Annotated in this window: 45 protein-coding genes and 2 pseudogenes (1 of these 47 running past the window's edge); 20 read left to right on the top strand and 27 right to left on the bottom strand. The window is 73.9% G+C overall.

All coding sequences use genetic code 11. The features are described 5' to 3' along the window. The 3 genes from ACIO5E_RS10640 to ACIO5E_RS10630 all read left to right on the top strand — a co-directional run. Positions 1–451, top strand: partial view of an MBL fold metallo-hydrolase gene (locus ACIO5E_RS10640; protein ID WP_400665821.1) — the 3' portion only. The gene continues 353 nt to the left of window position 1, outside the view; only the last 451 of its 804 coding nucleotides appear in the window; its start codon lies beyond the left edge, outside the window; the stop codon is at positions 449–451. A 6-nt stretch (positions 452–457) separates the two neighbouring features. Next, the gene (locus ACIO5E_RS10635) at positions 458–889 is read left to right on the top strand and encodes a nuclear transport factor 2 family protein (protein WP_400665819.1); all 432 of its coding nucleotides are present in this window, start codon (positions 458–460) and stop codon (positions 887–889) included. A gap of 215 nt (positions 890–1,104) precedes the next feature. Beyond that, positions 1,105–2,367, top strand: a complete 1,263-nt coding sequence (locus ACIO5E_RS10630) for an NAD(P)/FAD-dependent oxidoreductase (RefSeq protein ID WP_400665817.1) — start codon at positions 1,105–1,107, stop codon at positions 2,365–2,367. A 40-nt stretch (positions 2,368–2,407) separates the two neighbouring features. Here the strand turns inward: ACIO5E_RS10630 and ACIO5E_RS10625 are convergent, their stop codons facing one another. From ACIO5E_RS10625 to ACIO5E_RS10605, 5 genes are all read right to left on the bottom strand, one after another. After that, positions 2,408–3,337, bottom strand: coding sequence for an ABC transporter permease (locus ACIO5E_RS10625; protein ID WP_400665815.1), 930 nt, complete (start codon positions 3,335–3,337; stop codon positions 2,408–2,410). Between the two features lie 58 nt (positions 3,338–3,395). Then, positions 3,396–4,247 (bottom strand): ABC transporter permease, encoded by an 852-nt coding sequence (locus tag ACIO5E_RS10620; RefSeq protein ID WP_400665813.1) that lies wholly within the window; start codon positions 4,245–4,247, stop codon positions 3,396–3,398. After that, positions 4,247–5,449: an ABC transporter substrate-binding protein gene (locus ACIO5E_RS10615; protein WP_400665811.1), complete on the bottom strand. Its 1,203-nt coding sequence runs from the start codon at positions 5,447–5,449 to the stop codon at positions 4,247–4,249. The genes ACIO5E_RS10620 and ACIO5E_RS10615 overlap by 1 nt, the downstream gene beginning before the upstream one ends. 122 nt (positions 5,450–5,571) lie before the next feature. Then, positions 5,572–6,606: an ABC transporter ATP-binding protein gene (locus tag ACIO5E_RS10610; RefSeq protein ID WP_400665809.1), complete on the bottom strand. Its 1,035-nt coding sequence runs from the start codon at positions 6,604–6,606 to the stop codon at positions 5,572–5,574. A gap of 243 nt (positions 6,607–6,849) precedes the next feature. After that, positions 6,850–7,836: a right-handed parallel beta-helix repeat-containing protein gene (locus tag ACIO5E_RS10605; RefSeq protein ID WP_400665807.1), complete on the bottom strand. Its 987-nt coding sequence runs from the start codon at positions 7,834–7,836 to the stop codon at positions 6,850–6,852. 133 nt (positions 7,837–7,969) lie between these two features. On the opposite strand from ACIO5E_RS10605, the gene ACIO5E_RS10600 reads away from it, so the two are divergent. Further along, positions 7,970–8,386 (top strand): DUF3592 domain-containing protein, encoded by a 417-nt coding sequence (locus ACIO5E_RS10600; RefSeq protein WP_400665805.1) that lies wholly within the window; start codon positions 7,970–7,972, stop codon positions 8,384–8,386. Positions 8,387–8,484: 98 nt separating this feature from the next. Here ACIO5E_RS10600 and ACIO5E_RS10595 read toward each other — a convergent pair. Further along, positions 8,485–9,532 (bottom strand): annotated as a pseudogene (locus ACIO5E_RS10595) (IS701 family transposase). 267 nt (positions 9,533–9,799) lie between these two features. Continuing rightward, complete coding sequence (locus tag ACIO5E_RS10590; protein WP_400665803.1) at positions 9,800–11,992, bottom strand: MMPL family transporter; 2,193 nt, start codon at positions 11,990–11,992, stop codon at positions 9,800–9,802. A gap of 356 nt (positions 11,993–12,348) precedes the next feature. On the opposite strand from ACIO5E_RS10590, the gene ACIO5E_RS10585 reads away from it, so the two are divergent. The 3 genes from ACIO5E_RS10585 to ACIO5E_RS10575 all read left to right on the top strand — a co-directional run bounded on the left by ACIO5E_RS10585 (position 12,349) and on the right by ACIO5E_RS10575 (position 14,948). Next, positions 12,349–13,653, top strand: a complete 1,305-nt coding sequence (locus ACIO5E_RS10585; protein WP_400665801.1) for a sensor histidine kinase — start codon at positions 12,349–12,351, stop codon at positions 13,651–13,653. A gap of 20 nt (positions 13,654–13,673) precedes the next feature. Further along, complete coding sequence (locus ACIO5E_RS10580; RefSeq protein ID WP_400665799.1) at positions 13,674–14,381, top strand: response regulator; 708 nt, start codon at positions 13,674–13,676, stop codon at positions 14,379–14,381. Between the two features lie 411 nt (positions 14,382–14,792). Beyond that, positions 14,793–14,948, top strand: a complete 156-nt coding sequence (locus tag ACIO5E_RS10575; protein WP_400665797.1) for a hypothetical protein — start codon at positions 14,793–14,795, stop codon at positions 14,946–14,948. On the opposite strand, the gene ACIO5E_RS10570 is transcribed toward ACIO5E_RS10575, so the two are convergent. The 8 genes from ACIO5E_RS10570 to ACIO5E_RS10535 form a co-directional block, all read right to left on the bottom strand. Continuing rightward, complete coding sequence (locus ACIO5E_RS10570; protein WP_400665795.1) at positions 14,945–16,042, bottom strand: Clp protease N-terminal domain-containing protein; 1,098 nt, start codon at positions 16,040–16,042, stop codon at positions 14,945–14,947. The genes ACIO5E_RS10575 and ACIO5E_RS10570 overlap by 4 nt on opposite strands. 118 nt (positions 16,043–16,160) lie before the next feature. Then, positions 16,161–17,720 carry an APC family permease gene (locus tag ACIO5E_RS10565; protein ID WP_400665793.1) on the bottom strand — a complete coding sequence of 520 codons (1,560 nt, stop codon included), beginning with the start codon at positions 17,718–17,720 and terminating at the stop codon, positions 16,161–16,163. A gap of 334 nt (positions 17,721–18,054) precedes the next feature. Next, positions 18,055–18,471, bottom strand: coding sequence for a hypothetical protein (locus ACIO5E_RS10560; protein ID WP_400665791.1), 417 nt, complete (start codon positions 18,469–18,471; stop codon positions 18,055–18,057). A 6-nt stretch (positions 18,472–18,477) separates the two neighbouring features. Next, positions 18,478–19,032 (bottom strand): universal stress protein, encoded by a 555-nt coding sequence (locus tag ACIO5E_RS10555; protein ID WP_400665790.1) that lies wholly within the window; start codon positions 19,030–19,032, stop codon positions 18,478–18,480. Between the two features lie 220 nt (positions 19,033–19,252). Continuing rightward, positions 19,253–20,542 carry a cytochrome P450 gene (locus ACIO5E_RS10550; protein ID WP_400665788.1) on the bottom strand — a complete coding sequence of 430 codons (1,290 nt, stop codon included), beginning with the start codon at positions 20,540–20,542 and terminating at the stop codon, positions 19,253–19,255. Between the two features lie 57 nt (positions 20,543–20,599). Next, positions 20,600–21,838 carry a cytochrome P450 gene (locus tag ACIO5E_RS10545; protein ID WP_400665786.1) on the bottom strand — a complete coding sequence of 413 codons (1,239 nt, stop codon included), beginning with the start codon at positions 21,836–21,838 and terminating at the stop codon, positions 20,600–20,602. After that, the gene (locus ACIO5E_RS10540) at positions 21,835–24,921 is read right to left on the bottom strand and encodes an amino acid adenylation domain-containing protein (protein WP_400665784.1); all 3,087 of its coding nucleotides are present in this window, start codon (positions 24,919–24,921) and stop codon (positions 21,835–21,837) included. The genes ACIO5E_RS10545 and ACIO5E_RS10540 overlap by 4 nt, the downstream gene beginning before the upstream one ends. A gap of 44 nt (positions 24,922–24,965) precedes the next feature. Further along, positions 24,966–25,409 carry a pyridoxamine 5'-phosphate oxidase family protein gene (locus ACIO5E_RS10535; RefSeq protein ID WP_400665782.1) on the bottom strand — a complete coding sequence of 148 codons (444 nt, stop codon included), beginning with the start codon at positions 25,407–25,409 and terminating at the stop codon, positions 24,966–24,968. 371 nt (positions 25,410–25,780) lie between these two features. Here ACIO5E_RS10535 and ACIO5E_RS10530 point away from each other — a divergent pair, with 371 nt between their 5' ends. Both ACIO5E_RS10530 and ACIO5E_RS10525 read left to right on the top strand, forming a co-directional pair. Then, positions 25,781–26,833: an ATP-binding cassette domain-containing protein gene (locus tag ACIO5E_RS10530; protein WP_400665780.1), complete on the top strand. Its 1,053-nt coding sequence runs from the start codon at positions 25,781–25,783 to the stop codon at positions 26,831–26,833. A 32-nt stretch (positions 26,834–26,865) separates the two neighbouring features. Then, positions 26,866–27,606, top strand: coding sequence for an SDR family NAD(P)-dependent oxidoreductase (locus tag ACIO5E_RS10525; RefSeq protein WP_400665778.1), 741 nt, complete (start codon positions 26,866–26,868; stop codon positions 27,604–27,606). Here ACIO5E_RS10525 and ACIO5E_RS10520 read toward each other — a convergent pair. Next, positions 27,593–29,986, bottom strand: coding sequence for a DUF4118 domain-containing protein (locus ACIO5E_RS10520; RefSeq protein ID WP_400665776.1), 2,394 nt, complete (start codon positions 29,984–29,986; stop codon positions 27,593–27,595). The genes ACIO5E_RS10525 and ACIO5E_RS10520 overlap by 14 nt on opposite strands. A gap of 138 nt (positions 29,987–30,124) precedes the next feature. Between ACIO5E_RS10520 and ACIO5E_RS10515 the strand changes: the two genes are divergently transcribed. From ACIO5E_RS10515 to ACIO5E_RS10500, 4 genes are all read left to right on the top strand, one after another. Next, positions 30,125–30,472 (top strand): GntR family transcriptional regulator, encoded by a 348-nt coding sequence (locus tag ACIO5E_RS10515; RefSeq protein WP_400665774.1) that lies wholly within the window; start codon positions 30,125–30,127, stop codon positions 30,470–30,472. A gap of 14 nt (positions 30,473–30,486) precedes the next feature. Beyond that, a complete protein-coding gene (locus tag ACIO5E_RS10510) occupies positions 30,487–31,497 on the top strand; it encodes a DUF1648 domain-containing protein (RefSeq protein ID WP_400665772.1) in 1,011 nt (336 codons plus the stop codon). Positions 31,498–31,627: 130 nt separating this feature from the next. Beyond that, complete coding sequence (locus ACIO5E_RS10505; RefSeq protein WP_400665770.1) at positions 31,628–32,398, top strand: hypothetical protein; 771 nt, start codon at positions 31,628–31,630, stop codon at positions 32,396–32,398. Positions 32,399–32,546: 148 nt separating this feature from the next. Then, a complete protein-coding gene (locus tag ACIO5E_RS10500; protein ID WP_400665768.1) occupies positions 32,547–33,386 on the top strand; it encodes an SAM-dependent methyltransferase in 840 nt (279 codons plus the stop codon). A 27-nt stretch (positions 33,387–33,413) separates the two neighbouring features. Here the strand turns inward: ACIO5E_RS10500 and ACIO5E_RS10495 are convergent, their stop codons facing one another. Together ACIO5E_RS10495 and ACIO5E_RS10490 are read right to left on the bottom strand one after the other, a co-directional pair. Continuing rightward, positions 33,414–34,094, bottom strand: a complete 681-nt coding sequence (locus ACIO5E_RS10495) for a response regulator (protein WP_400666256.1) — start codon at positions 34,092–34,094, stop codon at positions 33,414–33,416. 50 nt (positions 34,095–34,144) lie between these two features. Continuing rightward, positions 34,145–35,335, bottom strand: a complete 1,191-nt coding sequence (locus ACIO5E_RS10490; protein ID WP_400665766.1) for a sensor histidine kinase — start codon at positions 35,333–35,335, stop codon at positions 34,145–34,147. A gap of 133 nt (positions 35,336–35,468) precedes the next feature. Between ACIO5E_RS10490 and ACIO5E_RS10485 the strand changes: the two genes are divergently transcribed. Both ACIO5E_RS10485 and ACIO5E_RS10480 read left to right on the top strand, forming a co-directional pair. Beyond that, positions 35,469–36,380 (top strand): ABC transporter ATP-binding protein, encoded by a 912-nt coding sequence (locus ACIO5E_RS10485; RefSeq protein WP_400665764.1) that lies wholly within the window; start codon positions 35,469–35,471, stop codon positions 36,378–36,380. After that, positions 36,377–37,234 (top strand): ABC transporter permease, encoded by an 858-nt coding sequence (locus tag ACIO5E_RS10480; RefSeq protein WP_400665762.1) that lies wholly within the window; start codon positions 36,377–36,379, stop codon positions 37,232–37,234. The genes ACIO5E_RS10485 and ACIO5E_RS10480 overlap by 4 nt, the downstream gene beginning before the upstream one ends. Positions 37,235–37,248: 14 nt before the next feature. Here the strand turns inward: ACIO5E_RS10480 and ACIO5E_RS10475 are convergent, their stop codons facing one another. Beyond that, positions 37,249–38,721, bottom strand: coding sequence for an MFS transporter (locus ACIO5E_RS10475; protein WP_400665760.1), 1,473 nt, complete (start codon positions 38,719–38,721; stop codon positions 37,249–37,251). 231 nt (positions 38,722–38,952) lie between these two features. On the opposite strand from ACIO5E_RS10475, the gene ACIO5E_RS10470 reads away from it, so the two are divergent. After that, entirely contained in the window at positions 38,953–41,019 is a 2,067-nt protein-coding gene (locus tag ACIO5E_RS10470) for an MDR family MFS transporter (RefSeq protein ID WP_400665758.1), read from the top strand. An 18-nt stretch (positions 41,020–41,037) separates the two neighbouring features. Here the strand turns inward: ACIO5E_RS10470 and ACIO5E_RS10465 are convergent, their stop codons facing one another. The 4 genes from ACIO5E_RS10465 to ACIO5E_RS10450 form a co-directional block, all read right to left on the bottom strand. Continuing rightward, on the bottom strand, positions 41,038–41,577 hold the full coding sequence (locus ACIO5E_RS10465; RefSeq protein WP_400665756.1) for a GNAT family N-acetyltransferase: 540 nt from the start codon (positions 41,575–41,577) through the stop codon (positions 41,038–41,040). Positions 41,578–41,688: 111 nt separating this feature from the next. Next, entirely contained in the window at positions 41,689–44,499 is a 2,811-nt protein-coding gene (locus ACIO5E_RS10460) for a hypothetical protein (protein WP_400665754.1), read from the bottom strand. Continuing rightward, positions 44,496–47,786, bottom strand: coding sequence for an FtsX-like permease family protein (locus tag ACIO5E_RS10455; protein WP_400665752.1), 3,291 nt, complete (start codon positions 47,784–47,786; stop codon positions 44,496–44,498). Before ACIO5E_RS10455 ends, ACIO5E_RS10460 begins: the two co-directional genes overlap by 4 nt. Positions 47,787–48,418: 632 nt before the next feature. Next, positions 48,419–49,456 carry an aldo/keto reductase gene (locus tag ACIO5E_RS10450; protein ID WP_280681592.1) on the bottom strand — a complete coding sequence of 346 codons (1,038 nt, stop codon included), beginning with the start codon at positions 49,454–49,456 and terminating at the stop codon, positions 48,419–48,421. Between the two features lie 112 nt (positions 49,457–49,568). On the opposite strand from ACIO5E_RS10450, the gene ACIO5E_RS10445 reads away from it, so the two are divergent. Then, entirely contained in the window at positions 49,569–50,234 is a 666-nt protein-coding gene (locus ACIO5E_RS10445; RefSeq protein ID WP_400665750.1) for a TetR/AcrR family transcriptional regulator, read from the top strand. Between the two features lie 591 nt (positions 50,235–50,825). On the opposite strand, the pseudogene ACIO5E_RS10440 reads toward ACIO5E_RS10445, so the two are convergent. Further along, positions 50,826–51,377 (bottom strand): annotated as a pseudogene (locus tag ACIO5E_RS10440) (TerD family protein); the annotation flags it as partial. Positions 51,378–51,468: 91 nt separating this feature from the next. After that, positions 51,469–52,632, bottom strand: a complete 1,164-nt coding sequence (locus tag ACIO5E_RS10435; protein ID WP_400666253.1) for a cytochrome P450 — start codon at positions 52,630–52,632, stop codon at positions 51,469–51,471. A 90-nt stretch (positions 52,633–52,722) separates the two neighbouring features. Here ACIO5E_RS10435 and ACIO5E_RS10430 point away from each other — a divergent pair, with 90 nt between their 5' ends. Then, positions 52,723–53,982 carry a pyroglutamyl peptidase gene (locus ACIO5E_RS10430; RefSeq protein ID WP_400665748.1) on the top strand — a complete coding sequence of 420 codons (1,260 nt, stop codon included), beginning with the start codon at positions 52,723–52,725 and terminating at the stop codon, positions 53,980–53,982. 33 nt (positions 53,983–54,015) lie between these two features. Here the strand turns inward: ACIO5E_RS10430 and ACIO5E_RS10425 are convergent, their stop codons facing one another. Continuing rightward, positions 54,016–54,516: an inorganic diphosphatase gene (locus tag ACIO5E_RS10425; RefSeq protein WP_400665746.1), complete on the bottom strand. Its 501-nt coding sequence runs from the start codon at positions 54,514–54,516 to the stop codon at positions 54,016–54,018. Positions 54,517–54,623: 107 nt separating this feature from the next. Here ACIO5E_RS10425 and ACIO5E_RS10420 point away from each other — a divergent pair, with 107 nt between their 5' ends. Further along, on the top strand, positions 54,624–55,442 hold the full coding sequence (locus ACIO5E_RS10420) for a hypothetical protein (RefSeq protein WP_400665744.1): 819 nt from the start codon (positions 54,624–54,626) through the stop codon (positions 55,440–55,442). A gap of 153 nt (positions 55,443–55,595) precedes the next feature. On the opposite strand, the gene ACIO5E_RS10415 is transcribed toward ACIO5E_RS10420, so the two are convergent. Beyond that, positions 55,596–55,901 carry a CocE/NonD family hydrolase C-terminal non-catalytic domain-containing protein gene (locus ACIO5E_RS10415; protein ID WP_400665742.1) on the bottom strand — a complete coding sequence of 102 codons (306 nt, stop codon included), beginning with the start codon at positions 55,899–55,901 and terminating at the stop codon, positions 55,596–55,598. Positions 55,902–56,529: 628 nt separating this feature from the next. Between ACIO5E_RS10415 and ACIO5E_RS10410 the strand changes: the two genes are divergently transcribed. After that, the coding region (locus ACIO5E_RS10410) for a hypothetical protein (RefSeq protein WP_400665740.1) at positions 56,530–57,671 on the top strand (1,142 nt) is incomplete at its 3' end.

Genomic DNA, 57,671 nt, shown 5'->3' with positions numbered 1-57,671 from the left:
CGAGGTGATGCACGGCGACGAGATCGTCTTCGAGGGCCACCGGTTCGAGCTGCGCGGCGCCGACTTCCACCTGCCCGACCGGCACTACCTCTGGCAGCACCACCACCACGCGGTGCTCGGCGGCGTGCTGCTCTTCGAGGGCCTGCACGTGTGGACGGCCGACACCCCCTCCTACGCCCAGCGGTCCGCCTGGATCGACCTGTTGGACGGCATCGAGGCCCTCCAGCCGCAGTTCGTGGCGGCCGGCCACCGGATCGCCGGGACGCCCACCGACCTGACCTCCGTCGACCAGACCCGGGACTACCTGCGCGCCTTCGAGACCGAGATCGACCGGGCCCCGGACGCGGCCGCCGCCAAGGAGGCGCTGGAACGGCGCTTCCCGGACCTGGGGCTGCGGATCGCCGTCGACATCGGCACCAAGGTCGTCATGGGCGAGATGGCCTGGGGCTGAGCCGCGATGATCGAGATCCCGAGGGACACCGCCTCGTTCGCCGAGTCCTCCGCCCCCGCCGACGTGGTGCGCCGCCAGTACCTGGCCTCGGCCCGGGGCGACCTGGCCGCGCTGCGCTCCACGCTCGCCGACGACGTCGAGTGGACCGAGATGGCCGGCTTCCCGCTGGCCGGCACCTACCGCACCCCGAAGGGCGTCACCGCCAATGTGATGGAGCGCCTGGCGGCCGAGTGGGACAACTGGACGGCGCACGACGACACGTACGTCGTCGACGGCGAGAACGTGGTCGTGCTGGCCCGCTACACGGCCGTGCACAAGGCCACCGGAAGGCCGCTCGCGGTGCGGGTCGCCCACCACTTCACGGTGCGCGGCGGCCGGATCGTCCGCTTCGAGCAGTTCACCGACACCGCGCTGGTCAGGAAGGCCATGAACCCGTAGCGGCCCACCCTCACCCCTAGCGGCCCGCGTTCACTCGTCCGGGGGAGCACGGCGCGGCGCGCCCGGTCCGGCCTCGACACGCCACCCGGACGGCGGCAGGCTGACCCCGAGGGCCCGCCGGCACACTCCCGCCGTGCGTCCGGAGGACGGGAGTCCCCGGAGAGCGGGAGTCCGAGGACGGGCCCTGGTTCCGGCCGGAGAGCGAGGAGTTCAGCATGGGCACGGGTACGGCGGGAACGGCGGAGGGCGGCGGGCGCGAGCGCCCGATCGTGATCGTCGGGGCGTCCCTGGGCGGCGCCAAGGCCGCGGAGGCGCTGCGCGCGGCCGGCCACCAGGGCGGCATCGTCCTGATCGGCGAGGAGCACGAGCGCCCGTACGAACGGCCGCCGCTGTCGAAGGGGTACCTGCTCGGCACGACGCCCCGGGAGAAGATCTACGTCCACCCGCCGCAGTGGTACGGGGAGAACGACATCACGCTGCGGCTGGGCACCCCGGTGGTCGCGATCGACCCGGCCGGGCACACCGTGACGCTCGCCGACGACGGCCAGGTGGAGTACGCCAAGCTGCTGCTCACCACCGGCTCGGTGCCGCGCCGGCTGCCGGTGCCGGGTGAGGAGCAGGACGGCGTGCTCTACCTGCGCCGGGTCGAGGACAGCGAGCGGATCAAGGAGGTGCTGCGGCCGGGCGCCCGGATCGCCGTGATCGGCGCGGGCTGGATCGGCCTGGAGGTGGCGGCCGCGGCCCGGGCGGCGGGCGCCGAGGTGACGGTGCTGGAGGCGGCCGAGCTGCCGCTGCTGCGGGTGCTGGGCCGCGAGGTCGCGCAGGTCTTCGCCGACCTGCACCGCGACCACGGCGTGGACCTGCGCTTCGGCGTCCAGGTGGCCGAACTGACCGGCACCGGCGGCACGGTGAGCGGCGTACGGCTGGGCGACGGCACGACGGTGGCGGCCGACGCGGTGGTCGTCGGCATCGGCATCTCCCCCGCGACCGGCCTGGCCGAGGCCGCCGGGCTGGAGGTCGACAACGGGGTGAAGACCGACCAGCACCTGCGCACCTCCGACCCGGACGTCTACGCGGCCGGCGACGCCGCCAACGCCTTCCACCCGCTGTTCGGCAAGCACATCCGGGTCGAGCACTGGGCCAATGCCGTCAACCAGCCGCAGACTGCCGCCCGCGCGATGCTCGGGCAGCCGGACGCGGTCTACGACCGGGTGCCCTACTTCTTCAGCGACCAGTACGACCTGGGCATGGAGTACGTCGGCTACGCCGAACCGGGCGGCTACGACCGGGTGGTGTTCCGCGGCGACCCGGCCACCCGCGAGTTCATCGCGTTCTGGCTGGCCGACGGCCGGGTGCTGGCGGGGATGAACGTCAATGTCTGGGACGTCACCGACCCGATCCGCGAACTGGTCCGCTCCGGGCGGGCGGTGGACCCGAAGGCGCTCGCCGACCCGGGCGTACCGCTCGGCGAGTTGTAGGGCCTGTCGCCGGCCCCCCGTCGGTGGCGGATCCGGCGGTTCACACCTGGCCGGAGTCCACGAGGTGCCCACCGGCGGGTCCTCGGCTCGGACCGTCGCCGTTTCCTCCCGCGACGGTCTCCGCCACGACCCCCCTGCCCCGCCTCGACCTACGGCGGCCGGGCAGTGCGGGGTCCGCCTCCTCGCTCATCCGGTGCGCCAGGTAGACCGGCAGCGCCGACAGCACGATGAGTGCGGAGGCGACCACGTCCACCACCGGCCCCTGGTTCGGCCGGGCCAGGTTGTCGTAGATCCACAGCGGCAGGGTCCGGGTGCCGGGGCCCGCGGTGAAGGTCGTCACCACGATCTCGTCGAAGGACAGCGCGAAGGCCAGCAGCGCGCCCGCGAGGAGCGCGCCGCGCACCGCGGGGAGCGTCACGTACCAGAACGTCTGGAAGGTGTGCGCCCCCAGGTCCGCCGACGCGTCCTCGCTGCTCGACGGCAGCCGGCGCAGCCGTGCCGAGACGTTGTTGAAGACCACCACGATGCAGAACGTCGCATGGCCGACGACGACGGTGAACATGCCGAAGCCGATCCCGAGCGGCACCAGCACGGTACGGAACGCGGCGTTCAACGCGATGCCGGTGACGATGCCCGGCAGCGCGATCGGCAGGATCAGCAGGAACGACACCGTCTGCCGTCCGAAGAAGCGGTAGCGCGTCGCCGCGAACGCGGCCGTGGTGCCGAGTACCAGCGCCACCGCGGTCGCGCCCAGCCCGGCGCGTACGGACGTCCACAGCGCGTCCCGCAGACCCGCCTCCCGCCACGCCGCGGACCACCAGCGCAGGCTGAAGCCGGTGGGCGGCCACGCGAAGGAGCGGGAGGCGTTGAACGAGTTCACCACCACGACCAGCAGCGGCGCATAGAGCACGGCCAACCCGAGGGCCGTGGCCAGGCGCAGGGCGAGGCGGGCCCCGCGAGTGAGATGCATCAGGATTCGCTCCCCGGTCCTACAGTTCTCCGGCGGTCCTACGGGTTCTCCAGCCGCGCTACAGGCTCTCCAGCGCACCGGTGCGCCGCACGGCCAGTAGGTAGCCGACGACCAGCAGCACCGGGACGCAGGAGACGGCCGCCGCCAAGGGCAGGTTGAGGGTCACGTTGTCGGCGATCACGTTCCCGATCATCTGCGTGGTGCCGCCGACGATCCGCACCGCCAGGTAGTCGCCCAGGCTGAGCGAGAAGGTGAAGACCGATCCCGCGAGCAGCGCCGGCTTCAGCAGCGGCAGGACGACCGTGCGGAAGGTCGCCCACGGTCGCGCGCCCAGGTCCGCCGAGGCCTCCAGGTAGCTGTCCGGCAACTGCGCCAGCCCCGCGTAGAGCGGCAGCACCATGTAGGGCAGCCACAGGTACGCCAGAGTGACGACCACGGCCGGCACCCCGAAGCCGGGCGTGCCGCCCAGCCGGTCCAGCACCCCGCCGTGGCTGAGCATCACCCACCAGGCGTACGCCTTGACCAGGTAGCCCGCCCACAGCGGCGCGGTGACCGCGACCAGCAGCAGCCTGCGGCCGGCCGGGCGGGCGACGCGTGCCAGGTAGAAGGCCATCGGCAGCGCCAGTGCCGCGTCGAGCACGGTGACGCCGGCCGCGATGCCGAGCGTGCGCAGGGCCACCGTCCGGTAGAACGGGCTGCTCACCAACTGCCTGAAGTTGTCGGTGTTCCAGACGTGTTCGACGGTGGAGGTGAAGGGGTTGGTGGTCCAGAACGCCGACAGCAGCAGCACCGTCAGCGAGCCGAGGTAGGCCAGCGCCAGCCACGCCATCGGTGCGCCGAGCAGGGCGGCCAGGCGCAGGCCGGGGCGCCGGTGGAGCGCCCCGGCCAGCCTGCGCACGGGGGCGGGCATCAGCTCTTGATCTCGTTCCAGGCGGTCACCCACTGCGCGTAGTCGGTGCAGTCGTCCTTGCCGCTGCCGTCGACGCACTGCCTGGTCGGGGTGTTCCAGAAGTAGACGTTCTTCCACCAGGACTCGTCGGCGGCGTGGTAGTCGGCGCAGAAGTTCGGGTTGTCCTTGATGGACGAGCAGGCCTGGGAGTTGGCCGGGGCCTCGCCGAAGTACTCGGCGACCTGGGCGTTGACGGTCGGCGAGACGATGTAGTCCATCCACTTGTAGGCGCAGTCGGGATGCTGGGCGTGGGCGGAGACCATCCAGGTGTCGGACCAGCCGGTGGCGCCCTCACTCGGCAGGACCGCGGCGGTCTTGACCTTGCCGTCGGCCGCGACCGCCTGGTGGATCACCTCCCAGGTGGTGCCGAGCCAGTAGTCGCCCGAGTCGAACGCGGCCTGCGCCTTGGTGTAGTCGTTCCAGTAGGAGGAGATGTTCTTCTTCTGGCCCTTGAGCAGCGCGACGGCCTGGTCGAGCTGCGACCGGGTGAGCGCGTAGGGGTTCTTGATGCCCAGCGACGGCTGCGTCTTCATCAGGTACAGCGCCGCGTCGGCGATGTAGATCGCCGAGTCGTAGGCGGTGAGGTGGCCCGCGTAGCGGGGGTCGGAGTCGAAGACCGTGCCCCAACTGGTCGGTGCGGGAGAGACCTTGGCCTCGTTGTACATCAGCAGGTTGGCCCCGCGGCCGTGCGGGACGCCGTAGGGGACGCCCCCCACGGAGTTCCACGGCTGCACCTTCAGATCCGGGTAGATGGTGGCGTAGTTGGGCACCAGCTCGGTGTTGACGGGGGCCACGTCGCCGGCGGCGATCAGCCGCAGGGTCGCGTCACCCGAGGCGGAGACGGTGTCGTACTGGCCGGTCTTCATGAGCGCGACCATCTCGTCCGAGGTGCCGGCGACCTTGAGGTTGACCTTGCAGCCGGTCTGCTGGGTGAACGGGGTGACCCAGTCGACGGTCTTGCTGTCCTGGCCGTACTCGACGTAGCCGGCCCAGGCGACGATGTTGACGGTGCCCTCGCCCTGGCCCAGGGACTGCCGCATCGGGATCTTCGGCGGGTTGATTCCCTGGGCTGCGAAATCCCCGCCCGTCGACGACGAACAGGCCGCCGTCAACAGCAGGGCCGCCGTCGCGGCGAGCGCGGTCAGGGGACGGAAGGCGCGCATGCGGTGCCTCTCTTCGGTTCGCTTCGGGACAGGACGGGACGGCGGTGCGGGGACGGGAGGGCGCTACGGGGACGGGACCGCGGTGCCGGAACCGGACAGCGGTGCGGGAACGGCGCGGCCACTCACTCGCGCAACGCGATGCTGTGGCCGCGGCGCCAGGCCAGCACCACGGAGGAGCCCAGCAGTCCGGCCAGGTCCTCGCCGGAGCCGTCCCGGTTCTGCCGCAGGGCCACGAGCCGGCCGCCGCTCGCCAGGTCGACCGCGAACCGGGTCTGCGCGCCGGCGTAGACGACGTCCGTGATCCGGCCCGCCGCCCGGACCTCGTCCGGGCCGGCCGGATCGTCCGGGCGGCACATGCGGATCTTCTCCGGCCGGATCGCCCACCTGCCCGGCGAGCCGAGGACCCGCACGGCCTCCTCGCCGCTCAGCAGGTTCGCGGTGCCGACGAAGCCGGCGACGAACGGTGTCGCCGGGCGCTCGTACACCTCGGCGGGGGTGCCGACCTGCTCGATCCGGCCGGCGTTGAAGACCGCGATCCGGTCGCTCATGGTCACCGCCTCGTCCTGGTCGTGGGTGACGAGGACGAAGGTGATGCGCGCCTGGCGCTGGATCCGCTTGAGCTCGGTCTGCATCTCCAGCCGCAGTTTGAGGTCGAGCGCGCCGAGCGGCTCGTCCAGCAGCAGCACCGGGGGGCGGTTGACCAAGGCCCGTGCCAGGGCCACGCGTTGGCGCTGCCCGCCGGAGAGCCCGGCCGGGCGGCGGTCGGCGAGACCGTCGAGGCGGACCATGGCGAGTGCCGCGGCGATGCGCTCCGCCCGCTCGGCGCGCGGCACCCGTTTCACCCTCAGCCCGTACTCCACGTTCCGGTGAACCGACAGGTGGGGGAAGAGCGCGTAGTCCTGGAAGACGGTGTTGACGTCACGGTCGAAGGGCGCGGCCCGGGTCACGTCCCGCCCGTTCAGCAGCACCCGGCCCGACGACGGCTCCTCGAATCCGGCGATCAGGCGCAGCACCGTGGTCTTCCCGGATCCGGAGGGCCCGAGCATCGAGAAGAACTCGCCCGACCGGATCTCCAGGTCCACCCCGTCGACGGCCCGCACCACGCCGAAGCTCTTGGTCACCGCACGCAGGCCCACCGCCGCGCCACCGTCCGCCATGACCAGCGAACGTACCGCCCCGTACGGCCGGTTGAGGCGGGAAGTCCGGGCAAATCCATCAAATCGCCCGCCAACATCCCCCGTCCGGGTGACACACCTCGCCCGTGCCCGACCGGCGGCCCGCAGGCCTGGTGCCGCCCGTCGGGACCACCGGGGCGGTCGCCCGGCATGCCGACCGGACGGCTGCCGCCGCCCGACCCGATCGCGGGGGAACCCCCACCCGCCGCCCGGACTCCCGAGGGGTCAGCTGACCGGGATGCCGGGGTTGACCAGACCCCGCCCCCCGGTGACGGTGTTGCCCGGGCCGATCGTCACCGGGCAGGCGGCGGCGTAGTTGGTCACGTCGATCGCGTACCGGTCCGGCCCGGTGGCACCGGTGAGGTCGGAGCGGTTGCCCCGGAACACCGTGCCGCAGCCCCAGCCGGGTTGGACGCTGTGGGTCTGGAAGCCGTCGTCGGTGGTGCGCACGCCGGTGTTGTTCTCGACGACGTAGCCGTTGCCCTTCACGTCGACCCAGGAGTCGTCGTAGTTGCGGCCGGTGAGGCCGTCGCCGTCGAAGGAGTTGCCGGAGACCAGGCCGCCGGTGGTGCCCTCCTTGAGGTCGACGTTCTCGGCGCCGATGTTCGGGCCGAAGGTGTTGCCGATGATCTGCACGTAGTCGCTGCGGTCGGCGAGGGTGTTGGCGGTGCCGACGTAGACGCCCTCGCCCATGCCGTCCCGGTTCAGGCCGGTGTCGTGGATGCGCGAGTTGCGCAGCGTGCCGTGCGCGCTGGAGTTGCGGAAGTGCACGCCCTCCATGGTGGTGTGATGGACCGTCACGCCGTCGATCACCACGTAGTTCGCGGCGTCCATCATGATGCCCTTCTGGGCGCCGGTGACGGTCAGGCCCTGGACGGTCCAGTAACTCGCGCCGTTGAGGTAGAGGCCGTAGCCGCCGCCGGTCGAGGTGGTGAGCACGGCCTTGGCCGAGCCGCTGAGGGTGATCCGGGCGGCGGCGGTGCCGGGCGCGGTGGCCTTGAAGTTGCCGGTGTAGGTGCCGTCCGCGAGTTGGATGGTCTGACCGGGCACCGCGGCCGCGAGCGCCGCCTGGAGCTGCTTGGTGGTGGTGACCTTGACGACGGCGGCCGCCGTCGGATCGGCGGCGACGGCGGAGGGCGCGCAGCCGAGGGCGAGTGCGGTCAGCGCGGCGCCGACGGCGAGGGTACGGCGGGCGGAGGTGAAGGAGGTCACGGACGATGCTCCTACGGGGTGAGGGGGAAGGAACAGGCCGGGGCCCCACAATGGACTGGACCATTTCGGGCGTCAAGACCGCCTGCGGTCCGCGATACTGGGATTCCGGGGACGGCACGAGCAGGGAGGCGCGGTGGGCGGTACGGCCGGGTTCGCCGTGGTGGTGTTCGGTGCGCTGGGCGGCGTGGTCGCCTACCTCGCCGGGGTCGTCGGGCTGCGCGAGCTGCGACGGCTGCGCCGGGTCGGCGTCCCGGCCCTGGCGCTGGTGCGCGCCCGCGTCCCCACGCCTGAGGACCGCGCGCTTCCGCCGCGCCCGCTGCTGCAGTTCGAGACCGCGGACGGCCGGGTGGTGGAGGTCTTCTCCCCCGTCCCGTCCACCCCGCGCCACCCGCTGCCGGACGGCGGCCACGTGCCGGTCCGCTACGACCCGGCCGATCCCCGGCAGGTCCTGGTGGACGGCCGCGAGCGCAGGCCGCTGGAGTACGCCTTCGTGGCGCTCGGGCTGCTGATGGTGCTGACCGCGATCACCCTGGCACTCGCCGTCCTCTGAGGCTCCCCGGCCAGATGCACACCTGGTACTCCAGCAGGACTTCGATGTCTTGCCTGCTCAGAGGCTGCGCGCGGGGTGTGTGGCGGCCTGATGTCCCATCAGGGACGGTCTTCATGAGACCGCCCCTCGATCGTGTGCAGCCGACGTTGGTAGTGACAGCGGCGGGCGATGGCCTGGCGTTGTCGGCGCCAGGTAGACCAGTTCAAGGAGTGAGCGCGGGGCGAGCACCGTGGCGGACACGGCCCGTGGGGGCGGCCAGCCGCCAGGAGCCGCCGGATCTCTGCCACGGTCAGGTCCACCAAGGCGCGGGAACCGTTTCTGCAGCCCCCTTTGATGCCGCCGCCATCGCGGCCAGGAAGGCGTGGGCGAGCATGGCCAGGGTGATGTGCCGCATCCAGCCGGTGCAGCGACGGACCTCCGCCACGGCGGGCAGCCGGATGGCCGCCCAGTCGTAGATACGCGGCCCCTTTGCGCCGGCACCGCACGAGATCCGCTGCCAGGCGCCGGCCGGTGCCTGGGAGAACAGCCAGTCGATGCGTGGACAGCCCACGCTGAACTGGGACTTGGGCACTGCCAGGACCTAGCCGACACCGGACGGTTCCAGCAGTCGGCGGAAGCGTCCTTCCTGTCCGTAGACCGAGCCGGCGGTGACCCGGGCGATGGGCAGCGGGGAGGCGAGTGCGCGTAGGACCAGGGCCTTGGCGAGCTCTGGCCCTTGGTGTGGAACTCCCGCCCGGCGGGGATCTTCGCCGCGCGACAGCGGTCCCGATCCTCGGTCCAGGACCTGGGCAGGTAGAGCTCGCGGTCGACAAGGGCCCGTCCGCGGCTGGTGGCGTAGGCGGCGAAGACTCCGATCTGGCAGTTCTCGGTGCGTCCGGCGGTGCCGGAGTACTGGCGCTGCACGCCTGCGGAGGTGGTGCCCTTCTTGGCGAAGCCGGTGTCGTCGATGATCAGGACTCCGTCGTTCTCGCCGAGGTGTTCGGCGACGTAGTGCTGGAGCTCGTCGCGGATCTCGTCCGCGTTCCAGCGGGCGCCGGCGAGCAGGTGCTGGAGGCCGTCGGGGGTGGTGTGGCCGGCGTACTCGGCCAGCTGCCAGCCGTTCTTGCGGCCGACCGGGCCGAGCAGGCCGCGGACGTAGTCGCGCATCCGCCGGCGTGGCGCCACACGGCCGAAGCGGTGGCCGATGCGGAGGAAGAGGTCTTCGAGTTCGTTGTCCCAGGTCTCGGCTGCAGGCTCGTTGATCACGATGAGAGGCTGCCCCGCCGCTGTCACTATCAACGTCGGCTGCACACGATCGAGGGGCGGTCTCATGAAGACCGCCCCTGATGGGACATCAGGCCGCCACACACCCCGCGCGCAGCCTCTGAGCAGGCAAAACATCGAAGTCGTGCGGGAGTACCAGCGGCTCGCCGATCAGGGCACCGGGACGCGGTACGGCTCCGGGGCCGGCTCGGCCCGGTGGTGGTGACGGGCCGGGCGGAGCGGCCACCAGAGGGCGCGGCCGAGCAGGGCGGCGACGGCGGGCACCAGGACCAGGGACAGGACGACGGCGGAGAGCAGGATGCCGAGCGTCAGCGCGAAGGCGACCTGTTCACTGCCCGGGGTGGCGGCGAGGGTCGCGAAGGAACCGGCCAGGACCAGGCCGGCCGTGGCGATGGCGGGCGTGGTGTGCCGTACGGCGCGGGCGACGGCGGCGCGGGGCGGGCCGGGGCGCTGCATCTCCTCGCGGATCCGGTCGGTGATGAGGATGTTGTAGTCGGTGCCCAGCGCCACGACGAACAGGAACAGCACCAGCGGGAGGGTGAAGCTGACGCCCGGTTCGCCCAGCCCGTGCTGGAACAGCAGGGTCGCGGCGCCGAGGGTGGCGGCGAAGCCGAGCCCGACCGAGAGCATCAGGACCAGCGGGGCGAGCAGGCTGCGCAGGAGCAGCAGCAGGATCAGGGCGATCAGGGCGGCCGCGACCGGGAAGACGATCGCCAGGTCGTGGTCGACGGCGGTGGAGATGTCGGCGAAGATCGCCGCCGTGCCGCCCACGTGGGCGCTGGTCCCGGCGGGTGTGTGGGCGGCGACCGCGGCGCGGACCGGGCCGGAGGCCAGGTCGCGGGCGCGCCGGCTCTGCGGGTCTGCGGTCAGGTAGAGGTCGATCCGGGCGGCGCGCCGGTCCCCGTTGAGGACGGTGCCGCCCGTCTTGCCGACGCCCTCGACCTGGGTGAGGGCGTGGGAGAGGCCGTCGAGCCGGCCGGGGGTGAGGGTGGTGCCGTCCGTGGTGACGACGTAGACGCTCGTCGGGTCGGAGACGCCGGCCGGCAGGGTGCGGGAGATCTCGGCGGCGGTGGCGGCGGCCGGGGTCCGGTCGCCGGCGCCGCCGAGGCCGTAGTCCATCCGGATCCCGGTCATCCCGGCGGCCAGCGCGCCGAGCAGGGCGAGGGCGGCGAGCAGCATCGGCAGCGGCCGCCGGGCGACGAGCGTGCCGAAGCGGGCGGCGAAGCCCTCGCCCGGCTGGCGGCGCAGGCTGCGGGAGGGCCAGAACATGCCGCGGCCGCAGGCGGCGAGCAGGGCGGGCATCATGGTGAGGCTGCCCAGCAGCATGACCAGGACGGCGACGGCGATGGCCGGGCCGAGCGAGCGGAACTGGCCGAAGCTGGCCACGCCGAGGGTGGCGAAGGCGGCGACGATGGTCAGCGCGGCCGAGGTGATCGCGGTGCCCACCCGGGCGGTCACCTGGGCGGCGGCTTCGCGGGCGGGCTGCTCGGGCCGGGCCCGCAGGTGCTCGCGGAAGCGGAAGAGCAGGAAGAGCAGGTAGTCGACGCCGATGCCGAGCAGGACCACGGAGACCAGCCCGGGGGTGCCGGCGTCGAGCTTGAGGCCGGTCAGCGTCGCGGCGACGGCCACGGCTCCGCCGGCCACGCTGCCGATCATGGCGACGGCGAGCAGCGGCAGCAGGGCCGCCGCCACGCTGCGGAACACCAGCACGTTGAGCAGGACGATCAGCCCCATGACGAGCGCGCTGCCGACCGTCGCGGCGGTGCGGTGGGAGTCGGCGGTGTCCACGGCGTCGGCCAGTCCCCCGGTGAACCCGGTGCGCATCCCGGCGTCGGCGAACTGGGCCCGGGTGGCGTCCCGGAACGCCCGGTAGACGCCCTGGACGCCCTCGTCCGCGGCGTTGCCGGTCAGTTCGACGGAGAGCAGTTCGAAGCCGCGGTCGGGCGCCACCATGGCCGGGGCGACCCGGGGGGTCTGGGACCGGTCGGGGACGAGGAAGGCCGGCTCGTCGTCCTTCCTGGGCATGACGACCCGGCGCTGGGCGAGCTTCGCCGCCTCGGCCTCGACCCGCTGCTGGTCGGCGGCGGTGAGCGCCTGGCCGTCGGTCCTGGCGACTAGCACCGTGACCGTGGTGGCGTCGGGCTTCATCCCGAAGTTCTCCTCGGCGATCCGCAGCGCGGCGGCCGAGTCGTAGCTCTTGGGCAGGAAGTCCCCGGTCTGGGACTGGGTGACGCGGGCGAGCAGCATCGGGCTCAGCAGGGCCAGCGAGATTCCCATCACCACCCAGAGGGTGATCACCTTCCACGGGTTCCTGGTGGAGTATCCGGTCAGTGCGCGGATCACGGTTTCCTCCGGCGGTGGACGCGAGCGTCCGCAAGGTCGGTCTCGGCTCCGGGGGTTCCCGGCCGGGTTCCAGACCATCACCCGGGGTGGGCCGCGGACGTCCCTGCGACGGACGATCCGCACCGGGGCCCCTGCTCCTCGGCCGGGCCCGGACCCGGGACCGTGGTCCTGGTCCGGGCCCCCGTGATCGGCCGTGGGGACCATGCCGGGGCGGGGCGGGCCGATGCCAGAATGGGGTCATCGGGCCTGTTCAGAGCCTGTTCAGGGTCTGAAACAGGGCCTGATCGGGCTCATCGGGGCTCGTCAGGGCTCATCGGTGAGGCGCGGCGCGGGCCGGGCACGGAGGGGGAACGGACATGGGCGGTCATCAGCGCCCCGCGATGGACGCGGCACTCGGGGCGGACCCGGCGCACCCGGCACACCGGGCGAGCGGGAGCCCGGGGCCCGGCGGGGTGGCGGACGCGCCGCCGGAGACCGACGGCACGCCGTGGACCCACACCGACGCGCTGGTGGCCGCCGGCGCCTGCACGCTCGACCTGCTCAACTACCTGCTCTTCAGCGAGATGGACGGGGTACGCCGGGTGACCCCGCCGGGCCTGCTCCTCGTCGCGCTGTCGGCCCTGCCGCTGCTCGTCCGGCGCCGCCACCCGGTGCCGGCGCTCGCCGTGGTCCTGGCCGTCGAGGCCGCGATCGACCTGTCCACACCGGCGAGCACCCACTTCGGCGCCGTCCTGATGGTCAGCCTGTACTCGGTCGCCCGGGCCCGCCCCGCCCCGGTGACGGCGGCCGCCGCGGCGGCGACGACGGTGCTGACCACGCTGAGCCAGAGCCACCTGCGCGTCCCCTCCTGGCAGGCGCTCGCCGGCACCTCCTGCTCCACCCTGCTCGTGGCCGGCGCCGGCCTCGCCGTGGCGCGCTGGCAGCGGGAGGTCGCGGCCAACCGCAAACTGCTGGCCGACCGCGCGGTGGCCGACGAACGCCGCCGCATCGCACGGGAGTTGCACGACATCGTGGCGCACCACATCACCACCATGCAGCTGATGGCCGGCGGCGCCCGGGCCAACCTCGCCCACCCGGAGGTGGTCCGGGACGCCCTGGTCACCCTGGAGTCCTCCGGGCGACTGGCCCTGCGGGAGATGCGCCAGCTCCTGGACGTCCTGCGGGCCGGCGACGAACCGGACACCGCCCCGCCCTCGCCCCAGCCCGGGGCCGAGGACCTCGGCCGGCTGGTGGACGAGTCCCGGGTGGCCGGCCTGCCGACCGACTTCGGCGTCCACGGGCCCCGCCGCCCGCTGCCGCCCACCGTCGGCCTGACCGTGTTCCGGATCGTCCAGGAGGGCCTCACCAACGCCCGCAAGCACGCCGGGCCCGCCCGCGCGACCGTCACCCTGACGTACGGCCCGGACCGGGTCACCGTCGAGGTGCGCGACGACGGGGGCACGGCGGGCACGGGCGGCGCCGCACCGCAGGAGGCGGTGCCGGCCGGCGGCCGGAGCGGGTACGGCCTGATCGGCATGCGCGAGCGCGTCGCCCTGCACGGCGGCACCCTGCGGACCGGACCACGTCCGGAGGGCGGCTTCGCCGTCCTGGCCGACCTGCCACTGGCCCCGGAGGAGACGGCCGACGCGGCCGTCCAGCACGGAACGGCGACGGCCCGGTGAGCGGGGACGGGGACGGCCCGGTGAGGTCGAACGACGGCGCCCCGGTGGGCGCGGTGGCACCGGACATCCGGGTCCTCATCGCGGACGACCAGCCGCTGGTGCGGCGCGGCCTGTCCCTGATCCTCTCCCCCGACCCGTCCTTCGAGGTGGTGGGCGAGGCCGAGAACGGGGAGCAGGCCGTCACCGCCGCCCGCCTGCTGCGCCCCGACGTCGTGGTGATGGACATCCGGATGCCCGTGCTCGACGGGGTCGGCGCGACCCGGGAGCTGGCCCGCACCCTCCCCTCCTGCCGAGTCCTCGCCCTCAGCACCTTCGACATGGACGAGTACGTGGTGGCCGCGCTGCGCGCCGGCGCCCACGGGTTCCTGCCCAAGGACGTCTCGCCGGAGGAACTGGGCGCGGCGATCCGCACCGTCCACGCCGGCGAGGCGGTGGTCGCCCCGCGCCTGCTCACCCGGCTGATCTCCACCTACGTCCGGGCCCCGGTCGGCGCCCCGCCGCCGGTCACCGACACGGGCGGGCTGACGCCCCGGGAGGTCGAGGTGTGGCGGCTGATGGCCACCGGCCTCGACAACACCGAGATCGCCCGGGCCCTGGACATCAGCCTGTCGACGGTGAAGAACTACATCACCAGCATCTTCGGCAAGCTCGACGTCCGGGACCGCGCCCAGGCGGTCATCGCGGCCTACGAGTCCGGCCTGGTCACCGCGCGCACGGGAGGCGGGTAGCGGGGGCTTTCTGTCTGCGGGCCCTTGTCGACCGCGAGCTCTACCTGCCCAGGTCCTGGACCGAGGATCGGGACCGCTGCCGCGCGGCGAAGATCCCCGCCGGGCGGGAGTTCCACACCAAGGGCCAGAGCTCGCCAAGGCCCTGGTCCTACGCGCACTCGCCTCCCCGCTGCCCATCGCCCGGGTCACCGCCGGCTCGGTCTACGGACAGGAAGGACGCTTCCGCCGACTGCTGGAACCGTCCGGTGTCGGCCAGGTCCTGGCAGCGCCCAAGTCCCAGTTCAGCGTGGGCTGCCCACGCATCGACCAGCTGCTCTCCAGGCCCCGGCCGACGCCTGGCAGCGGATCTCGTGCGGTGCCGGCGCAAAGGGACCGCGTATCTACGACTGGGCGGCCATCCGGCTGCCCGCCGTGGCGGAGTTCGACTACCAGGGCGAGGCCCAGGTCCGCCAGCGGTGGGCACTGGCCCGCCACAGCCTGAGCCGGCCCGACGAGATCGCCGACTACCTCGCCTACTCACAACTCGAAACGACTGTTGAGCAGATCGACGTCCTGCTGGAGTACTAGGGCGTGCCCGAGGGCCGGTCCGGCAGGGCTGCGGCGAGCGCGCGCTGGAGGCCGTCGGGGTCGGTGCACAGGGTGTCCGCCAGGCGGCGGGCCCGGGTGTCCTCCCCCAGCAGGGTGCGGACCAGCGGCCCGGTGCCCTGTCCGGCGGGGGCGCCGTCCAGGTAGGCGTCCACGGCGCGCGGGTCGGCCGGGAGCCGCACCTGGCCGGCGGTCAGCGCGGCATGGGCCCGGGCGTAGTCGAGGCCGAGTCGGGCCAGCAGCACCCCGCCCGCGTGCCGCTCGGCCGGGTCGGCGCCGCCCTCGCCGGCCAACTGCGGGTGCCGGCAGGCGACTTCGTGTACGGCCAGGACGGCCAGCAGGACGTGCTCGGTGCCCGGCGCGCGGCGGCCGAGGCGCTGCGCCTGTTCGTCGGTCTCCAGCCGGACCCAGGCCATCGGCGTGGTGGCGATGTTCGCCTTGGCGGAGCCCCGCCCCAGCAGCCGCTTCCAGCGCGGGAGCGGGTACGGGCGGCGGCCGAGCAGCGCGTCCCGGGTGGGGCGCAGCAGCGGGTCGAGGCCGTCGACGGGGGCGTCGGGGCCGTCAGGGGCGGTACCGGGAGCCTCCGGGTCGTCGGCGTCCAGGCGGTCGCGGACCGCCCGGGGTGCGGCGCCGGCCGCGTACAGCAGTTCGACGGCCCGGGCGTGCCGGTCGGCGAGCAGGGCGCGCAGCAGGTGTTCGGCGGTGAACTTCCGCTCGCCGCCCTGCCGGGCCCGGTCCATCGCGCCGGTCAGGGCGCGGGCGGCGGCGCCGCTGAGCAGCAGGCCGCGGTCCCCGGTCGGGCCGAGCGCGTCCCGGGCGGGCACGCTCGCGCCGGCCTCGTCGTCCGAGCTCCAGCGCGCCGCGCCGATCCCGCCCTGGCGGTCACGCAGCGCGGCGAGCAGGGCGGTCGCGGTCGCCCCGGCGGCCGCCAGGGCCTCGCCGGCGGGGCCCTTCGTCCCGGCGACGGCGGCCAGCAGGTGTTCCGTCCCCAGTCGGCCGTCGCCGCCGCCGCGCGCGGCCCGGGCCGCGCCCAGGACGCCGAGCGTGCGCCAGTCCGGTTCCAGCGTCGTCTCCATACCGGCCCCTCCCGCAACGGTCATTTGCCGGAACTATATGCCTGCTTTACTCACCCTTTACACGTGGCCGTGCGTCAAGGAGGCGTCAGAACCGGCCGATTCGGGGCCGTCGCCCGGCTCAGGGCGCCGAGGCCGGGTCGGCGGCGCTCACCGGGACGTCCGGGTGGCGGAACCAGGACCCCTGCAGCACCCGCTGCACCAGCATCAACACCGCTCCGAGCAGCAGCGCGCCCAGGCCGATCACCGTCACCCCGCCGACCCGGCCGATCACCGGCAGGTCGATCGAGGTGGCGCCGTAGTCCGGGTCGGCGTAGACGTCGAAGGCGCCGTAGGCGAAGAAGTACAGCAGCATCAGGCCGCCGGCCAGCGGAAGCACGCCCTTGCCCACGAAGTCCCGGACACTGCGGGTGAGCACCCGGCGGTAGTACCAGACGCAGGCGAAGCCGGTCAGACCGTAGTAGAAGGCGATGCCGAGGCCGACCGAGGCGATCGAGTCGGCCAGCACGTTGCCGCTGATCGCGGTGAGCAGCACGTAGAAACCGATCGACGCCAGGCCCATGGCGATCGTCGACCAGGTCGGGGTCCGGTGGCGCGGGTGCACCCGGGCGAAGCCGCTGGGGATGGCCCGGTGGCTGGCCATCGAGAAGGTGGTGCGGGCCGTGGGCAGGATCGTCGTCTGGGTGGAGGCCGCAGCCGAGGTCAGCACCATCAGGATCAGCAGCCGGCTGAGCACCGCGCCGAAGCCGGCGGTGCCGAACACCGCGTCGCCGAGGCCGGACAGCACGTCCCCCGAGTGCTGCGGGTTGCCGAGCCCGATGCCGTCGGCACCGACCCCGGCGAAGGACTGCGCCGAGGTGGCGACCAGGGCGTAGATGAAGAGCAACAGCACGGTGGAGATGACCGCCGCGCGGCCGGGGGTGCGCGCGGAGTCGGCGGTCTCCTCGTTGACGGACACCGCGGTGTCCCAGCCCCAGTAGATGAAGACCGCAGCGAGCATCCCTGCGGTGAAGGCGGATGTCGAGGGCACGTTGAACGGGTTGAACCAGGAGGCGTCGACCGGGACGGCGGTCGCGGGCGCGCCGGAGCCGTACGACTTGACGAGCGCGGTGACCGAGAAGAGGACCAGCACCACCACCTCGACGGCCAGCAGCCACCGCTGCAGGGCGGCGGACAGCTCGATGCCGACGTAGCAGATGGCCGTCATCAGGACGATCCACACCACCCCCGCCGTGGTCGTCCACACCCGGCTGGCCGCGAGCGAGTCCAGGCCGACCAGCCGGAAGCCGTACACCCCGGCGATCTGCGCCAGGTTGGCCATCACGATGACGTCGGCGACGACGATGCCCCAGCCGCCCATCCAGCCGGTGCGCGGGCCGAACGCGCGGGCGGCCCAGGTGAAGGTGGTGCCGCAGTCCGGGTCGGCGGCGTTGAGCTCCTTGTAGGCGTAGGCGATCAGCAGCATCGGGATGAACGCCAGGACGGTGACGATCGGCGCCTGGAGGCCGACGCCGACCACGACGATGCCGAGGGTCGCGGCCAGGCTGTAGGCGGGGGCGGTGGAGGCGAGGCCGATGCACACCGAGGAGAGCAGGCCCAGGGCGCCGCTCTTCAGGCCCTTCTCACCCGCGCCGGAACCGGTCGGAACGCCGGTTGGGGGGCTGGTCGGGGAGGCCGACACGGGTCCCACCCCCTTGGGTGCGCAGCGGGGGCCGCGAGGACCGATCTGGTCGTCTCAGCGTAACGCCCACCGCGGCGGGCGGCCGGGCGGCGGCGGGGGCCCGGGGTGGGAGGCGGACGGGGCGCGCGGCGCGGGGCGGTGGTGCGGTCGCGGCGGTGCCCGCCCGGCTCGACGGGACCGCTGTCCGAACGGCGACCGCTCCGCCGCCACGGCGCCGCGCGCCGCCTACCTGTGTTCCACCGGTTGCCGAGGGCTCCGGAGTACCGGCCGGAGCCCGGGGTTCGGTGTGGTCCGCCGGCCGACCCGAAGGCCGGTGACGGGCCGTCTCAGTGCCTCAGACGGGAGTGTCGAGGCGCAGCCGCGCCGCCCGGACCGTCCGGCGCGGCAGGGCGGTGGGCAGGGCCACCAGCAGGGCGGTGGCGGCGAACATCGCGAGGTGCCCGCCCTCCGGCCACGGCCCGGACCAGCCCAGTTCGCCGTGCCGGTGCTCGGCGAAGGCGTTGCAGCAGAGCCAGGCCGCCAGTCCGATCAGCGGCGCCGCCCGGGGCCGGGAGAAGCCGCCGACGATTCCGCACAGCGCGAGGTAGGCGACGTGGGCGAGCCAGCCGGAGTGCAGTTCGCCGAGCCCGCCGAGGCCCAGCGCCAGGGCGCCACCGGCCAGCAGGGCCACCGTGCCCGAGGTCGGCACGGACAGCCGCTCCAGCACCGGGTGGTAGCGCCGCCCGCCGGGCCGCGCCGCGTACATCCGCACCGCGAACTAGCCCTTCACGAAGAGGAGTTCGGACATCTCGCCGACCGGCAGGTGCCACCGGGTGCGCCGGTTCATGGCCTCCAGCTCGTGCAGCAGCTCGGGCACCGGGACGGTCAGCACCGGGCAGTCCGCCTTCCGCGCGCAGTACGCCGGCACCGAGCCCCGCAACCGGCGGCGCAGCAGTCCGCCGCTCTGGCCGAGGACCAGCAGGTCCTCCGGCCGGTCGGCGGCCTGGACGAGGGCGGGCCCGGTCTCACCCCGGATCACCAGCGGGCGCAACGGCACGCCCGGGTCGGCGCCGCCGAACGCCGCGTCGAGGGCGTCCAGCAGCCGCCGCTCGGCCGCCTCGCGCACCGCGGCGAGCAGCGGCGGGCACGGCGACCGGCGGTATCCGAACTCACCGCCGGGCGGCTCCCAGGCCAGCACCGGTACGAGTTCGGCGCCGCGGTGACGAGCTTCCGCCACGCCACGGTGCAGGGCGGCGAGGCTGCCCAGCGATCCGCTGACCCCGACCACCACCCTGCCGCCGCCGCTGCCCTCGTGCCGTCCGTTGCCGTGCATGATCCGTCCTCGCGTCGTCCGTTGCGTGCCTGCTCCGTCGCCCTCCACCCAACCGCCGCGCCCGCCGCCCGCCGCCCGTCCTTGACGCCTTCCTGACGCCCGGGGCCGCCTTCCCAACGCACTCCATACGCGCGCTCCCCGCGGAGCGGTTGTCTAAGACCGACCGGCAGGAGGGCCCTTCCTCCCGGCCCGGCGGTGAGCGCAACGCTCGGCGGTGTCCTCACGGCGGCGGGGGCCGGCGGCTTCGCGGTCGTTCCGGTGGATCGCCGCCCCCTTGAGCGGCAGCGGTGGTGACGTGCCAACTGACGGGGAGGGTGAGCGGTGACTTGCTCGGGGATCCGTCGTCCCAGGCGGGTTCCTGTCCGTCGGCGCGGTGCAGTCGCGGGAAGCGGTCGAGCAGGGCCTCCAGTCCCACGGTCATCTGGGCCCGGGCCAGGTGCGCGCCGATGCAGTTGTGCGCACCCCGGCCGAAGGTGAGGTGCGGGTTCTCCGCCCGGCACAGGTCGAGCCGGTCGGCGTCGGCGAACACCCGCTCGTCGCGGTTGGCCGAGGCGAGGACGGGCAGAACGGCGTCGCCCGCGCGGATCCTGCGGTCGTGCAACTCGATGTCCTCGACGGCCTGGAGGACCACGACGCCGTTCATGACCGGTATGTACCGCAGGAGTTCCTCCACCGCGCCGGGGAGGAGACCGCGGTCGTCGCGGAGCCGGGCGTACCGGTCGGGCGCGGTCAGCAGGGTCACCACGGCGTCGGCCAGGAACATGGTGCTCGTGCGGTAGCCGGCGACCAGCATCGAGAGCCCGAAGTTCACCACGCTCTCCCCGTCCAGGGTGCCGGACCCGCACGCGTGGACCAGCCCGGTGAGGACGTCGTCGGCGGGCTCGCGCCGCTTGCGGTCGAGCAGTGACGCGATGTACTCGCGCAGTTCGGAGGTGACCTCGCGGCCCTCGTCCAGGGTGACCATCGCCCCGAGGGCGGCGTCCGCCCTGGGCAGGAAGTACTCGCGGTCCTCGTAGGGGATGCCCACCAGTTCGCACATGGCCAGCAGCGGGAAGGGCTCCAGGAAGCCGCCGACCAGGTCGCCGGGCTGCCCGGCGGCCGTGAAGTCGTCCAGCAGCTCATCGGCCGACCGGCGCAGTCGCGGCAGCCGGCGCCGGACGGAACGGACGCTGAACGGCTCGGCCAGCGCGCGACGCAGGGCCTCGTGGCGGGGGCCGTTCAGTTCCATCATCGTGATCAGGCCCCGGTCGTCGTCGGCGGCCCGGTCCGGTCGGGGCGGCCAGTCGTTGATGGTCGGCCGGATCAGCCGGGGGTCCGCGATCAGGTCCCGGACGTCCTCGTAGCGGGTGGCGTACCAGGCGGTGGCGCCGATCGGCAGCCGGACCTCCGCGAGCGGGCACTCCCGGCGCAGCCACCCGTACTGCGTGGGCGGGCCCATGGTGCCCGGCGGCGGGAGGGGCAGGTCGATGACGGGCGGGTCGGCGGCGGGTTGCGGCGGTGGGCTGCTCACTGACGGTGCTCCCTGGTCGCGTACGAGGTGATCGCGTGCGAGGTGGCCGGTTGGGTCTCACCAGCTGACCGGGAGGGTCAGCGGCGACTTGGTCACGGATTCGTCGTCCCAGGCGGGTTCCTGTCCTCCGGCGAGGCGCAGCCGCGGGAAGTGGTCGAGCAACGCCTCGACTCCCGCGGCCAGTTCGGCGCGGGCCAGGTGGGCGCCGAGGCAGTTGTGGGCTCCCCGTCCGAAGGCGAGGTGGCCCCCGCGGCCCGTGGTCGCGCCGGCCCGGTCCAGATCGAGCCGGTCGGCGTCGGCGAAGACCCGCTCGTCGCGGTTGGCGGAGGCCGGTACGGGGATGACGGCGTCGCCCTCGCGGATCGTCCGCCCGTGCAGTTCGATGTCCTCGGTCGCCAGGAGGATCACGGTGCCGTTCATCACCGGCATGTAGCGCAGGAACTCCTCCACCGCGCCGGGCATCAGCTCCCGGTCGTCGCGCAGGCGGGCCCACAGGCCCGGCCGGTCGAGCAGGGTGTGCACGGTGTCGGCCAGGAAGAAGCTGCTGATGCCGAAGCCGACGGTGAGCATGGACAACCCGAAGGCCATCACGTCGTCGTGGGTCAGCTCGCCGTCGTCGCACCGGCGGACCAGCCGGGTCAGGACGTCGTCGCCGGGCCGGTCCCGCTTCCGGGCGATCAGTCCGGCGACGTACTCGCGCAGCAGGTCGGTGACCCGGCGCCCCTCCGGCGAGGTCACCATGCCGCCGAGGGCCGCGTCCAGCACCGGGAGGAACCGGTCCCGGTCCTCGAAGGGGATGCCCACCAGGTCGCAGAGCACGAGCAGGGGGAAGGGGTCGGTGAAGCCGGCGACCAGGTCGCCGGGCGAGCCGTTCTCCTCGAACGCCCGCAGCAGTCGCCCGGCCAGCCCGCGGATGCGCGGCAGGTGGTCGCGCACGGCCCGGGAGCTGAACGGCTCGGCCAGCGCCCGGCGCAGGGCCGCGTGCCGGGGGCCGTCGAGTTCGGCGATCGTGACCAGGCGCGGACCGTCGTCCGCGGGTTGCCCGGGACGCGGCGGCCAGTCGTTGATGGTCGGCCTGATCAGCCGGGGGTCCGCGAAGAGCATCCGGACGTCCTCGTGCCGGGTGGCGTACCAGGCGGTCGCGTCCATCGGCAGCCTGACCCTGGCCAGGGGGCAGGTCTCGCGCAGCCGCGCGGACTCCTCGGGCGGCCCCATGGTGCCCGGCGGCGGGAGCGGGAAGTCCAGGACGTCCGGCTCGGCGCCGGCCCCCCGCGCACCGGGCGGCTGTGCGCTCATGCCGGCGCCCCTTCCGGGTGGCCGGGGCCGGGGCGTTCGAGGTAACCGGTGGTGTAGAAGTACTCCAGGTAGCGGTCCAGCAGCTCCGCGTCGACGGGAGGGCAGTGCAGGCCCGAGGTGGCCAGGTCGCGCTCGACGTTGGTCCGCCCGACGGTCGGGAAGGTGCCCTCGAAGTACATCTCCTTGACGGACATGTCGGCCTGCTTGCAGCGGTCCACGCACAGCGAGACGAACGGGGCCGTGGGGCTCGTGGGGTGCTGCGCGACGTGGCGGACGAGCTCGCCCACCCACTCCTCGTAGGGGAGCCGGGAGATCCGGTGGCCGGCCGTGTCCATCCGGTCGAGCATGTCGCACAGGCTCGCGGCGCGGGGGTTGGTCATGTGGTAGGTCCGGCGGGTGGCGCGGTGGGTGGTGGCGATGTGCACCAGAGCCTCGGAGAGGAAGTCCACCGGGACGAAGTCCAGCGGCAGCGGGATGTCGGGGGCGAGCCCGGTCTCGCTGATGGTCTTGAACAGCGAGCAGATCGCGGTGTCGGTGTTGCAGGCGCCGGTGTGCCGGTCGCCGGTGATCTCGTACGGACGGTAGACCGCCACCGGCAGGCCCTGGTCCTGGTCCGCGGCGTCGCGCAGCACCTCCTCGGCGACCCACTTGCTCTCGGCGTAGCCCATGGTGAGCCCGTCGGCGTGGTCGAGCGGCAGGTCCTCGTCGACGTGCCGTACGCCGGCGGTTCCGAAGCCGGCGAGCACCGCGATGGTGGAGAGGAAGTGCACCGGCACCCGGCGCCCGGCCGCCAGTCGGATGAGCTCCCTGGTGCCTTCCACATTGGTGCGGCGCAGCGCGTCGTACGGATAGATGAAGTTGACCTGCGCGGCCGAGTGGATCACCAGGTCGACGGTGTCGGCGAGTTCGTCGGCGCAGCCCGGCTCCAGTCCGAGGCCGGGCTCGGCGAGGTCGGCGGGGAGGCACACGATGCGGTCGGCGGCTTCGGGGGTGGCGAGGCCGAAGCGGGCGAGGTTGCGCATCACCTTCTGCCGGGCGTGGGCGGGGGCCCGGCTCCGCACCGGGCAGCACACCCGGGCGTCGGTGCGGCGCAGCAGCGCGGCCAGGAGGAAGGCGCCGACGAAGCCGGAGGCGCCGGTGAGCAGCACCTCCGCCGGGTGGTGCCAGTCCGGCTCCGGCCCGCGCGTCGGCGGGAGGGTGAAGCCCAGCCGTGCCTCGGCGCGGAAGTCCACCGGGCCCGCGTCGGCGTTCACCCTGCCGTGCCGGCCCTGGACGGCGGCGACGGCGGCGGTGAAGTCCTCCAGTGTCGGGGAGCGCAGCAGGCTGTGGACGAGGGTGCGGCCGTGCCGGGCGTCGAGGCCGAAGGCGGTCAGCGCACGGGTGACGGCCTCGGCTGCGAGCAGGGAGTCACCGCCGATGTCGAAGAAGCTGTCGCCCGGCGCCGGGTGCACACCCAGCACCACCTGCCAGATCCGGGCCACCGTGTCCTGCGGGCCGAACGCGGTGCCGTTCACCGCCGCCGGGACGGCAGCCTTCTCGGTCGCCGTCAGCCCGCGCAGCCGGTCGCGGTCGACCTTGCCCCCGGCCGTCACCGGGAACCGCGCGAGTTCCACCAGCCGCGCGGGCACCGCGGCCGCGGGCAGCCAGGTGGCGAGACCGCTGCGGATGCGGTCCAGGGGCAGTGCCCGGCCGGGGCGGGCCGGGGTCACGTACCCGATCAGGGCGTCGCCCTCCCGTTCGACGACGGCCTCGCCCACCGCGTCGTCCGCGCGCAGCCGCGCCTCCACCTCGTCCGGCTCGATGCGGTGCCCGCGCAGTTTGATCTGCCGGTCCACCCGGGCCCGGTACTCCAGTACGCCGTCCGGGCGCCGGACCACGCGGTCACCGGTGCGGTAGAGGCGCGTACCGGGCTCGACGAGGTCGTCGACGAAGCGCTCGGCGGTCAGCCCGGGGTCGCCGAGGTACCCCAGTGCGAGCCCGTCCCCGCCGACGAGGAGCTCGCCCTCCTCGCCGGTGTCGGCGAGCGTGCCGTCCGGGCACAGCACGTGACAGGTGGAGTTCTCCAGGGGGAGGCCGATCGGCACGGCCGTCGTCTCGGGAGGCAGGTCGTGCAGCGCGTGTGCGGTGGATACCACGCTGTTCTCGGTCGGGCCGTAGAAGTTGACCACGGTGGTGTCCGGGCAGGCCGCCAGGATCGCGCGGGCCAGTTCCGCGTCCATCGCCTCGCCTCCGGCCGAGGCGAACCGCAGGGACCGCAGCGCCGAGGGCCTGGTGCGCGCGATGTGGTGGAACACCCCGGTGGTCAGGTAGGCGATGCTGACCCGCTCGGAGAGCAGCAGCGATTCCAGGGCGGTCGGCGACAGCAGTTCCTCCTGGTCGGCGATCACGATGCAGGCGCCGGCGAGCAGCGCGGGCCAGATCTCGATCGTGGAGGCGTCCGAGGAGAGGCCGTAGGCGTGCAGCACCCGCTCACCGGGCCGCGGCCGCTGCCGGACCAGGTCGGAGGCGGCCAGCCGGACGATTCCGCGGTGCGGGATCGCCACGGGTTTGGGGCGGCCGGTCGAGCCGGACGTGAACATCACGTAGGCGCAGTCCGCGGGGAGCGCCCGGGCCTGCGGTACCGCGGTCGGGGCGGTCGGGGCCAGGCCACCCAGCTCGATGCGGGAACGCACGCGCCGGATGCGGCGGGAGCTGCCGGGCAGCGTGACGACGGTGTGCACCCCCGCGTCCTCGGCCATCGCCTGCAGACGCGCGGGCGGTGCGGCGTCGTCGAGCGGGACGTAGGCCGCACCGGTCTTGAGGATGCCCAGGAACGCGACCAGCGCCTCCGGAGAGCGGGCCCCGCACACCCCGACCGTGTCCCCGTACCGCACGCCGGAGTCGTACAGCCGGGCCGCCACCGCGTCGGAGCGGAGCTTGAGTTCGCCGTAGCTGACGCCGCGGCCGTGCTGTACGGAGGCGATGGCCCGCGGGCGGTGCGCCGCCCGGGCGTCGAACAGCTCGTGAAGGCAGCGATCGCGTGGATACGGCACCGCCGCGGCGTGCTCGGCCGTCGCCTGATGCGTCGTTGTTCGGGTGTTCATCGGGACGTCACGCTCTCTGCCGCACACGGGCCGCGCGCGGGAAGCTACGGTTCGAACTCCTTGGCGAAGGCGGCGAAGTCGGCGGTCCGCCATCTCTCGGGCCTCATGCGGATGAGGACGTCGTCGGCCAGCTGCCGCCGGTTGGCGTCCAGGTACGCCGCCGCCGTGTCCGCGTCCAGGTACCGGCGGGCCAGCTCCTCGCGTTCGGCCGGCGGCAGCGGGTCCTCGACGGCCACCACCGGCCCCTCCACGCTGACGTAGCGGTAGGGCGCCGACTCGACCTGCGCGCAGAGGCTGAACCGGCCCGCGCTGCGGATGAGCCGGGCCTTCAACGTCTTCCGCCCCGTCTGGATCGTCACCAGCCCGCCGGGCCGGTAGGAGTACCAGAGCGGGACGAGCAGCGGTCCGCCGCCGTCGCGCGCGTCGTCCACCCCCAGGATTCCCACGTGCGGGCTGGCGAGGAACGCCTCCCGGGCTTCGACCGACATCCTGAGATCCACTGCTACCGCCTCGATTCGGCAGGGGACGCACCCGGTATCGATTCGCGCCACGGAAGGTGAGCCGACGGGGGGTCTCCGGGCGGCCGGCGTGTGACCGCCGCGGGTCTGTGCGAGTCCTCGGTCCTGCTCATCCGGTGCACCCGGCCTTCGGGAACCCGCTGGCGCGGCCGGGGCAGGGGCCGGGCCGGACCGGGCTCTCTCTTCCACATTTCCACCACCCCCGGGTGGCTCGCATCCCGGCGGCCGGGCACGCGGTGCCTCCGCTCCCCCGCCGAAGAGCACGTCGGGCGCTCCGGGGGGATCCTGCCAGTGTCGGCCGTCAGGTGGTTCCCGGCTGGTTCCAGGAGAAGGAGGGGCACATGAGGGCGGCCATCCGGGCCGAGGGCCTGGTGAAGGACTTCGGCGACGTACGGGCCCTGGACGGGGTCGACCTGGACGTGCCGGAGGGGACGGTGCTGGGCCTGCTCGGCCCCAACGGCGCCGGCAAGAGCACCACGGTACGGGTGCTCACCACCCTGCTGCGGCCCGACGCGGGCAGCGCCCACGTGGCGGGGGTGGACGTGCTCAAGCACCCCGGCCGGGTCCGCAGCCTGCTGGGCCTCTGCGGCCAGTACGCGGCGGTCGACGAGTACCTCACCGGCCGGGAGAACCTCCAGATGGTCGGCGAGCTCTACCAGATGCGGGCCCGGGACGCCAAGGCGCGAGCCCGGGAGCTGCTGGAGTGGTTCGACCTCGCCGAGGCGGCCGACCGGCTGGCCAGGACCTACTCCGGTGGCATGCGCCGCCGGCTCGACCTGGCGGCCGCGCTGGTGGTGCGGCCCCCGGTGATGTTCCTCGATGAACCCACCACCGGTCTGGACCCGCGCAACCGGCTGGCGCTGTGGGAGGTCATCGAGATGCTGGCGGCGGAGGGCACCACCCTGCTGCTCACCACCCAGTACCTGGAGGAGGCCGACCGGCTGGCGCACGACATCGTCGTGGTCGACCACGGCCGGGTGATCGCACGCGGATCCGCCGACGACCTCAAGACCAGGACCGGCGGCGAGCGGGTGGAGGTGGTGGTCCACGACCGCGAGCAGATCGGTACGGCCGTCGCGGCGCTCACCCCGTACGGTGGGGGCCCGCTCAGCGTGGAGCAGCACACCCGACGAATCCTCGTGCCGGTGGGCGGGGGCGCCCGGGTGCTCGCCGACGTCATCCGCGAGCTGGACGGGCTGGGCGTCCTCATCGACGACATCGGCCTGCGCAGGCCCACCCTCGACGACGTCTTCCTCTTCCTCACCGGCCACGCGGCCGAGGAGAACGAGCCGGGGAAGCCGCCTCGGACGGCTTCCGAGGCCGGGCGGCGCCGGTGGACACGGAACGCCCGTGGGAATTCTCGGCGGGGACTTCGGAGCTCCCAGCAGAAGTAGCAACTCCAGTGATGGGCAAGGGAGTGGAAACCATGGGACAGCTGGATGGGAAGATCGCCCTGGTGACCGGGGGCTCGGCCGGGATCGGTCTCGCCGTCGTCCGTCGGTTCGCCGACGAAGGTGCCACCGTCTACCTCACCGGCCGGCGCAAGGCCGAGCTGGACGAGGCCGTGGAAGCCATCGGCGAACGGGCCATCGGCGTCCAGGGCGATGTGTCGAATCTCGATGACCTCGACCGGCTCTTCGCGGCGATCGAGGCACGCAGCGGACGGCTGGACGTCGTGGTGGCCAACGCCGGCGTCGGCGAGCTCGCCCGGCTCGGGAAGATCACCGAGGAGCACTACGACAGGACCTTCGGCATCAACGTCAAGGGGGCGGTCTTCACCGTCCAGAAGGCGCTGCCCCTGTTGCCGGACGGCGCCTCGGTGATCGTGCTCGCCTCCACCAACGCGTCGACGGGCGTCCAGGCGATGAGTGTCTACAGCGCCACCAAGGCCGCCGACCGCAACCTCGTCCGCACGTGGGCCGCCGAGCTCGCGGGCCGCGGCATCCGGGTCAACGCCATCAGCCCCGGCCCGATCGAGACTCCCGCCATCCGCAGTCTGAGCGCGGAGGAGACGCCGCTGCTGGACGAGCTCATCGCCAGGGTTCCGCTGGGCCGGATCGGACGCCCCGACGAGGTCGCCGCCGCGGCCCTCTTCCTCGCCTCGGACCAGAGCTCCTTCACCACCGGAGCCGAACTCTTCGTCGACGGCGGCCTCAACCAGGTCTGACCGGCTCGGCGAGGTCGAGGGTGTAGGCGGTGCCGCCGCCGGGGGCGGGTTCGACGGTCAGTTCGCCGTTCATCGCCTCGACGAAGCCGCGTGCCACGACGAGGCCGGTGCCCTCGACGGCCGGGCCGGGAGCCGTCACCCGGAGGTGGACCCGCCCGGCCACCGCTCCCGCGTCGACCAGGGCGGGCCGGGCGGCCGCCGTGAGGACGTCCGCGAGGGCGCGTTCCAGCAGGCCCGCGTCGGCGAGCACGGGCGGCAGGTCGTCCGCGAGGGTGAGCCGCACGCCGCCCTGCTCGCCGGGCAGGGCGGCGAGGGCGGCGGCGAGCACCGGGGCGAGGGCGGTGGGGCGCAGCAGCACCGGCTTCTCGCCGGCCCGCAGCCGGATGAGGTCCAGCAGGTCGGCGACCAGGCGTTCCATCCGCCGCGCCTCGGCGGCGATCCGCCGCCCCGGCGGTCCCGGCAGGGCGGCGGCCTCGCGACGCAGCGCCGTGAGCGGCGCGCGCAGGTCCTGCCCGGCGGCCTCCAGCAGCGCGGTGTGCAGGGCGTCGGCGTGGGCGAGGGTCTCGGCCGCCGCGGCCTGGACGGCCAGCCGCTCGCGCTCCCGGGCCAGCCGCAGCTGGGTGACGTAGGGGCCCAGCAGCCGGGCGTCCTCCTCGGTGAGCGCCGGTCCGCGCAGCGCCAGGACGGTGTCCGCGCCGAGGTCGACGGCGAGTGAGGCCTCGTCGGGGCGCTGCGGGAGGGCGGCGCCGGAGGCGGCGACCGGGCGCCAGAGCGGACCGGAGCGGACCAGGACGACGGCGCCCTCCAGGCCGAACACCTGGCGCAGGTCGGCGACCAGGTCGGGCAGGGCCCGGGCCCCGCCGTCGACCGTGTCGCCGGCCAGCCGGGCCAGCACAGCCGCCTCCGCGCGGGCCCGGTCGGCCTGCTGGGACCGGCGGGCGAGGCCGTCGATGAGGTGGGCGATGATCCCGGCGACGGCGAGGAAGAGCAGCAGTGCCGCGAGGTCGGCGCCGCGGGCGACGGCGAGGCTGTGCCAGGGCCGGGTGAAGAAGTAGTCGGCGGCGAGCAGCGCGGCGGCGGTGCTGCCGGCGGCGGGCAGCAGGCCGCCGAGCCGGGCGGTGGCGGCGACGGCGAGCAGCAGGCAGAGCAGGGCGCCGGGCAGTGCGAGCGCGTCGCGCAACGGGGAGAGCGCCCAGGCCAGGGCTGCCGTCCCGGCCGGTCCGGCCAGCCAGGCGAGGCGTCGGCGGCGTGCCGAGACGGCGGCCGGGCGCCGGCGCCGGGGCGCGGGCGGGACGGCCAGCAGGCCGGGTCCGGGCGGGGGCACGACCCGGACGTCGATCGGTCCGGCCAGCCGGATGACGCGGTTGATCACCGAGCCGGACACCAGTTCGCGCAGGCGGCTGCGGCTGGTCGGGCCGAGCAGGATCTGGGTGGCGCTCTCGGCGTGGGCGAAGTCCACCAGGGCGCGGGCGGCGTCGCCGCCGCTCACCTCGACGTAGCCGCCGTGGAGTTCGTGCAACAGCGCGCGCTGCCCGGCGAGCGCGGACGGCTCGCGGACGGCGGTGCCGTCGTCGAGCCGGACGTGCACGCCGATCAGATCGCCGTGCACCCGGGTGGCGGTGCGGGCGCCGCGGCGGATCAGGTGCTCGCCCTGCGGGGCCCCGTTGAGGGCGACGACGATGCGTTCCTTGGTCTCCCAGGGCGCCCGGATGCCGTGCCGGGCGCGGTAGTCGGCGAGTTCCTCCTCGACCCGGTCGGCCAGCCAGAGCAGGGCGAGTTCGCGCAGGGCGCCGAGGTTTCCGGCCCGGAAGTAGTGGTCGAGGGCGACGTCGATCCGGTCGGGCGGGTAGACGGCGCCCTGGGCCATCCGGGTGCGCAGGGCCTGCGGGCTGAGGTCGACGAGTTCGATCCGGTCGGCGGCGCGGACCACCTCGTCGGGGATCCGCTCGCGCTGGGCGACGCCGGTGATCTGTTCGACGACGTCGTTGAGGCTCTCCAGGTGCTGGATGTTGACGGTGGTGGCCACGTCGATGTCGGCGTCGAGGAGTTCGCGGACGTCCTGCCAGCGTTTGTCGTGGCTGCTGCCGGGGGCGTTGGTGTGGGCGAGTTCGTCGACGAGCGCGAGTTGGGGGCGGCGGGCGAGCAGGGCGTGGACGTCGAGTTCGGTGAAGGTGGCGCCGCGGTGGCCGACCGTCCGGCGGGGCAGGACGGGCAGGTCGCCGAGTTGCTGCTCGGTGCCCCGGCGGCCGTAGGTCTCGACCAGTCCGACGATGACGTCCAGGCCCTCCTCGTCGCGCAGCCGGCGGCCCTCGGCGAGCATGGCGTACGTCTTGCCGACCCCCGGCGCCGCCCCCAGGAACACCCGCAGTCGTCCGCTCACCGCCGCGCCGCCACCTCCTCGGTGTCCATGCTCCGCCCGGGCGCCGGGGTGCGCGAGGGGACGGCCGGGGTCCGGCGACCAGGTCCCGCCTGCACGCCGACGCCGGATGATCCGGATGGTGCTATCGTCAGTAGCACCATGTTGCTGAAGCTGGACACCGGCGACGCCCGCCCCCTGCACGAGCAGGTCGCGGGTGCGATCCGGCGAGCCGTCGCCGAGGGCGAGTGCGCGCCCGGGGACAGACTGCCCCCGGCCCGGGAACTCTCCCGGGCGCTCGGGGTGAACACCAACACCATCCTGCGCGGGCTGCGCACGCTGCGGGACGAGGGCGTGCTGGAGTTCCGCCGGGGCCGCGGCATCACCGTCGCGGCGGAGGCCGACACCCGCTCCGAACTCACCGAGCGGATGCGGCAGTTGGTCGCCGATGCGGCCCGGGCCGGCTACAGCGCGAACGATCTCGTGGACATGATCAGGGGGATGTCGTGACGGACGAGGGGCCCGTGGCGAACGGGCGTCGGGAGAGCACGCGTCGGGGGAACGGGCCGCAGCGCGGCGCGGTCTGGGGTGCGGCGGCCTGGTCGGTCGGCGTGCTGGGACTGCTGATCGCGCTGCCGTGGGCCGCCCGCTCCCGGCTGCCGGACCGGCTCGCCACCCACTGGAGCGGGCGGAACCCGGACGGTGCCATGTCGCTCACGGCCGCCGCGCTGTTCCCGGCGGCCACCTGGCTGGTGCTGGTGCTGGCCACCGCCGCCGCCTTCCGGTTCTGGCCCGCCCACTCGCGCGGCGCCACCGGGGTGACACTGGCCACCGGCGGCGTGCTCCTGACCGGGGCGCAGACCTCCATCGTGCACGCCAACCTGGACCGCACCCGCTGGCAGGACGCCGCGCCGATGGGCGTCGAGGTGGTCCTCGTCATCGCGGCTGCGGGCCTGGCCGGTCTGCTGACCTGGCTGGCCACCCGCCCGCACCACGCCTCCCCGGCCGGGGCACCCCCGGCGACGGGGGCGACGGTGCCGGCGGCCGCCCCGGGCGAGCAGCTGGTCTGGCTCTCCCGGGCCGTCAACCCCTGGATGCAGCTGGCCGCCGCCGTCCTCGGGCTGGGCGCGGTGGGCGGCGTGCTGGCCCCGGCCAGCGGGCTGATCGCGCTCAACTGGTCGCTGATCGTGCCGTTCGCCTCCACCTCCGTCCTCGTGCTCGCCTGCTCCTCGGTGCAGGCCCGGGTGACCGACCGGGGCCTGTCCGTCGGCTTCGGCCCCTTCGGTCGGCCCAGCCGGCGCTGGTCCCCCGCCGACCTCGAATCGGCCCGCGCCGAGACCCGCACCCCCGCCCAGGCCGGCGGCTGGGGCTACCGTGTCAACGGCCTCGGCACCACGGTGATGCTGCGCCGAGGGGCCTGCCTGGTGGTCCGCACCCGGCGCGGCGGCGAGTTCGCCGTCAGCGTCGACGACGCCGAGCGCGGCGCGGCGCTGCTCGACTCCCTCATCTCCAGGGCCGCCAGCCCCACCGGTTGACTCCCCTTCCGGCCCCGCCGCCCATCTCGTGACACTTCGCGAAACCGCCCGGTCACCCGGGGTGCGGCGGGCGGCGGGGCGGGTACACCAGGTGACAGCCGGTCACCGTACGGAGGGCAAGGAGGCGTCCGTGACTCACGACGGACGGACGGAGGAAGCCCCGGGGCGCGACGAGGTCGCCGCCCGGGGAGGCACCCACACCAATCAGGACGAACGGACCATCACGTTCCTACGGCTCGGCGTCGGCCTGATCGGCATTCTGCTGCCGCTCGCGCTGCCGCTGGGGAACTGGCTGTTCGCCGAGTTCCGAGGCCAGAGCACGGCGGACTTCTGGCCGGCCTCGATGAGCGGCTCGTACTACACCAGCACCCGGAACCTCTTCGTGGGCGGCCTGTGCGCACTCGGGGTGTTCCTGATCTGCTACCGCTTCGACCGCCGCGACGACCGCTGGAGCACCGCCGCCGGCGTGTTCGCGCTCGGGGTCGCCCTGTGCCCGACCGCACCCCGGGACGCGACGACGTTCCAGGCCACGGTCGGCGTGCTGCACCTCGTCTTCGCGAGCCTGCTGCTGTTCGTGTTGGCGATGTTCTGCCTCTTCTCCTTCCGGAACCCGAGTTCGGCCCAGCCGTCCCGGGTCGGCTGGGCGTACCTGGCGGCCGGGGTGCTGATCCTGGTCCTCCTGCTGCTCGCCGTCGTCGCCGGGGTGACCGGCATCGGCTCGAACTGGGCCGTCCGGCCGCTGTACCTCTGCGAGTGGTTCTCGACCTGGGCCTTCGGCGCCGCCTGGACGGGCGCGGCGTGCGAACTCGCCGCCGCCGGCGGATCGTACGGGAAGCACCCGGTCCTCCCGGGGCAGACCGGCGCCCTCACCGCCGACAACCCGACGGCCCAGCCCCGGTAGTCGGCCGGGTCGCCCCGCCGGCAGCCCGGCGGGGCGACCCGGAGGATGAGTGATCGTCATCTTGTCGTCCCGGAACACCGTTACCATGCGCACCATGGCCCGCCACCGTGGCGGCCGGTGACGGCACCCCAGCAACGGGAGGACGAGCATGTCGAACGAGGTCCGGGCGGAGCGCGGTCCGCAGGAGGAGTACCCCTCGGTGGATCTGCGGATGGACGTACCGCACTCGGCGCGGGTCTACGACTACCTCATCGGCGGCAAGACCAACTTCGAGGCGGACCGCGTCGCCGCGCACGCCTCGGTGCAGGCCTGGCCGTCGCTGCCGATCTCGATGCGCACCACCCGGGAGTTCATGCAGCGCGCCGTCCGCCACCTCGCCGAGGAGCACGGCGTCCGGCAGTTCCTGGACATCGGCACCGGCATCCCGACCTCGCCCAACGTGCACGAGATCGCCCAGAGGATCACCCCGGACGCCCGGGTCGCCTACGTCGACAACGACCCGATCGTGCTCACCCACGCGCGGGCCCTGATGTCCAGCACGGCCGAGGGCCGCACCTGTTACGTGGACGCCGACTTCCGCGACCCGGAGTCGATCATCCAGAACCCCCGGCTGCGCGAAGTCCTCGACCTGTCCCAGCCGGTGGCGCTGTCGCTGATCGCCATCGTCCACTTCGTGCTCGACCGGGACGACCCGCAGGGCATCGTGCGCCGCTTCATGGACGCCCTCGCCCCGGGCAGCTTCCTCGCCCTGACCGTGTTCACCGGCGACACCGACCCGGTGGGCGTGGGCGGCGTCGGCTGGGAGTACAACGCGCGCGGGATCCCGCTGCAGATCCGGGACCGGGCGGAGACCACGGCCTTCTTCGACGGCTACGAACTCCTCGACCCCGGCGTCACCCTGGTCCACCACTGGCGCCCGGACGCCGGCGCCGCGCCGATCCGCGACCAGGACATCGCGATGTACGCGGGCGTGGCGATCAAGCGCTGAGCCTCCTCAGGGCGTGTCAGGCACTCCCTAGCTCGTTACGGAGACCAGGCCCGCCTCGTAGGCCAGGATGACGAGGTGGACCCGGTCGCGGGCGTCGAGTTTGGCGAGCAGCCGGGTCATGTAGGTCTTCACGGTGGCGATGCTGAGGACCAGTTCGGCGGCGATCTCGGTGTTGGACAGGCCCCGGCCGACCAGGGTGAGGATCTCCCGCTCGCGGTCGGTGATCGCGTCGAGCCGCCGGGCGGCCGGGGTCTGCCCCGGTGCGGCGGACGGTACGGCGCCCGGGATGGCGCCCGGGGCACCGGCCCGGGCCGGCGCGGCGGACGGCGCCCGGGCCGGCCGCCGGTCCGCGAAGGAGGAGATCAGCCGACGGGTGACGCTCGGCGCGATCAGGGCGTCCCCGGCCGCGACCACCCGGACGGCGGCCAGGATGTCGTCCAGCGCCATGTCCTTGACCAGGAAGCCGGACGCCCCGGCGCGCAGCGCCGCGTACACGTGGTCGTCGTCGTCGAAGGTGGTGAGCACGACGACCCTGGCCGGCCCGCCGCCGCCGGTGATCAGGCGGGTGGCCTCGATGCCGTCCATGCCGGGCATCCGCAGGTCCATCACGACCACGTCGGGCCGCAGTTCCCCGGCCAGCCGGACGGCCTCGGCGCCGGTGCCGGCCTCGCCGACCACCTCGGCGTCGGTGGTCTCCGTGATGACCATCTCCAGCGCGGCCCGGACCAGCGGCTGGTCGTCGACCAGCAGGACGCGGATCACGCGCCCACCTCCACGGCGAGCGGCAGCCGGGCGGTGACCCGGAAGCCGCCCTCGGGGCGCGGCCCGGCGTCGAACTCGCCGTGCAGCAGGGCGACCCGCTCGCGCAGCCCGGCCAGGCCGAAGCCGCCGCCCGGCTCGCCGCCCCGGCCCCGGCCCCGGTCGGTGATCTCCACGGACACCTCGCCCGCCGTCCGGCGGTCGACCCGGACCACGCAGGAGCGGGTGTCCGCGTGCCGCACCACGTTGGTGACGGACTCCTGGATGACGCGGAAGGCCGACAGGTCGACCTCCGATGGCAGCGGGCCCTGGTCGCCCTGGCGCCGGACCTCGACCCGGACGCCGGCGGCGGTGGTCGCGGCGGCCAGCCGGTCGAGGTCGGCCAGGCCCTGCGGGACGATCGCGGACGCCTCGCCGTCGGCCCGGCGCAGCGCGACGAGCATCCGGCGCAGCCCGGCCAGGGTCTCCCGTCCGGCGTTCTCGATCTCGGCCAGCGCCTCCCGGGCCCGGTCGGGCCGGGTGTCGATGACCCGGCGGGCGGCGCCGGCCTGCAGGGCGACGATGCCGATGCTGTGGGCGACGGTGTCGTGCATCTCACGGGCGATCCGCAGCCGTTCGGCGGTGACCGCGTCGGCGGCCGCCCGGGTGCTCAACGCCCGGGCGTGCTCGCGGTTCTCGCGCATCGAGCGGCCGACCAGCCAGGCGATCAGGGCGAGCAGCGCGGCGCCGTCGGCGGAGCCGATGTGGGTGCCGGTGAAGATGCCGACGGTGTTGCCGTGCACCAGGCCGATGTGCAGCACCAGGAAGGTCATCACCAGCGCGAACGCGGCCCGGGAGCTGCGGCGCGGCCGGGTGGCGGTGATCAGGCAGAGCGCGACGTCCACGGCCAGCAGCGCGGCCGGGGGCACCTGGGTGTTCGCGGCCCAGCCGTCGGTCTCGGTGAAGGCGGCGACGAGCAGCAGGACGATCGAGAGCACCGGCAAACGGCGCACCAGCGCGGCGCCGGCGAAGGCCACCGCCGTGGTGGCCAGGGTGAACGCCAGTCCGCCGTGCGCGGCGGCGCCGTGGTGCTGGCGGGCGGTGCCGCCGAGCAGGACGGCGGGGTAGGCGGCGGCCACGCACCAGGCGGCCCCGACCCAGACCTCGGGCGGGACGCGCCGGAACAGCGGCGGAGAGGGCGTCGCAGGCATGTGAAGATCGTAACGACGGACCGGGGTCCCGTCATCGGACCGTGGTTGTACGACCGGGGGTGACGGCCGGGAGCGCGGGATGTCAGCGCCGGTCCGATGCGGCGGCCGGGCCCTGCCCGGCACCGTTGAGCCCATGATCGAAGTCACCGAGCTGACCAAGCGCTTCGGCCGCACCACTGCCGTCGACCGCCTCACCTTCACCGTCCGGCCCGGCCACGTCACCGGCTTCCTGGGCCCGAACGGCGCGGGCAAGTCCACCACCCTGCGACTGATCCTCGGCCTCAACGACCCGACCGGCGGCACCGCCACCGTCGACGGCCGCCCGTTCCGGGCCCGGTCGCGCGGGCTGCGCGACGTCGGCGCGCTGCTCGACGCGGGCGACGTCCACGGCGGGCGCAGCGGAGCGGCCCATCTGCGGGCGCTGGCCCGCAGCAACGCGATCCCGGCCGCGCGGGTCGAGGAGGTACTGCACGAGGTCGGGCTCACCAAGGCCGCCGGGCGCCGGATCCGCGGGTACTCGCTCGGGATGCGGCAGCGGCTCGGCATCGCCGGTGCGCTGCTGGGCGACCCGCCGGTGCTGCTGTTCGACGAGCCGCTCAACGGCCTGGACCCGGAGGGCGTGCTGTGGGTGCGCGGGCTGTTCCGCCGCCTCGCCGCCGAGGGGCGGACGGTCTTCGTCTCCAGCCACATGATGGCGGAGATGGAGCACACCGCCGACCGGCTGGTGGTGATCGGCCGGGGCCGGCTGATCGCCGACGAGAGCCTCACCGAGTTCGCCGCCCGGGCCGGCCACACCGACGTCACCGTCCGGGCGGCCGAACCCGACCGGCTGGCCGGCGTGTTGGCCGCGGCGGGCGCCACCGTCCGGCCCGGCCCGGACGGCGCGCTGGCCGTGACCGGTCTCGACGCCACCCGGATCGGCGAACTCGCCCTGGAACACCGCCTGTTGCTGAACTCCCTGACCACCCGCACCGCCTCCCTGGAGGAGGCGTTCATGGAACTGACCGCCGACAGCGTCGAATACCTCGCCGGAGAGCCCCGATGACCACCCCGCCCCCCACCACCACCGCCATGCCCTCGACCGGCACCGGCTCCGCCCTGCGCACCCGCTTCCGCGACCTGCTCGCCGCCGAGTGGATCAAGCTCTGGTCGCTGCGCTCGACCGCCTGGGTCCTGGGTCTGAGCGCCCTGTTCATCATCGCCGCCAACCTCAAGGCGGCCCGGTACACCTACGACCACTACACCGTCGGCGAGGGCGATCCGGCCACCATGCTGCAGGTCGCGCTCGGCGACTCCTTCACCGTCATCGCGGCCGACGTCGTGATGATCGTCGCGGGCAGCGTCGGTGCCCTCGCCCTGGTCGGCGAGTACGCGAGCGGGCTGATCCGCACCACGCTGGTGGCCGTCCCGGACCGCCGGGCGGTGATCACCGCCAAGGCCTGCGTGCTGACCGTGGTCATGCTCGGCTACGGCGTCCTCACCGCGGGCGTCTCCTTCGTCGCCTGCCAGGCCGTCCTCGCCGACACGCACATCGGTCTGTCCCTCGCCGACCCGGCCGCGCCGCGCTTCGTCGCGGCCGCCGCGCTGTTCGCCCCGGTCTGCGCCCTGGCCGGGTTCGCCCTCGGCGCGCTGATCCGGCACACCGCCGGCGCCGTGGTGTCCACCGTCCTGGTGCTGTTCTTCCTGCCCGCGTTCTTCAACGAGCGCTACCGCTGGTCGGCCGACCTCCTGCACGCCATGCCGCTGCAGGCCTGGCGGCGACTGGCCCGGGTCGACCTGACGCACACGTTCCCGGTGGCACACCCGGCCACCGTCGCCGGGTCCTGGGCCACCTACGCGGTCTGGGCGCTCGTCTCGGTGGCGGTCGCCGTGGCGGTGGTCCACCGGCGCGACCACTGACCGACCCCGGATTTCTAACCGCCGTGCCAGCCCGCCGCCACGTCCGCCACCGCGACCAGCAGCGCCGCCAGCACCAGGCCCGCCGCGACGGCCACGCCCAGTTGGAAGGCCCACGCCCAGTCCGGGCGCGGGCCCTGGGCGTGGGCGAAGAACACCGAGCCGACGACCGCGATGCCCACCGCCGAGCCGACCCGCTGCGCGGTCTGCAGCACACCACCCGCGCTGCCGGCGCGGGCGACCGGCACCTGCTGGAGGGTCAGCGTCTGGTTCGGGGAGATCACCAGCCCGCTGCCCACCCCGGCGACCAGCAGCGGCAGGGCCGTCGCCCAGGCCACCGACTGTCCCGGCCACTGCTGCACCGCCAGCGCCGAGGTCAGCAGGCCGAGCAGCACCAGCAGCAGCCCGGCCAGCACCAGCCGCCGCCCCAGCCGCCCGACCAGCCGCCCGCCCACCGCCGCGGCCACGGCCGAGCCGAGCGCGAACGGCGTGACCGCCACACCTGCCGCGAGCGCCGAGTAGTGCAGGCCCGTCTGCAGGTACAGCGTGAAGATGAAGAAGATCGCGGTGAACCCGGCGAAGTACACCAGCGACAGCGTCACCCCCGCCGCGTACGGGCGGACCGCGAACAGCTCCATGCTCACCAGCGGCTCCCGACCCCGCGCGTAGTACCGCTCCCAGCCGACGAAGGCCACGAGCAGCACCGCCGCCAACGGCAGCAGCAGCCAGCGGACCGCGCTGTGCCACTGCTGCTCCTGGACGAACGGCAGCAGCACCGCGACCGTCCCGGAGCCGAGCAGCAGCATCCCGACCGGGTCGAAGTCGCGGTGCCCGGCCCGCGCGGTGGCCGGCGGCGGCGCCGGAAGCAGCCGGTAGGCCAGCGGAAGGGCGGCCACGCCGATCGGCAGGTTGACGTAGAACACCCAGCGCCAGCCGTCGTGCGGGCCGAACAGATGGATCAGCAGCCCCCCGAGCAGCGGGCCGACGGCGGTGGACAGACCGACGGTCGCGCCGAGCGCGCCGAAGGCCCGGCCGCGCTCGGCGCCCTGGAAGAGGACCTGGATGAACCCGGACACCTGCGGGACGAGCACACCGCCCGCCGCGCCCTGGAACAGCCGGGCCAGCACCAGCCAGTCCTGGTTGCGCGCCGCCCCGGCCAGCGCGCTGGCCAGCGTGAACAGGGCCAGCCCGGTGAGGAAGACGGCCCGCCGGCTACGCGCGTCCCCCAGCCGCCCGGCCGGGACGAGCACCAGGCCGAAGGCGAGCGCGTAGCCGCTCAGCACCCACTGCAGGCCGCTGTCGGACATGTGCAGCCCGGCCCGGACGGTCGGCAGGGCGACGTTGACGATGCTGACGTCCAACAACGTCATGAACCCGGCCACCAGGCAGACCGCGAGCGCCCGCCAGCGCCGCGCCGCGGCCCGACCGCTGACGGCGGAGGCACTGGGCGGTGGGCCGTCCGGGATCCTGCGCGAGGGTTGGGCCGTCATGGGCGCCCCTTCCGAACGTCCGGCGGACACTGCGCCGTCCGGACGAGAGAGTCAGGCGGGCACGTCGACGACCGGACGAGAGCGCCGGGCGGGCACCGGGCACACGCCGTCCGGCCATCGTGCGCCCGCGCCGCCCGCCACCGCCAGGCGGGCTGGCCCGCCCGCGCGGCCCGTTCACCCGGACGGCCGAGCCCGATCGCGTCCGGCTCGCGCGCCCCGGACGCTGGGGGAATGAGCGCCGCCACCGAATCCCCGCCGTCCGCCCCGCCGGTGCTGGACATCCGGCAGCGGAACGTCGTCTTCGCCACCATCGTGCTCGGCATGCTGCTGGCCGCCCTGGACCAGACCATCGTCGGCACCGCGCTGCCCACCATCGTCGCGGACCTCGGCGGGGCCGCGCACATGTCCTGGGTGGTGACGGCCTATCTGCTGGCCGAGACGGTGGCCACCGTGCTGGCCGGCAAGTTCGGCGACCTGTACGGGCGCAAGCTGCTGTTCCAGGTCTCGGCGATCGTCTTCATCACCGGCTCGTTCTTCTGCGGCCTGGCGACCAACATGACGCTGCTGATCGCCTGGCGGGCGCTCCAGGGCATCGGCGCGGGCGGTCTGATGGTGACGGCCATGGCCCTGATCGCGGACGTCATCCCGCTGCGCGAGCGCGGCAAGTACCAGGGCGCGATCGGCGCGGTGTTCGGCGTGGCGACGGTGATCGGGCCGCTGCTGGGCGGGCTGTTCACCGACCACCTGTCCTGGCGCTGGGCGTTCTACGTCAACGTGCCGATCGCGATCGTGGTGGTGGCCGCGGCCGCCCGGACGATCCCCTCGGTGCGCTCGGCGCTGCGCCCGGTCGTCGACTACCTGGGGATCGCGCTGGTCGCGGTCGGCGCCAGCGCCCTGATCCTGGCGACCAGTTGGGGCGGCAACGAGTACGCCTGGGGCTCCGGGGTGATCATCGCCCTGTTCGCCGGCGGCGCCGTCGCCCTCGGCCTGTTCTGCTGGGCCGAGACCAGGGCCGCCGAACCGATGCTGCCGATGCGGCTGTTCCGCAACCCGGTGTTCGCGGTCTGCTCGGTGCTCAGCTTCATCGTCGGCTTCGCGATGCTCGGCGCGCTGACCTTCCTGCCGACCTACCTGCAGTACGTCGACGGCGACTCCGCGACCGTCTCCGGCGTACGGATGCTGCCGATGGTGATCGGGCTGCTGCTCGCCTCGATCGGCAGCGGCACCGCCGTCAGCAGGACCGGGCAGTACCGGCTGTTCCCGATCGTCGGCACCCTGGTGATGGCCGTCGGCCTCTACCTGCTCTCCCGGCTCGAACCCGGGACGGGCACCGCGCTCGCCTCCTTCTACATGTTCGTCCTCGGCGTCGGCATCGGGCTGAGCATGCAGGTGCTCACCATCGCCGTGCAGAACACCGTCGACTACGCGGACCTCGGCACCGCCACCTCAGGGGTGACCTTCTTCCGCACCATCGGCAGTTCCTTCGGCACCGCCGTCTTCGGCACCATCTACGCCAACAGCCTCAAGACCGAACTGGCCGAGGGCGTGGCCGCCTCGGCCCGTCTCACCGGCGCGGACCCGGCGCTGATCGCCCGCGCCGCCGAGAGCCCGCAGGGCCTGCACGGACTGCCCGCCGCGCAGGCGGCGCCGATCGTCCAGGGCTACTCCGACGCCCTGCACACCGTGTTCCTGTGGACGGTGCCGGTCGCCCTGGTCGGCTTCGTGGTCGCGCTCTTCCTCAAGCAGGTGCAGCTGCGGGACACCGCCCGGGCCGGCTCCACCGACATCGGCGAGGGCTTCGCCCAGCCGACCACCAGCGACTCCGACCCGCACCTGGAGTTCGCGGTCGGCACACTCCTCCGCGGCGTGGACCTCGACACCGTCCGCGCGATCGTCGACGACGCCGACACCCGGGTCGACCTGGCCGGGGCCTGGGCGCTGATGGAGGTCGCCGGCCACACCAAGGCCGTCGGCCAGGCCTCCCTGGACCTCATCGCCACCCGCAAGCGGGTACCGCCCGAGGTGCTGGAGCCGGTCTTCGACCGGATGGCCGCCGAGGGCTACCTCACCCGCGACGGCGACCGGCTCTCCCCCACCGAGGCCGGCACCCGGGAGGTCCGCGCCCTGGCCCGGGCCTGGTCGGACTGGCTCAACGCCCGCCTGGACGCCGACGCCGGACGCCCGCGCAGCGCCCAACTGCGCACCGCGGCGGACGCCATCGCCTGGCGTCTGATGATCGAGGACCTCGCCAACGGCCTCCCGTCCCACGCCCGTTCGAAGGTGACCAGCCGGACCTGAGATCCAGCCCACCCGGTGTCAGGGCTTCCGCGCCAGGACCAGCTCGCGCCGCTCGCCGTCGGCCATCAGGTCGCCGGGCTCGTCGGTGTCGGCGAAGCCGTTGCGGCGGTAGAGGGCGATGGCGGCGTCGTTGTCCGGGTTCACCGCCAGCTTGAGGGTGGTGTACCCCTGCTCGGCGGCCCAGCGGGCGATCTCGCCGATCAGCCGGTCCCCGACGCCCCGGCCGCGCGCCGCCGGGCCGACCCACAGGGAGATCAGCTCGGCGGCGGTCCGCTCCTCGTCGGCGGGCACGCCGCTGGCCATCGCGACCGGGCGGCCGTCCAGCACCGCCACCAGGTCCAGGGCGCCGGGGATCTCCAGCCGGGCACGCCAGCGGGCCTCGTGGTCGCCGGCGCCCTGCCAGTCGGCCAGGGTCGAGCCGAAGGCGTACGGCGCCTCGGTCAGCGCGGCCAGGCGCAGCTCGCGCCAGAGCGGCCAGTCGTCGGAGGTGAGGCGGCGCAGTTCGGGGCCGGGCCGCTCGGGTTCGTGCAGTTCAGGCAGTTCGCGCAGTTCAGACATGGTGCGGACCCTGCCGTACGCCCGGCCGCCGCGGCAACCCGATTATCGGCGACCCGCTTGTCCGGCTCACCCCGTCCACGGTCGCGGCCCGTACCGCTGCTCCCGCTGTCATCATGACTGCTCCCCCGCCCGCAGCTCGGTGGCGATCTGGCGCCGGCCGGCGACCAGCGTCTCCACCACCACCCCGAGGCCGACCAGCAGGGCCAGGCCCGCGGTGGGCAGCAGCACCGGCATCAGCACGGGGGTGATGACCTCCCCGACCTCGGCGCCGACCAGCGTCGAGATGTCGAAGGCACCGCCCAGCAGGGCGACCGCCGCCACCGCGACCAGTCCGCCGCCGACGGCCGCCGTCAGGGTCTGCGGCAGCGCCTCGGTGATGATCAGCGCCAGCCCCTGGCGGGGCCGCAGACCCATGGTGCGCAGCCGGGCGAGCAGCGCCGTGCGGTCGGGCGCGGCCCGGAACAGCGTCAGCAGCACGGCGAGCAGGGCGAAGCCCGCGCCGGCGGCGGCCGCGTACCAGAACAGCCGCCCGGCGGCGTGCTGCAGCGGGTCGTCGGCGAGCTCGGCGGTGGTCTCCCGGCTGCTGTGCACCGTGTATCCCGCGGGCAGGCCGTGGGTGGCCTTGCCGACGGCCGCGGCGCCGTCCGCGATCAGCTTGGCCAGACCGACCGGACGGGCCCCGCTGTTGTCCCGCAGGGCCGTCCTGACCCCTTCGGGGTCGACATCGCCGACGGCGAACCACTCGTTCACCCGCTTGGCATCCGGCAGTCGCTCCCAGGCGGGGCCAGCGGGAACGACGACGAACGGCTTGCCCGGATCCGGCAGCGCGGGGGTGACGCCGACGGTCCCGGCGACGGTGAGGCGCAGGTCGTTGCCGTTGGGCGTGCGCACCTGGGAAGACCCTGCGGCCAGGCGCTTGGCCAGGTCGGGGCTGACCAGCGCGGGCACCGGGGTGTCCCGGCCGCCGGACGTCCCGGCCAGCTTCGCCGGATCGAACTCGCCGACCCCGAGGGTCCGGGCGATCTCCGCGTACGCCGCCGGATCGACCACCATCACCAGGTAGGCCTCGGTGTAGTCCTGGTCGGCGCCGAGGACGCGGGCCTTGGGCTCGACCCAGGCCGCGGTCGAGGCCCGGACGCCCGGCAGGGCGCCGGCGGCCTCGGTGAACGACTCGGTCAGGGCGGCGTAGCCCGGGAGGGAGACGCCGATGTCCCCGCCCGTGGCGATGCGCGCGGCGCGGGTCCGCACCTGATCGACGGTGTCGAGCACGGTGGCGCCGAAGCCGGTCGTGGTGACGGCGATCAGCAGGGCGAGCAGTGGCAGCACGGAGGGCTTGCGGCGGCCCGAGCTGTCGCGGGCGGCCCGGGCCAGGCCGAGGAAGCCGATCAGGCCACGGCCCCGGCCGGCGAGGGCGGCGAGCCGGCCGACCGCCACCGGCTCGATCCTGGCCAGCAGCAGACCGCCGGTGACGGCGAGCAGGAGCGGGGCGGCGACCAGCAGCGGATCCAGTCCGGAGCCGGTGCCGACGCCCCGGCGCCGGACCTCCGCCACGGCCACGGCAGTGACCGCCAGGACGGTGAGTTCGCCGACCAGTCGGCGCCGGCCGCCGGCCGCCCGCCGGCGTGCCCACAGCAGGGCCGCACGGGCCGGGAAGGCCAGCAGCGCGATCAGGGTCGCGACCAGGGCCGCCAGCACCGAGCGGTCCCACCGGGGGGTGGGCAGCAGCACCAGGGCGAGGGCCGTGCCGAGCGCGGCGGCGGGCAGGACGGTGACCGCGACCTCGCCGATCAGCCGCCCCAGCACCCCGGTGCGGGAGCCGCCGCGGGCCTGGAGCAACCGGATCTCGGCGGTGCGCCGGTCGGTGGTGAGCGCGGCGGCCAGGAACAGCACCACGGTGGCGACGCCCGCTACGCCGGCCGGGCCGATGGCGCTGAGCGGCAGCGAGGCCTGGTAGCGCTCGTCCGCCCGGATGAGGATGCCGGGCAGGTCCGAGCTGGTGTGCAGGTCCGCGCGCCCGGTCGCCCCGGCCAGGGCAGTGGCGTCGTGCCCGGTCAGGAAGGAGCCGATGACGCTGCGGGTGCGGTCGAGCCGGTCGGCGTGCAGCGAGGCGGGGTCGACGGGCAGCCGCCAGAAGTTCTCGGCGTTCGAACCCCAGCGGGCCATCGCGGGCAGGCTGCCGCCGTCGACGAACCCGCTGGTCATCCAGTGCTCGTGCTCGGGGTCGGTCCGCAGGCAGGCGCGGGCCGGGCAGCCGAGGTCGTCCCAGAACGGGTCCTGGGGGTCGTTGACCTGGTAGAGGCCGACCACCACGGTGGTCCGCCTGGCGCCTGAGCCCTCGACGCCGTTGTCGATGACGTCACCGAGCTCGATGTGGATGGTCTCGGCGGCCTTCTTGCTGATCACGATCGGCAGCGGACCGCCGACGGCGCCGGGGCTCGGCCAGGTGCCGTCGGTGAGGGTGGCCCGGGCGGCCAGGTCGTGCAGGTAGAGCAGGCCGAGGACCGGGTCGGTCCGCTTTTCCGCGATCCGGACGTACTCCGGATTGCCCATGCCGCGGTCGCCCAGGGCGCGGGCGCCGTAGGCCTGGCCCGGCTGGGTCAGCGCCAGCTGTCGGCCGACCTTCTCGGCGAGCTGCCGCTGCACCCGGTCGAGTTCGACGGCGTTGTCCTCCTCCCGGGTCTTGGAGGTGGTCTGCAGGCTGGTCGCGTTGAGGCCCTTCTGGCTGACGAAGTCCTGGAGCGCCGCGTCCGCTCCCCGGTCCGTGACGCGGGGGAAGGCCGCCGCCAGGAAGACGGTGACGAAGGCGAGCGCCGCCATGAGCAGCGCGGCCGGCGGGCTCGCCCGCAGCCTGGTGCGGACCCAGCGCGCGGGGCGGTGGGCGGTGTCGGCGGTGGGCACACGGGTGCCGGCCTGGGTGGTCACATCTCCTCCACGTGGCGCAGCCGGTTGGCCACGTCTCGACGGCGGCGTCCGGTGAGGAAGGCCGACAGCAGTGGCGCGACGGCGATCGCGGCCGCGAACAGCAGAGCCCGGCCGAGGGGGAGCTCGACCAGCGCCTCGGGCATCGGTGGGCGGGCGGCGGGCGTCAGGACGACGAACGGGACGATCAAGTGGACGAGCAGGGCGCCGAGGGCGAGCCCGGCCGTCCCGCCGAGTCCGACCAGCAGCGCCTGTTCGGCCGCGACGGTGCGGGTCACCTGCTTGCGCGGCGCGCCCAGGGCGAGCAGCAGTGCGGCGTCCCGGGCGCGCTCGTGGGCGGAGCCGGCCACGGCGGCGACGAAGCCGATCGCGGCGAGCAGGGCGGTGACGAGCGCGATGGCCATCAGCGCGTTCTGCGGGGCGGCGCCCACCGGGTCGCTGAGCATTCCTTCGGCGACCTCGTCGTAGAGCTGGACGTCCTGGGAGCCCGGGGCGGCCCGCAGGGCGGCGGCCAGCTCGGCCGGAGCGCGGTCGCCCGGTCCCGTGGCGGGCAGCCACCACTCGGTGCGGCTGGGCAGGGTGCGGCCCTGGGCGGCCAGCAGCCGCGCGGTGGTGGCCAGGTCGACGACCAGTGCGTCGCGACCGGTCGCCGGCACGGCCCGGACCGCCCCGGTGATCCTGACCTGGACGACGGCCCCGGCGAACGGCACCCGGACGACGTCGCCGACCGAGGCTCCGACGAGCTTCAGGTAGTCCCGGGTGGCGACGCCGGTCACGACGCTCGGCACCTCTGCTCCCACGATGCCCAGGACGGCCCGCAGGGGGACCCTCGACGATACGTAGTCGACGGTGAACAGCCGCCCGTCGTCGGCCGGTTCGGCCTGCACGGTGACCGGCGGCGCGGCCCCGGGCTTGAGGGCCGGCCCGTCGACCGCGTCCCCCTTCCAGGAGAGGCCGGCCGGCACCGGGACGTCGGTCGCGGGGCCGTCCGCGCTGTCCGAGACGCCCAGCCGACCGACGGTCACCTCGCCCACGACCCGGTCGCTGAAGGAGACGGTCGCCCCGACCAGGGTCAGCGGTGCGGCGACGGAGCCCACCGGGGCGTCGACCAGCGTGCTCAGCGGGGCCGAGGCGCGCTGCTCGCCGCTGACCGGGAGAGCGGTGAACGGGGCCTTGTGGACATAACCGAAGCGGTCCCGCAGCAGGAGCGTCACCTCCGGCGGGGACGGGACCGGCGGGTGCGGGTCGTTGCCGTCGAACACCTGCCGGATGACCAGGTCGGCGTCGATCCGCAGCGGGCGTCCGGGCAGCGTGACGCCGGCCTTCGCACCGGTGGGCGCCGGCTGGGCGAGCGTGCCGAACGCCTTCGCCCGGTCGACCCCGCCGAGCAGGTCGTCGCGGAACGGGACGCGGTCGGCGAGGGCGGCGGTGTCCACCGCGAGCACCTGCCCGTTGCCGTTCGGCAGCACCTGGTCCTCGCGGTCCACCGGGATCAGCCGGTCGCCGCCGGGTAGTGCGCCGTAGCGGCCGCTCTGGCCCATCAACGCGGTGTGCGAGGCGGAGATGCGCAGTCCGCCGGCCGTGTCGAAGGAGGCCTGGTCGTACTGGGAGGCGGTCCAGGTGGCGTGCTGGCCGAGCGCGAGCACCCCGGTGGCCACGGCCATCACCAGCAGCAGCACGGGCCCGGTGGCCCGGGCGGGCTGACGGGCCAGCTGCCAGCCGACCATGGCGGGGCCGAGGCCGCGGCCCCGGGCGGCGACCCGGGCGCCCAGCCGGGCGACCAGCGGCAACAGGCGCAGCACCACCAGGGTCCCCGCGCACAGCGCCAGGGTCGGGGTGGCGACCAGCAGCGGGTCGACGCCGAGCCGGCCGGAGGAGTCGGTGGACAGTCCGCCGCCGTACTGGTCGAGTTGCTGGTAGGCGAGCACGGCAAGGGCGAGCACCGCGAGGTCCCCGCCGTTACGGGCGACGCCGGACACCACCGCCTGGCGGCGGCCGGCCCTGCGGCGCAGCGCGGCGCCGGCGCCCCGCAGCAGGCTGGGCAGGCTGGCCAGCGCGATGCAGAGGAGGGCGCAGACCACGGCCACCGGCCAGAGCGTCCAGCTCAGTCGGGTGTCCAGGGCGACCTGGTGGGTACGGCCGAGGCCGGCCAGGACGCGGACCAGGAACGGCGTGAGCAGGGGGGCGAACACCGCCGCCGGGAGGGCGAGCAGCACCGACTCCAGGGCGGTGAAGCCGCCGAGCCGGGTGCCGGAGGCGCCGCGGGCGGCGAGCAGTTCGTTCTCCCGCTCCTGGCGGGTCGAGATCAGCCGGACGACCAGCAGCAGGGCCGCCGTGGCGAGCACGGCGAGTTGCAGGGCTCCGATCAGCAGGGTGGACCGGGCGACCATCAGACTGGACGTCAATTCGTGGACGACGTCCTGAAGTTCGGTGCTGGCGGCGAGGCTGGAGGTATTCCGCAGGCCGTCGGCCAGGGGCTGGGCCCGGCCACCGATGGCCTCGGCCGTGTGCTGGTCGACGCCCGCGAAGTCGGCGTCGAGCAGCCAGCCGCGGCTGCTTTGCAGCAGGCCACCCGCCGCGAAGGCGCTCTGGTCGACCATCATCGGTCCGTAGGTGGTGAACCCGCGGATCTCGACCTCGTGGCCGCCGACCGGGTCGATGTGCCAGTACGCGGCGAACGGGTCGACGGCCCGGTAGGTGCCGGTGACCCGGACGGTGAGCGGCGCGCCGTCGAGCCGGTCGGTGAGCTGGACGTCCGCGGGCAGTGCCCGGCCGGTGAGCCCGAGTCGGGCCAGCATGGTCTGCGGGACGGCGACCTGCGGTGCTGCGGAGCGGACGGGCCCGGTGACGGCGCCCGGCCAGGCGCCGGAGACCAGGCCGACCCGGGTGCGGTCGAGATCGGCGAGCACCGTCAGGTCGGCCCTGGCGGTGCCGCTCTGACCGCCCGCCGGAGCCCCGGCCGCCGCGGCGTCGCCGCCCGGCAGGCCGTAGGAGCGGCTGCGGAGCAGGCTGTCGGTGTGGACGGGCAGATCACCGAAGAGCTTCTGCCGGTAGGAGGCGAGGGCCTCCTCGTCCTTCTGCCGCTGGTCGAGGCCGTGTTCGGCGGTCACCACCACGGCGGTCCGGGCGTGGCCCGGCCCCTGGAGCGCCTGCCGCAGGCCGGCCTGGCCGACGCCGCTGTTGAAGGTCACCAGGGCGGTCAGCACCGCCGTGGTGACCAGTACCGTCAGCAGGACGGCAGCAGCCAGCGGCAGTCGCCCGCGCAGCCTGCGCACGACGAAGCCGAGCATCAAGTTCCTCCCCCGGTTCGCGTCCCCGGTCGCATCCCGGTCCCACCCGTCGATCCGGTCCGGGCACGTGGGCCACGGACGGACACCCCACGGGCGCACCGGCGCAGTGATCACCGACATTCGGTCGCCGGATAGCGGACGATGCTGTCAGATTCGATCCGGGAACGGAAGGGACTTGCGCGAATCGCGTGAGGAATGAGCAAATTCCTTATATTGGCCTCGGCTCCACCGGGGACAATCCATGGAAATGCCATGCGCACTTCACGGTCCGGGCCGCCTCGCACCCCTTTTCACCAGGGGACTCCTCTTTCAGGAATTCTCCGCCCGGGATGTTGAACCGAAGAATCCGCCACATCCGTTCACCCGGACGCGACCGGGCCCCTCCGGCACTCGTCCACGCGGACAGAAATAGACATGTCGGAATTCACCGACACGGTGGACAGATGACAGATGCCGATTGGGCAGTGCCGGCGGACGCGGGTGCGTCCGCCGTGCGAGGTTCTCGACGAGGAGAGCACCTGACGGCTGCCCACGGCCCCGCGCCCCGGGAGGCCCGCGGAGGGCACTCTCCGGGCACCTGGGAGCGAAAAGGCTGCCGACCGGTGAAAACCAGTGAGCACGGTTTTCGCAGGTCAGCCAGCCAGCGGCGGGTTCAGCCGGGCGAAGGCCTCCTGGCGCCGATAGGGGAAGTACGGGTACGGCGCGGTGCGGGCGCTCGCCGCGTCCAGCCGGGCGACCTGCTCGTCGGTCAGCGACCAGCCGACCGCGCCGAGGTTCTGCCGCAGCTGCTCCTCGTTGCGGGCGCCGATGATGACCGAGGAGACGGTCGGGCGGCGCAGCAGCCAGTTGATCGCGATCTGCGGGATGCTGCGGCCGGTCTCGGCGGCGATCTCGTCGAGCACGTCGACCACCTGGTACAGCAGCTCGTCCTCGACCGGCGGGCCGTAGTCGGCGGTGTCGTGCAGGCGACTGCCGGCCGGGAGCGGCCGGCCGCGCCGGATCCGGCCGGTGAGGCGGCCCCAGCCGAGCGGGCTCCAGACCAGGGCGCCGACGCCCTCCTCCTGGGCGAGCGGCATGAGCTCCCACTCGTAGTCGCGGCCGACCAGCGAGTAGTAGACCTGGTGGGCGGCGTAGCGGGGGCGGCCGTAGCGCTCGGAGACGGCCAGGGACTTCATCAGCTGCCAGCCGGAGAAGTTGGAGACGCCGGTGTAGCGGATCTTGCCGGCCCGGACCAGGTCGTCCAGGGTGGCCAGCACCTCCTCGATCGGGGTGCCGGCGTCGAAGGCGTGGAGCTGGAAGAGGTCGAGGTAGTCGGTGTCGAGGCGGCGCAGCGCGTCGTCAACGGCCTTGGTGAGGCGGGCCCGGGAGGTGCCGGCGTCCTGCGGGCCGTCGCCGGTGGGCAGGCCGGCCTTGGTGGAGACGAGCACCTGGTCGCGACGGCCGCGGATGGCCTGGCCGAGGACCTCCTCGGAGGCGCCGTCGGAGTAGACGTCGGCGGTGTCGAACAGGGTGACTCCGGCGTCGATGGCGATGTCGAGCAGGCGGCGGGCCTCCTGGACGTCGGTGGTGCCCCAGGCGCCGAACAGCGGTCCGCGGCCGCCGAAGGTGCCGGTGCCGAGGCTGAGCGCGGGGACCTTGAGTCCGGACGAGCCGAGTCGGCGGTATTCCATGGCGGTTTCCATGACAGCTCTCCCCTCGGAACCCCTTAACGGGATTCCCATTCCGTTAGGATGGTCCAACCCTAACAGGGTGCGCCGACCTAATGGAACAGGAATCCCGTTAATGGCTGTCGAGCCCCCCACGCCGGACACTCCGGAGACCCCCGCCCCCGGGACGGCCACCCCTGGAACGGCCACCCCCGGGACGGTCCGCCCAGGCGGCCGTACCGCCCGGGTCCGCGCCGCCGTCCTGCGGGCCGCCGAGGACGCCCTGGTCGAGCACGGCTTCAGCGGCCTCGACCTCGGCGACGTCGCCCAGCGGGCCGAGGTCGGCCGGACCACCGTCTACCGCCGCTGGGGCACCACCTCCGCGCTGGTCGCCGACCTGCTCACGGACATGGCCGAACAGTCGCTGCCGCGCACCCGCACCGGTTCCCTCGCCGAGGACCTGCGGGCCAACGCCCGGCTCGTCCAGCGCACGCTCGCCGACCCCCGACAGGGGGCGCTGTTCCGCGCGGTGATCGTGGCCGCCACCTGCGACCCGGGCGCCGCCGAGGCCCTGCGGCGCTTCTACCTGCGTCGGGTCGAGGAGTGGGCGCCGTGCGTCACCGAGGCCGTCGAGCGCGGCGAACTCCCTTCCGACACCGATGAGTTCGAGGCGGTCCGAGCCGTCTCCGCACCCCTCTACCACCGGATGCTCACCACCGCCGAGCCCCTCGACGAGGCCGCCGCGGACCGCGCCGCAGCCGCCGCCGAGGCCGCCGCCCGAGCGGGGGCGTACCGACGCTAGGGCTTGTCCGACCATTCCCGCCGCGCGCTGATGCGACGCGAATGGTCAGAGAAGCCCTGGAACGCGAACGGCCGCACAGCGTACGAACGCTGTGCGGCCGGCGACGGGAGCGGTCTAGAAGAAGCTGTCGTCGTCGCCCTCGTAGTAGTTGTTCACGACCACCTCGGGCGCGTCGTCGCTGAACGCCTCGTTGAGCAGCGCGCCACCGACCAGGCCGGCCGCGCCCGCGCCGATCAGGGCGCCGGTGCCGAAGCGGCGGCCGCCCTGGGCGGGCTGGCCCTGGCCCGGCACCTGCGGGTACCCCTGCTGGACCGGCTGTGGGTAGCCGGCCTGCGGCGGGGTGTAGAACGGCGGCACGGTGGTCTGCACCCGCTGGGCGCAGGCGGCGCAGGCCTCGATCTGGCGCGGCACGCCCCACTGCGGCGACCACAGCACCGCCGTCGAGCCGAGGCCGTGCGAGGGGTCGAAGAAACACGTCACCGGGGAACTCCCTGCTACTGGCCGGGTCATCGGGACAGCGGGCGGCGCGGCGGGCAAAGCCCGCACGGCGGCCGCGATGGGGGCCGGGGCCGCGGCGGGCGCCGGCTGCAGGACGTCCACGCCGAAGTCACCGGCGATGCCCGCGAGCCCCGACGCGTACCCCTGCCCGACGGCCCGGAACTTCCAGTCCGTGCCGTGCCGGTAGAGCTCGCCGAACACCATCGCCGTCTCGCTGCCGGACTCCGACACCACGTCGTACCGGGCCACCTCGACGCCGCCGTCCGGGTCGGCGAGCCGGACGTACGCGCCCCGGACCTGCCCGAAGCTCTGGCGCCGCTGCGCCGCGTCGTAGATCGCCACCGCGAAGACGATCTTCTCCACCCCGGCGGCGACGTCCGCGAGCCGGACGTCGATCTGCTCCTGGTCACCGCCGTCGGCGCTGCCGCCCTGGTGGCGGACCGAGCCGTCCGGGCTCTGCAGGTTGTTGAAGAAGACGAAGTGCTGGTCCGAGACGACCTTCCCGGAGGCGTCGCAGAGCAGCGCGCTGGCGTCCAGGTCGTACCCGGCGCCGACCGTCCAGCCGAGGCCGACCCGGACGACCCGCACCCCGGGGGCCTGCTTACCCAGGGAGACGTTGCCGCCCTTCGTCAGGGCCACACTCATGGGACTTCCTCCACAACCGTCCGAATACCGCTGCTTGCGCCGTTCGACCACGACAACGCTGTAGAACTCACGCCGGTTCCCGACCGCGATCTCAGTACCGGACGGGAAGTTCCAGCAGGCCACGGGCCCTCAGAGTCGGGCGGTGGCGCAGCTGCTCGGCCGGTACGTCCAGGGCGAGGTCGGGGAAGCGGCGCAGCAGCACGGTCAGCGCGACAGCGGTCTCCATCCGGGCCAGCGGCGCGCCCAGGCAGTAGTGGATGCCGTGACCGAGGGCGAGATGGCCGTTCTCGCGGCGGCGCAGGTCGAGCCGGTCGGGGTCGGTGAACTGCTCGGGGTCCCGGTTGGCGGAGGCGAGGGCGAGCAGCACGGTCTCGCCGGCCGGGACGGTGACGTCGCCGATGGTGACGTCCTCGCGCGGGAAGCGGCGGATGGCCAGCGGCGCGGGGCCGTCGAAGCGGGCGAACTCCTCGACGGCGCCGGCGATGAGCTCCGGTTCGTCGCGCAGGGCGGCGAGCTGCTCGGGGTGGGTGAGCAGCGCGAGGACGGCGTTGGTGATGAGGTGGACGGTGTTCTCGTAGCCGGCGAAGAGGATGAGGAAGGCGAGGGACGTCAGTTCGTCCTCGCTGAGCCGGTCCTGTTCGTCGCGGACGGCGATCAGGTCGGAGAGCAGGTCGTCGCCCGGCTCGGTGCGCTTGCGGTCGATCAGGCCGGTGAAGAAGCCGAGCATCGCCTTGACGGCGGCGCGGGCCTCCTCGGGGCGCGAGGGGTCCGGGGTGATCAGCGTGTCGGTCCAGGCCCGGAAGTCGTGCCGGTCGTCCTCGGGGACGCCGAGCAGGTCGCAGATGACGGTGATCGGCAGGGGCGCGGCGTAGGCGGCGAGCAGGTCGGTGCGGCCCAGGGGTGCCACGGTGTCGAGCAGTCGCTCGGCGACGCGCTCGATCGGCCCACGCAGGGCGCTGATCCGGCGCGGGGTGAAGGCCTGGACGACGAGGCGGCGGATGCGGGTGTGGTCGGGCGGGTCCATGTTCAGCAGGTTGGCGTCCAGCGCGGGCGGCAGCGCGAAGCCCCGGTAGTTGCCGGGCGCGGCGTGCGCCTTGTCGAGGGCCAGCCGGGGGTCGGCGAGGGCCTGGCGCACGTCCGGGTAGCGGGTCACCAGCCAGACGGGCAGTCCGTCCGGTCCGACGACCCGGTGGACGGGCGCATCGGCGCGCAGCTGGGTGTAGCCGCCGTAGGGGTCGGCGATCAGGGCCTTCATGCTCAGGTCACGGGGTGTCACCTGGTCAGCCTACGGGTACGGCGACGCCCTCTGGCGGGGCGTCAGCCCCCGAACCTATTGTCAGGTGACATGACATCATTGCGCCGCGTCGCGCCCCTGGCCGCCACCCTCGCCGGCACGCTCGCCGCCCTGCTCGCCCCGGTCACCGCCCAGGCCGCCCAGGGCGGCTGCCCGACCGTCGGCACGGCGCCGGTGGACGCCGAACAGGCCCGGCTCCAGGACCAGCGGACGGCCGCCTTCACCGAACGCTCCGGCCTGCGCGACCTGCTCCGGGGCTTCCCCGCCGCCCTGTGCGCCGCCCGGGACGCCGGCCAGGCGGAACGGGTCGCGGACCGGTGGGGGCGGGCGCTCTGGCAGGCCGGGGTGGACCGCGCCCAGGGCCGACGCCCGGGCGGCGAACTGCCCGCCCGCGACGACCGCCCGCTGTACTGGACCAGGCTCGCCATGACCGTCCAACTGGCCCGCTGGCAGCCCGGGTTCGAGGTCGACCCGACCGCCCTGCGGGCCCGCTTCGAGGACGCCTCCCGAGGCCTCGACGACGGCTTCACCGCCGCCCCGGGGGTCCGGCGGATCTTCGTCAGCGGCTTCGACCCGTACGGCCTCGACACCGAACCGCGCCGCGCCAACCCCTCCGGCGCGGCCGTCCTGCACCTGCACGGTCGGCGGATCACCCTCGCCGACGGCAGCCCGGCCGAGGTCCGGGCCGTCCTCCTGCCGGTCCGCTACGGCGACTTCGACGACGGGATCGTCGAGCGCGCCTTCGGCCCGCACCTCGTCCCCGGCCGGCAGGCCGCGGACCTGATCACCAGCATCAGCCAGGGCTACCCGGGCCTGTTCACCCTGGAGGCCTGGGCCGGGCGGGCCCGCTCCGCCGACCCGGCCACCGACAACACCGGCACGCTCTCCGGCGGCACCCGGGAGCACCCGGTCACCGCCCCGGGCCTGGGCGACGGCCCGGAGTTCATCCGCACCACCCTGCCGACCGACGCCATGACGGCCGTCCAGCAGCCCTACCCCGTCCGCCTCAACACCACCGTCACCGAGATCCCCGAGGGCGCCGTCCTGCCCGTCGACCGCGAGGACGGGCCGACCCCCGGCTCCCGCGCGGTCTCCGGAGGCGGCGGCGGGTACCTCTCCAACGAGGTCGCCTACCGCTCCAACCGCCTCCGCCTCGACCTCGCCCCCGACCTCCCCGGCGGCCACCTGCACACCCCCGTCCTCACCGGCCTGCCCGCGCAACCGGACCGCCTCACCGCCCCGGAGTTCGAGCGGAACGAGGCCGCCATCGCCGACCAGGTCCGCGAGATCCTGCGTCACGCCCGGTTCTGACCCCGAGTCCCGGGGCCGCGCGCACGGCGGCACCTACGCCCGGTCGGCGTAGCGCGTGCCGGCCGCGCGGTCCCGGGACTCGGCGATCTGCGTGTACGCGGCCGCCCGGTCCGCCCAGTGCGAGCCCACCACCGACTTGCCGTGCTCCAGGTCCTTGTAGACCTGGAAGAAGTGGGTGATCTCCAGCAGGTCGAGCCTGCGCAGGTCCTCGATGTCGCACAGGTCGGCGTAGCGCGGGTCGTGGGCGGGGACGCACAACACCTTCTGGTCCGGCCCGCGTTCGTCCCGCATCACCCACATGCCGACCGCCCGGCAGGTGAGCACGCACCCCGGCACGGCCGGTTCCCCGCCGAGCACCAGCGCGTCCAGCGGCTCCCCGTCGCCGGCCAGGGTGCCCTCGACGTAGCCGTAGTCCGCGGGGTACCGGGTGGCGGTGAACAGGGTGCGGTCGAGGCGGATCCGGCCCACCGCGAAATCCATCACGTACTTGTTCCGCGACCCCTGCGGGGTCTCGATCATCACCTCGAACTCCACCGCGGCCTCCTCCTCGGCTCCTGGGGAGATTGTCCGTCGTCCAGGCCGTCCGGGCACCCTCCGCAAACGCCCTCCGCGGCCCGGTGGCGTCCGTTAGCATCCGGATCATGGGGAGTTGGCGTGTCACGGTCCGGAACCACCATCGACGGGGCGGCGGGCGGCCGCAGGGGCGCCCGGAGGGGCCGCTGGCCCGGCGGGACGACCTGCAGCTGCACGGCCGGGACGGCGAGATCAGCTGCGTCGACGAAGCGGGCCGGGTCCGCTGGCGGCACGCCTGCGCGGGGCGCCCGAACGCGGCCCACCTCTCCTCCGGCCGGGTGCTGGTCACCACCGACTCCTTCGAGTACACCGCCTGGGGCCACCTCGGCCCGGCCCTGCTGCTGAACCTCGACGACGGCGCCCTGGTCGCCGAGCTGCGCGGCGAGCGCGGCGCGGCCCTGGGCGGCGGCCGCTTCGTGCTCGGCCTGGAGGGCTACGGCGGCTTCGACACCTGGGCGTACGACCCGGACGGCGCCCTGGTCGACTCCTGGCGCAGCTACGGCCACTACGTGGTCGGCAGCGGCCTGCGCGTGGTCGAGACCGACCGCCGCCGGCCCACCGGGAGCCGGGTGGTGCGGCTGCTGCCCGGCGGCGGGATCGAGCACGGCCCGCTGCTCACCGACCCGCAGGCCCCCGCGCCGGTGGTGCTGGCCGACGGCACCGTCCTGGTGCTGGACGCGGGAGTGCTGCGCGCCGTCGGGCGCGACCTGGACGACACCGTGCTCGTCGAGTTGCTCCCCCTGGCCGACGAGGACCTGCACCGGTTCACCGGCACGCTGCGCCGTACGGCCGACGGCCTGGCCGTGACACTCGTGGAGCGCCATCCGACCCGGATGGGCCGGTACACCACCCACCGCTGGGCCCTCGGCCTGGAGGCACCGCGCTGAGGCGCGCCTGACGGCTCGCCGCATACCCGGGCTCCCGGGGCGGTTCCCGGGTTCCCGGGACCGTTCCCGGACGACGGGCCGGACGGCGCGGCCTGTTCACCGCGCCGCCGTCACCGCGTCCCGGTCACGGCACCCCGGGCCGCCGCGCCCCGGTCACCGCACCACGGGCAGCTCCACGTACGACGGGCGGGCGCCGCCGTGCCCGATCCGGTAGCTCGCCCGGCCGTCGGCCGGGAGCAGCTGGAAGGAGTCGGGGTCGGCGGCGGCGACGGTGAGCCGGATCCGCTCGCCGGCCCGGAACAGCACCGCGACGGGCTGCAGGTCGATGGTGACCTGCTGAGCCCGGCCCTGCGGGAAGGGCGTCGCGTCGGTGGCCGCGTGCGGCCCGCAATCGGAATGTCCTATTCCGGCGTGCCGACCTGGGCTCTTTCCCGCTGTCTCATTCAGAGGCCATCGCATTCCGTCTCACGATCTTGTCCCCTGGTATGGCCGAGCGGAATCTCCGCGAGGTTCTCCCAGGTGATGGTCTTGGCCGTGTCGTCAGCAGTGACGTCGACGAGGTGAACTGTCGATGTGGGAGAGATGCGCGGCCGAGGCCGACTCGGCGTACGCGTCGGTGGATCTGGTGGAATTGCTCCGGGGCACCTCGGCTGTGGCGTACGACTCGGTTAGGTGCAGGACGCCGGCGTCGTAGGACGTGGCGTCGGCTCCTCGCACGATCTCGAAAGCCCTTGTGATGGCGGTGCGCAGGGAATTCAGAGGTGCGTCTGGACCGAGGTCGAAGATGATGCCGGTGCCGTACGGGAGAGGGCTGCCTACTGTGATCGTGAAGGGGGCAGCACCCGATCTGGATGTCGTTGACCAGCAAGGACGATGAGATTGCTCAGGACTACCGACTTTCCAAGCCTTAACCGTAATTTGATTGCGAATCACCATTTTGAGTGCCGTAGGGGATGAAAAGCCACGCTAGGCCGGTGGCTCAGCTATCAATTGTGCTGCCAACTCCACGCAACTCCTCGGAGTCACCATGAAGTTCCCCCGCTGGGCTGTCACCACCACCCTGGGATCCGCCTGCCGGCTCACCGGCGTGCAGGCCACCACCGTCTCCGGCCGCGGAGCCGGAGAGGACATCGTGCAACCGAACACTTCGAGGTCGTGGACCCGCCGAGTCGCGGCTGCCACGATGGCCCTGGGGCTCGTGGGGGCGCCGCTGTTTGCGGCCGCCCCGGCGACGGCCGCCACGACCGGCACCCTGTTGTACTCCACGGACAACGGAGCAACCTGGTCGTCCAACCCCACTGTCCCCCCTGGCACCACGGTGCTGGTGCGCGCCTGGTACAACAACTCCGACCCGGTCGGGCACGCGGGCGCGCAGGTGTCCACGACGCTCCCGCCCGGCTTCACCCTGGCGCCCAACTCCACCATGGTGTGCCTGAACCCGACGACTCCTGCCGGCTCCGAGGCCACACCCACCCTGACCGAAGCCGACGGCAGGACCTCCTCCCTGGTGTGCAACACCGATACGGGGCAGTCCGGCGCGATCAACGAGGCCGCCGTCTGGACCGGCTCGACGCTCACGATCTCCCCGACGGCAGGCCTGTTCGGCCAGCCCGTCGGTGCGACCAGCGGTGTCATGGAGTTCGGCAAAAAGCGCTACTTCAACATGAACAACTGCGACCGCCAGCTCTCCGCCAACGGCCCGCAGCTCATGACGAGCATCACGGCGCCGGGCCTCGGTCCCTTTGTTGCGGGGTCGAACGTCTCGAACTCGGCGGATACGGTGCCGACCTGCCCCGCCGCCCCCGGCTGGCCGATCAACTTGCAAGGCACCCAGGCGCTTGACCTGCTCGGGCGGCGCTACATCAACATGAACAACTGCGACCGCCAGCTCTTCGCCAACGGCCCGCAGCTCACCACGAGCATCACGGCGCCGAGCCTCGGCCCGTACACGGCGGGCACGAACACGAAGAACACCATCGACACGGCGCCGACCTGCCCCGCCGCCCCCGGCTGGCCCGTCAACATCTCCGGGACCCAGCCACTGGACATGCTCGGGAACCGCTACCTGAATCTGAACAACTGCGTGCGTCAGATCGCCGGCACCGGCAACGGCCCGCAGCTCACCACGACCATCACGGCGCCGAGCCTCGGCCCGTACACGGCGGGCACGAACACGAAGAACACCATCGACACGGCGCCGACCTGCCCCGCCGCCCCCGGCTGGCCCGT

Origin of the sequence: Kitasatospora sp. NPDC087314 (assembly GCF_044744365.1) — a bacterium.
GTDB lineage: Bacteria > Actinomycetota > Actinomycetes > Streptomycetales > Streptomycetaceae > Kitasatospora.
This window is presented reverse-complemented; position numbering and strand designations above follow the sequence as displayed.

Coding starts and splice junctions, on each gene's coding strand:
- ACIO5E_RS10635 (WP_400665819.1), top strand. CDS start 458: ATGATCGAGATCCCGAGGGACACCGCCTCGTTCGCCGAGTCCTCCGCC.
- ACIO5E_RS10630 (WP_400665817.1), top strand. CDS start 1,105: ATGGGCACGGGTACGGCGGGAACGGCGGAGGGCGGCGGGCGCGAGCGC.
- ACIO5E_RS10625 (WP_400665815.1), bottom strand. CDS start 3,337: ATGCATCTCACTCGCGGGGCCCGCCTCGCCCTGCGCCTGGCCACGGCC.
- ACIO5E_RS10620 (WP_400665813.1), bottom strand. CDS start 4,247: ATGCCCGCCCCCGTGCGCAGGCTGGCCGGGGCGCTCCACCGGCGCCCC.
- ACIO5E_RS10615 (WP_400665811.1), bottom strand. CDS start 5,449: ATGCGCGCCTTCCGTCCCCTGACCGCGCTCGCCGCGACGGCGGCCCTG.
- ACIO5E_RS10610 (WP_400665809.1), bottom strand. CDS start 6,606: ATGGCGGACGGTGGCGCGGCGGTGGGCCTGCGTGCGGTGACCAAGAGC.
- ACIO5E_RS10585 (WP_400665801.1), top strand. CDS start 12,349: ATGGGCGGTCATCAGCGCCCCGCGATGGACGCGGCACTCGGGGCGGAC.
- ACIO5E_RS10570 (WP_400665795.1), bottom strand. CDS start 16,042: ATGGAGACGACGCTGGAACCGGACTGGCGCACGCTCGGCGTCCTGGGC.
- ACIO5E_RS10555 (WP_400665790.1), bottom strand. CDS start 19,032: ATGCACGGCAACGGACGGCACGAGGGCAGCGGCGGCGGCAGGGTGGTG.
- ACIO5E_RS10545 (WP_400665786.1), bottom strand. CDS start 21,838: ATGAGCGCACAGCCGCCCGGTGCGCGGGGGGCCGGCGCCGAGCCGGAC.
- ACIO5E_RS10540 (WP_400665784.1), bottom strand. CDS start 24,921: ATGAACACCCGAACAACGACGCATCAGGCGACGGCCGAGCACGCCGCG.
- ACIO5E_RS10535 (WP_400665782.1), bottom strand. CDS start 25,409: ATGTCGGTCGAAGCCCGGGAGGCGTTCCTCGCCAGCCCGCACGTGGGA.
- ACIO5E_RS10530 (WP_400665780.1), top strand. CDS start 25,781: ATGAGGGCGGCCATCCGGGCCGAGGGCCTGGTGAAGGACTTCGGCGAC.
- ACIO5E_RS10525 (WP_400665778.1), top strand. CDS start 26,866: ATGGGACAGCTGGATGGGAAGATCGCCCTGGTGACCGGGGGCTCGGCC.
- ACIO5E_RS10515 (WP_400665774.1), top strand. CDS start 30,125: ATGTTGCTGAAGCTGGACACCGGCGACGCCCGCCCCCTGCACGAGCAG.
- ACIO5E_RS10500 (WP_400665768.1), top strand. CDS start 32,547: ATGTCGAACGAGGTCCGGGCGGAGCGCGGTCCGCAGGAGGAGTACCCC.
- ACIO5E_RS10495 (WP_400666256.1), bottom strand. CDS start 34,094: ATGGTCATCACGGAGACCACCGACGCCGAGGTGGTCGGCGAGGCCGGC.
- ACIO5E_RS10490 (WP_400665766.1), bottom strand. CDS start 35,335: ATGCCTGCGACGCCCTCTCCGCCGCTGTTCCGGCGCGTCCCGCCCGAG.
- ACIO5E_RS10485 (WP_400665764.1), top strand. CDS start 35,469: ATGATCGAAGTCACCGAGCTGACCAAGCGCTTCGGCCGCACCACTGCC.
- ACIO5E_RS10480 (WP_400665762.1), top strand. CDS start 36,377: ATGACCACCCCGCCCCCCACCACCACCGCCATGCCCTCGACCGGCACC.
- ACIO5E_RS10475 (WP_400665760.1), bottom strand. CDS start 38,721: ATGACGGCCCAACCCTCGCGCAGGATCCCGGACGGCCCACCGCCCAGT.
- ACIO5E_RS10470 (WP_400665758.1), top strand. CDS start 38,953: ATGAGCGCCGCCACCGAATCCCCGCCGTCCGCCCCGCCGGTGCTGGAC.
- ACIO5E_RS10465 (WP_400665756.1), bottom strand. CDS start 41,577: ATGTCTGAACTGCGCGAACTGCCTGAACTGCACGAACCCGAGCGGCCC.
- ACIO5E_RS10455 (WP_400665752.1), bottom strand. CDS start 47,786: ATGCTCGGCTTCGTCGTGCGCAGGCTGCGCGGGCGACTGCCGCTGGCT.
- ACIO5E_RS10450 (WP_280681592.1), bottom strand. CDS start 49,456: ATGGAATACCGCCGACTCGGCTCGTCCGGACTCAAGGTCCCCGCGCTC.
- ACIO5E_RS10445 (WP_400665750.1), top strand. CDS start 49,569: ATGGCTGTCGAGCCCCCCACGCCGGACACTCCGGAGACCCCCGCCCCC.
- ACIO5E_RS10435 (WP_400666253.1), bottom strand. CDS start 52,632: ATGAAGGCCCTGATCGCCGACCCCTACGGCGGCTACACCCAGCTGCGC.
- ACIO5E_RS10430 (WP_400665748.1), top strand. CDS start 52,723: ATGACATCATTGCGCCGCGTCGCGCCCCTGGCCGCCACCCTCGCCGGC.
- ACIO5E_RS10420 (WP_400665744.1), top strand. CDS start 54,624: ATGGGGAGTTGGCGTGTCACGGTCCGGAACCACCATCGACGGGGCGGC.
- ACIO5E_RS10415 (WP_400665742.1), bottom strand. CDS start 55,901: ATGCGATGGCCTCTGAATGAGACAGCGGGAAAGAGCCCAGGTCGGCAC.